The sequence below is a fragment of the Streptomyces sp. NPDC053542 genome (genome assembly GCF_044544685.1).
In the GTDB taxonomy this organism is placed as follows: domain Bacteria; phylum Actinomycetota; class Actinomycetes; order Streptomycetales; family Streptomycetaceae; genus Streptomyces.
In genome coordinates this window covers 54632-111590 of record NZ_JBITXL010000013.1, presented here as the reverse complement: position 1 = coordinate 111590, position 56959 = coordinate 54632, and the positions used below count along the sequence as shown (strand labels likewise).

Genomic DNA, 56959 nt, shown 5'->3' with positions numbered 1-56959 from the left:
GTGCCGTCGTGGACCAGGACGCGCTCACCGACGCGGTGACCTCGGGCCGCATCCACGCCGTCCTGGACGTCACCGAACCCGAGCTGCTGCCCCCCGACCACCCGCTGTGGGACTGCGACAACGCCCTGCTGACCCCGCATCTGGCGGGCTCCCAGGGCAACGAATGGCGCCGGCTCGCCGATCTGACGGTGAGTGAGGTGGCCCGGTGGGCCGCCGGCGACGGCTTCGCCCATCCCGTACACCGCGAAAGGCTGGCATTCCTGGCATGACCGAGCTGACCGACTCTCAGCTGGCCCTTCAACTCCCGTCGGACGACCGTGTGTTGAGCCCGCACACCGGCTACACCCGTGCGCACTGGGAGGCCGCCGCCGACGGGCTGGTACGCGCCGCCCTGCGCTGGGCCACGCCCGGCGGGGCGCTGCTGGACCTCCCCGGGCGGCCCTCCCGGTCCGGCGTGCGCTCCGACGGCCTGGAGGGGTACGCGCGCACGTTCCTCGCCGCGGCGTTCCGCGTCGCGGGCGCGGGCGGTGCCGACCCGCACGGCTTCCTGCCCCGGTACGCCGACGGGCTCGCCGCCGGCACCCGCACGCCGGGCCGCGCGGACACCGAGTCCTGGCCGCTGATCCTCGACCACCACATCCAGGGCCAGCCGATGGTGGAGTCCGCCTCGGTCGCGCTCGGCCTGCGGCTGACCCGCCCGTGGCTGTGGGACCGCCTCGACACCGGCGTACAGGACCGCACCGAGGAGTGGCTGCGCGGCGCACTGCGGCACACCCCCGCACCCAACAACTGGTACCTCTTCGCCGTCACCGTCGCCGGCTTCCTGGAGTCGGTCGGCCGCGGCGACGCGGAGACCCGCCGGGCCATCGACCGCGGACTGCGGCTGCTGGAGACGTGGTACCGCGGCGACGGCTGGTACGCGGACGGCGACGGCCGCGCCTTTGACCACTACAACGGCTGGGCCCTGCACCTCTACCCGGTACTCCATGCCCACCTGGCGGGCGACAAGGGTCTGCTGGACCTGTACGGGCCCCGGCTGAGCGAGCACTTGGAGAGCTACGCACTCTTCTTCGGCGGCGACGGCGCTCCGCTCCACTTCGGCCGCTCGCTGACCTACCGTTTCGCCGCGTCGGCGGCAGTGGGACTCGGTGCGCTCACCGGCCGCACTCCCCTCGCGCCGGGCGTCTCCCGGCGGCTGCTCAGCGGCGCCCTGCGCTACTTCGTCACCCGCGGCGGGGTGGGCGCCGCCGACGGACTGCTCAGCCTGGGCTGGCACGGACCGCACGAGCCCACCTGCCAGACGTACTCCGGGCCCGGCTCCCCGTACTGGGCCTCCAAGGCGTTCGTCGCGCTCCTCGCCCCCGTCGACGATCCGCTGTGGACGGCCACCGAGGAGGCGGCCCCCGTCGAGGCCGCCGACCGGGTGCTGGCGCTCCCCGCGCCCGGCCTGCTCGTCCAGACCACCGCGGCCGACGGCCTCGCCCGGCTGCACAACCACGGCAGCGACCACGTCCGCCCGCACGAGGGCGACAACGCCGCCGCGCACGACGTGCTCTACGGCCGCTTCGCCTATTCGACGGGCACGGGTCCGACCTCCTCCGCCAACGCCCCCGACAACCATCTCGCGATCGAGCTCGCCGGCCGCTCCTCGGTACGCTGCCGTATCCACCCCCTGGGCGCCGGCGGCGACAACGACGTGGCCTGGGCGGCCTCCTGGCACCGCCCGGTGTTCACCGCGGGCCCGCCGATGGTGCCGGGCCTGGAGGTGCGGAGCGTGACGGTGGCCCGCGGCCGGTACGAACTGAGAGTGCATCAGGTCGTGGGCGTCCCGCACGGCGCCCGCATACACCTGACGGGCTGGGCGACGCCCCCGGACGGGGCCCCGCACTCCCAGCTCCACGGCCTGCACGGCTGGACGGAGCACGACGAGGTACGCGCCCCGCAGGGCACGGCCTTCACCCCCTGGGCGGTACTCCCCCGCCTCAGCACCGCCCCCGTCGAGGACGCCGACGCAACGGTGCTCGTGGCGGCCCTCGCCTCCCTCACCGCCACGGCGGAGGCGACGCCCCTGACCGATGTCGCCACCGTGCTCTCGGCGAACACCGAGGAGGTCCGCATCCGCTGGACCACCGACGACTCGGTCACCCGGATCACTTTCACAACGACAACGACTGTGGAACACGGGTGAGTGGCCGTGCATTCTCGTGCAGCCGCGACGGACCCCCTTCTGCCGACGGTGAACACCGGCCCGGCCTGGCTGGACGGTCACTACCGTCCAGCCTCATGACCATCACCACACGTACGGTCGAATACCCGGCCGATGCCCTCACGATGATCGGGCACCTCGCGCTCCCCGCCGGTGACGACCACCGGCCCGCAGTCCTGATCGGGCCCGAGGGGATGGGGCTCAGCGACGTCGAGCGCCGCCGCGCCGGTGCCCTGGCTGAGCTGGGATACGTGGCGCTGGCCTTTGACCTCCACGGCGGGCGCTACTTGGACGACCCCGAGGACATGCTGGCCCGTTGCATGCCGCTGCTCGCAGACCCCGACCGGATGCGCGGGATCGGCCACGCGGCACTGGAGGTGCTGCGCGCCGAACCGCGGACCGACCGCGACCGGATCGCCGCCATCGGCTACGGCACCGGCGGCGCGATTGCGCTGGAACTCGGGCGTGACGGCGTCGACTTGCGCGCGATCGGTACGGTCAACGCACTGACCACGGGCCGACCGGGCGAGGCGGCACGCATTCGCTGCCCCGTGTGGGCCGGGGTCGGATCGGAAGACCCGATCATGCCGCCCGCGCAACGGGACGCGTTCACCGCCGAGATGCAGGACGCGGGTGTCGACTGGCGGTGCGTGGTCTACGGCGGGGCCCTGCACGCCTTCCACCACCCACCGGTCGACCACCCCACACCCCCGGGCGTCGGCTACCACCCACGACACGCACAGCGGGCCTGGCGCGACATCGTCGATCTGCTCGCCGAATGCCTGCCCGTAACAGAGTGATCAGATCGGTGGTCTGTGCGATCCGGTGCACTGACCCCGGAACACTGGCCGACGGTCACACCGCGACCGGGGCCTTGATGGCCGGATGGTGCTGGTAGTCCAGCACCTCCACGTCACCGTAGGCGTAGTCGAAAAGCGAGTCGGCCCGGCGCAGGCGCAGCGAGGGAAACTCGAACGGGGTACGGGAGAGCTGTTCGGTGACCTGCTCGACGTGATTGTCGTAGATGTGACAGTCGCCGCCGGTCCAGATGAAGTCGCCCGGCTCGAGGCCGGCCTGCTGCGCCACCATGTGCGTGAGCAGGGCATAACTGGCGATGTTGAACGGGACGCCGAGGAACAGGTCCGCGCTGCGTTGGTACAGCTGGCAGGAGAGCCTGCCGTCGGCGACGTAGAACTGGAAGAAGGCGTGGCAGGGCGCGAGCGCCATCTTGTCCAGCTCGCCGACGTTCCAGGCGGAGACGATCATGCGGCGGGAGTCCGGGTCGCGGCGCAGGGTGTCGAGGACCTCGCTGAGCTGGTCGATGTGCCGGCCGTCCGGGGTGGGCCAGGAGCGCCACTGCACGCCGTAGACCGGGCCGAGGTCGCCGTTCGCGTCGGCCCACTCGTCCCAGATGGTGACACCGTGCTCCCGCAGCCAGCCGACGTTCGAGTCGCCGCGCAGGAACCACAGCAGCTCGTACACGATGGACTTCAGATGCACCTTTTTGGTGGTGACCAGCGGAAACCCCTGCGCGAGGTCATACCGCAGCTGGTGCCCGAAGACACTTCGGGTGCCGGTGCCCGTCCGGTCGGCCTTCGCCGCCCCGGAGCCGAGCACCAGCCGCAACAGGTCTTCGTACTGGGTATCCGCCACAGTCGTCGAGTCTACGGGCGAGGTTGCCTCACGCGTAACTGTAACTACTAGTATGTACGCTCCATCGGACAGGGGAGCTTCACATGCCATTCGTACGCATCGACGCGTTGGGGACCGACAGCGAGCGGCTCGACGCGCTCGGCCGCGCCGTGCACGACGCGCTGGTCGAGACCATCGGCTTCCCGCCCGACGACCTGTTCCAGGTCCTGACCGGTCATGACGGCGTCAACAGCACACTGCGCTACGGCGGTTACCTCGGCATCCGGCGCGACGACGGGATCGTGTACGTCGCGATCACGATGCGTTCCGGGCGCGCCCCGGAGCAGAAGCGGGCGCTGTACCGGCGGATCGCCGAACTCGCCCACGCCTACGCGGGGACCGAGCCGCGGAACGTCTTCATCACCTTGACCGAGAACGAGTCGGTCGACTGGTCCTTCGGGCACGGGGTGGCGCAGTACGCGCCAGGGGCCGCTGACACACTGTGAGGCCGTCCCCGGGCAGTGGCAGTGACAGTGGCAGTGACAGGGAGTGGAGCGGCACGTGACTACGGCGATTACTGAAATCGAGACCTACGGCGTCGAACGCATACCGGATGAGGACCGGGACGCGCGTCCGCTGGATCTCTTCCGGCTGGCGTTCTGCGGTGCCAATACCTTCGCGACCTGTGTGCTCGGGGCCTTTCCCGTACTCTTCGGGCTGTCCTTTCTGCAGGGGCTCGCGGCGACCGTGCTCGGGCTGGTCGCCGGGGCGCTGCTGCTCGCTCCCATGGCGCTGTTCGGGCCGGTCAACGGCACGAACAACGCCGTGTCCTCGTCCGCGCACCTGGGGGTGCACGGGCGGATCGTCGGGTCCTTTCTCTCGCTTCTCACCGCCGTCGCGTTCTTCTCGATTTCGGTGTGGTCGTCGGGCGACGCGCTCGTCGGCGGCGCGCACCGGCTCGCCGGGGTCCCCGAGTCGGGGCCGGCGTACGGCCTCGCGTACGCGCTCTTCGGTGGCCTCGTGCTCATCGTCTGCCTCTACGGCTTCCGCTTCATGCTGCTGGTCAACAAGGTGGCGGTGGTGGCGGCTTCGGCGATGTTCGTCCTCGGTGCGTTCGCGTTCGCCGGTGACTTCGACCCCGGTTACGCGGGCTCCTTCGCCTCGACCGGTGACCCGTTGTTCTGGCCCTCGTTCGTCGGTGCCGCGCTGATCGTGCTGTCCAACCCGGTCTCCTTCGGTGCGTTCCTCGGCGACTGGTCCCGCTACATCCCCGCCGGGACCCCGCGCCGCCGGGTGATGGGCGCCGCGTTCCTCGCCCAGCTGGCCACGCTGCTGCCGTTCGTCTTCGGCCTGGCCACCGCGTCGGTCATCGCGGAGAAGGCCGCACGGTACGTCGACCCGGCGGCACCCAACTACGTCGGCGGTCTCCTCGCCGTCTCGCCCGGCTGGTACTTCCTGCCGCTCTGCCTGATCGCCCTGATCGGCGGGCTGTCGACCGGCACGACGGCGCTGTACGGGACGGGGCTGGACTTCTCCAGCGTCTTCCCGCGCTTCAGCCGGGTGCAGGCCACGCTGTTCATCGGGGTGCTGTCGATCGCGTTCATCTTCGCCGGCCGCTTCGCGCTGAATCTGACCCAGTCCATCTCCACGTTCGCGACGCTGATCATCACCTGCACCGCACCCTGGATGGTCGTGATGATCCTCGGTTATGTGACCCGTCGCGGCTGGTACGACGCCGATGCCATTCAGGTCTTCAACCGCCGTCAGCGGGGCGGCCGTTACTGGTTCACGCACGGCTGGAACTGGCGCGCCATGGCCGCCTGGCTGCTCTCCGCCGCCGTGGGGCTGCTTTTCACCAACCTGCCCGGCCAGTTCGTCGGCCCGCTCGGCGGCCTCGCGGGCGGTGCCGACATCTCGCTGCCCGTCGGCCTCGTACTGGCCGCGGTGAGCTATCTCCTCCTGCTCGCCGCCTTCCCCGAACCGCGTGCGGTGTACGGGCCGGACGGGCCCCGGTTCGTCCGCGCTTCGGCGGCCGAGGTACCACCGATCACCGGCGACGCAGCACACGATGCGACCTACACTCTGCGGTCATGATCACCACCTCTACCACCGCGACACCGTCCGCCGGAGACGCCCATCCCCCGCTCTTCGACACCATGTCGACCATGCGGGCCATGCGCCGCCTGAAGCCCGATCCCGTACCGGACGAGCTGTTGGAACGGCTCATACAGGCCGCCGTCTGGGGCCCCAGCGGCGGCAACATGCAGCGGTACGAGTACGTCCTCGTCACCGACCCCGACGTCATGGCGCGGCTGGCGCCGCTGTGGCAGCGGTGCGTGGACGCCTATCTGGCCACCACGGGGAAGCACGCGCCCGAGGGGATGGACGAGGCCGCGTACGGCCGCATGGTCGCGGCCATCGAGTACCAGCGCGACCACTTCGCGGAGACTCCCGCCCTGATGATCCCCTGTTACCGGATGCCCGAGCAGCAGCCGGACGAGGCGGGGCTGCGGGCTTCCGCGCAGGCGCTGGGCGCGGACGCGGTGCAGGAACTGGCGCGGATCCAGCCGCGCTTCACCGCTCTCGCGGAAGGCTCGTGCGTCTATCCGGGCGTACAGAACCTGCTGCTCGCCGCGCGCGGGCTCGGCCTGGCCGCCAACATCACCATCTGGCACCTGATGCTGGAGGCGGAGTGGAAGCAGACGCTGGGCATCCCGGACGACATGCGCACCTTCGCCGCGATTCCGGTGGGGTGGCCCGTCGGCACCTTCGGCCCGGTACGGCGCCGCCCCGTCTCCGAGGTCATCCACCGCAACGCCTGGTGACCGTTCCTGAAGGCGCACCAGTCCCGCCCGGGTCCCGTCTTTCTGCCTCTCACCTGTGTTGTTCCTAGACTGGCCAGGTGGAGGACATCGACGCGATGGCAGTGTTGCAGGACCCGGTGCGGCGCCGCCTGTACGAGTACGTGGCGGGGCAGGGCCGTGAGGTCGGGCGCAACGAGGCCGCCGAGGCGGCCGGTGTGGCGCGCACGCTCGCCGCGCATCATCTGGACAAGCTGGCCGAGGCCGGGCTGCTGGAGAGCGGCAGCCGCCGTCTGACGGGCCGCTCGGGGCCGGGCGCCGGCCGGCCCGCCAAGGTGTACACGCGGGCGCGGGCCGAGCGGTCGGTGTCGCTGCCGCCGCGCGGCTACCGCACCGCCGCCGAACTGCTCGCCGAGGCCGCCGAGCAGCCCGGGCTGGACGCCGGGCTCTGCGCGGCCGCGCGCCGCCGGGGCGAGGCCCTGCGCGGCTCGGCGGCGCCCTGCGGCGGCCTCGAAGAGGCCATGGAGCTGCTGGCCGCCCGCGGTTACGAACCCCACCTGGCCTTCAGGCCGCGCCGCCGACGCAGCCCGGGCAGGCCGCCCAGAGCGCGCGGCCGACGCCGGCCGGGAACGCGGCGGCGATATAGGTCCATTGTGACCCGACCACACTCCGAACTACTCGGCACACCAAGTCTTTTAAACCTTTGGGTCTCTGGGGTGACGTGCTCGATCATGAGTGAATGACTGCCTTCTACCATGTGTGCTTCGTGGTCCCGGACATCGAGCAGGCGATGCAGGATTTTCAGCGTGCGGCCGGGGTCAAGTGGAGTGATCCTCTGTCCGACCGGCTCGGTGAGTGGGACTACCGCATCGTCTTCACCGCAGGCGGGCCGCCCTTCATCGAGCTCATCGAAGGGCCGCCGGACAGCCCCTGGGACGCATCCGAGGGAGCCAGGTTCGATCACATCGGCTTCTGGACCAGCGACGTGCGGCACGGTTCCCGGCGTCTGGAAGAAGAGGGCATGCCCGTGGACTTCTCCGGCTGTCCCTATGGCCGACCGTTCGCCTATCACCAGATGGACAGCATCGGCGCCCGGATCGAACTCGTTGACGTCGGCAGGCAGGCCGGCTTCCTCAATGGCTGGCATCCGGGCGGGAAGCCCATGCCCGCCATCGACGAGACGTCCGGAAGCTGAGAACGGCCCGGTGACCTCACCGGTCGGCCTCACCGCGCTCCGGCGGGGGTGAGCCGACTCACTCCCCCGCCGGGCCCCGGTCACTCGCCCCGTACAGACTGTTAGGTGTAACATGCATCTATATGAGTGAGGTCAAGGCATGGTGCTCCGCCATCCAGCACAGCTTTCGGGCGGGGCTGAAGATGGAACGCGTACTTTCGGATCCCTGGGCGATCGGCCGGGCCGTACTCGCCGTCGTCGCAGCCTCCGTCGTCGGATGGCTGCTCGACGACCCGCTGGCCTGGGCCATGATGACGGTCGGGGCCTTCATCTGCGGGATCGGCACGCTGCTGGCGCCGGTCCGGCACCGGGCGGTGAACGCGCTCGTCCTCGGCGTGGGCTTCAGCCTCGCCACGCTGATCGGCGTGTACCTCAACCCGATGGGCTGGTGGTTCCTGATCGTGCTGGCCGTCGCGTCCTACGTCGCCGGGCTGTGGCGCGCGCTGGGCGTGGCCCCCGGCATCCGCGCCTGCCTGGTCACGATCGGCCTCATGATCACCGCGGACCTCTCCCCCGGCATCCCGGCCGGGCTGACCATGGTCCAGTGGATCGCGGCCGGTTCCGGGATGGTCTTCGTCGCCCAGCTGCTGCCCCCGTACGGCCGTCGCCACCCCGCGCAGCGCAAGGCGGTGGCCGCGCTGTACCGGAGTCTGGCGAGCACCGCGCGGGCCGCCGAGCCCGCCGGGTACCTCTCCTCCGCGCCCTTCACGGCGGCCCGCTCGGCCCTCGATCTGCTGCCGGCGTTCGCCCGCCCCGCCGCGGCCCCGCTCTTCGGGCTGCTCTCGGAGGCGGAGGGCATCCGGCGGGCGCTCCACTTCCTGCCCCGGACGGCGCGCGTGCCGCGCAACGCGATCGCCGAGGCGCTCGACGCGGTCGCCGGTACGGTACTGACCGCCCGGCGCCAGGACACCGACCCCGAGGCGCTGCGACTGCTCGACTCCTGGCGCGGCCCCGAGGCCGACGCGCTGCTCCCCCGCCTCCGGGAGGCGGCGCGGCTGGCCGACCACTGGCTCCAGGCTCGCGGCCCCGAGGGGCTGGACCAGGTACTGGACGCCTTCCCCACCGAGAGCGCGCTGCGCTCCGGATGGCGCCGGCTCTCCGCCGAGATGCGCCCGGGCGCCCCACTCTTCCGGCACGCCATCCGCATCGCGGTCGGCACCGCGGCCGGTGAGGCGGCGGGCCGCGCGTTCGGCGACTTCTGGGGCCACGCCCTGCCCGACCACGGCTTCTGGGCGGCGCTCACCACGATGCTCGTACTGTTCCCCGACTACGGGCACACCTTCGCGCGCGGCTGGAGCCGGCCGATCGGCTCGATCCTCGGCGGGATCGTGGCGTGGGTGGTGCTGCTGCCCGGCGGGTGGACCGCCGGGGGCCTGGTGATCGGCGCTTCGGTCCTCGCGGCCTGCGTCTTCCTGACGCTCCGCGTCGGCCAGCTCGTACTGAACTTCTTCATCACCGCCTGGATCGTCTTCCTCATCAGCCGGCTCGGCTCGGCCCCCGACCTGATCGAGTGGGGCCGCCCCGCGGACACCCTGGTGGGCGCGCTGCTCGGCCTGGTCGTCTTCGTGGTGATCCCCACGTACCACCACCACCGCACGCACGAGCTGCTGGCCGACTGGCTGCGGGTGCAGCGGCGGCTGCTGCCGATGCTGGTCACCGGGTACGCCGAGGCCGGCGCCGTGGACCCGGCCGGGATCGATGTGCTGCGCCGGCAGTCCCGGCAGGCCAGGGAGCGGCTGGACGGCGCGATCGCCAGCCTGGATCACGAGCCGCGCCGGCACCGCGCCCGGTGGACCACCGGGGAACTGGCCGGCATCCAGCGGTCGGTGTACGAGATCACCCAGTGCGCCGCGCTGCTGTACGACGGGCTGCCGGGCGGGCCGGCGGACGCCGTGCCGGAGACCGCCGAGTTCGCCGCGGTCCTCGACCAGCACCTGGCCGAGCTGGCCGAGGTCGTGGCCGCGAAGGGCCGGCCGTACCCCGGCGTCCTGCGCGCCGCCTTCGACGCGACGGCCGCCCGCAGCGGGCTCGCCGACCTGGTCGACCGCACCGCGCCCGACGGCGTCGCGCACGCCCGTGGCCGTGCCCTCACGCTCTGCCTGCACACCGTGACGGCCGTCGAAGAGCTGGTCTCCCGGCTGGCCTCCGGGCCGAAGAGCACTGCGGAGGCCGACACGGCAGCCGACGCGGAGACCGGTCGAGCGGCCGGGGCGCGGGTCCCCGCAGCGAGCCGGTAGGACGCCGTACGCGGCCATGAGCCCTGATGTCGTACGCGACCATGAGCCCGGATGCCGTACGCCAACACCGCCCATACTCAAGGGAGTTGACCCATCCATGACCGCGACCACCGAGCACGCCCAGCGGCTCACCCAGCGCATCGAGGCAGCCGTCGCCACCCCGGCGACCGATGACGTCTTTGACGTGCAGGCGGCCTTCGCCGAGGTGCTGGCAGGCATCGGCATGCGCCCGGAGGACACCGGGGGCGAGGTCACCTTCCTCGGCGCCGACCCGGTCGTGCCGAGCACCCTGCGGCTGGGCGGGGCGGCCGCCATCGCGCTCGCCGCCAAGTCCGCCGCCATCGCCAAGCTGTGGCGGCTGCGCGGCGGCGCCGGGCAGGACATCACCGTGGACCTGCGGAGCGCGCCGCATCGGCTGTGCCCGTTCTACGACCGCAAGTGGGAGCTGCTGAACGGCTATCCGCCGGCCTCCTCGTCCAATGTGAACCAGGCGCTCGGCTTCTCCTTCTACCCGACCGCCGACGGGCGCTGGGTGATGCCGCTGAACCCCTACCCCGGCATCAAGGTGGCCGCACAGAAGCTGCTGGACGTGCCGGACGACCCGGAGGCCGTGGCCCGGGCGATCGCCAAGTGGAACGCCGCCGACCTGGAGCAGGCCGCCGTCGAGGCCGGGGTCGTGCTGCCCGTACTCCGTTCCCCGCTGGAGATGCTCGACGAGCCGCAGTACCGCGATCACCTCGCGCACATGCCGCTGGTCCAGATCGAGAAGATCGGTGACAGCCCGGCCGAGCCCCTGCCGGAGGGCGGCGAGCAGCCCCTGTCGGGCATCCGGGCACTGGGCATGGGACATGTGATCGCCGGTGCGGGCGCGGGCCGCGCGCTGGCGCTGCACGGTGCCGACGTACTCAACATCTGGCGGCCGGGCGAGCACGAGCACGACGCGACGTACACCACGGCCAACGTCGGCGTCCGCTCCGCCACCGTCGACCCGCGCTCCCCCGACGGCTCGGCGCGGCTGCGCGAACTACTGCGCGGAGCCGACGTGTTCTACGCCAATCGCCGCCCCGGCTACCTGGAGAGCATCGGGCTGGGTCCGGAGCAGGCCGCCGAGGCGCGCCCCGGCATCATCCACGCGACGGCCACCCTCAACGGCCCCACCGGCCCCTGGGCGGACCGGGTCGGCTTCGACCAGACGGCGGGCAGCCTGGTCGGCATGATGCACCTGGAGGGCGACGGGGAGCGGCCGGGCCTGCCGCCGATCCTGGTGGTCAACGACTACATCGTCTCCTGGCTGATGGCCGCCGGTGTCAGCGAGGCGCTGGCCCGACGGGCGCGCGAGGGCGGCAGTTACCGGGTGCATGTCTCGCTGACCCGCGCCGCGCTGTGGATCCTCAGCCTCGGTGTCTTCGACAAGGCGTATGCGGCCGAGGTCGCCGGCACCGGTGAGGCGCACGCCTACCTCGACCCGGAGACCTTCACGGCCGAGACCCCGCTCGGTACCTACCAGGGCGTCACCGATCAGGTACGGATGTCCGGTACTCCGGGCCGTTACCCCTTCACCCTCGTCGCGCGCGGCTCGTCCCGGCCGGAGTGGCTCGGGGCCTGAGAGCCCGCCTGAACCCCGGCCGGGCGCCCTTGGCGAGAACCGGCCCCAGCCGGAACGCACCGTGCTTCGCTCGCCTCCTCATCGATGAGCGGGGAGCGGGCCGCCCGCCGCGCAGGCGCCGCCGGGCGGCCCGGCCCCGGACGTCTCAATGTGTGGGAGTGATGGGTGCATGGGGCTGACCAGCCAGGCGCTCGAATACGCGGTGGTGGTGGCCGCCGTGCTCTGTGTGGTCCTCACGGTGTGGGGCTGGCCCCGGCTGGCCGGGCGCGGTCTCCGGGCCGTGCTGGGCCGGCTCGCCGCCATCGCCGTCACCCAGCTCGCGCTCGTCTGCGCGCTGGCCCTGGGCGTCAACTCGGCCTTCGAGTTCTACGGTTCGTGGGACGAGCTGCTCGGACGCAACGAGCAGGCGCCGGTTTCGGTCATCCGGCACGGCGGCCGGGACGTGGCCGCCGGCGTGCGGGGCGGGCTGGTGCAGGCGGCCGGGCCGCAGGGGCTGGACCGGGTGACGGGGCTGCCCGCCGGGCCGCCGGAGAAGGCCGGCAGGGTGGAGTCCGTACGGATCATGGGGCGCCGCACCAGGGTGGTGAATCCGGCCTTCGTCTATCTGCCGCCGCAGTACTTCCAACGCCAGTTCCGCCGCCAGCGGTTCCCCGTCATCGTCACGATCAGCGGCTATCCCGGCGGCATCATGAACCTCGCGCAGTACCTCCGCGTGCCGCAGACCGCGGGGCGGCTGATCGCCCGGCACAAGATGCCGCCGACCGTCGTGGTGATGATCCGGCCGACCGTCGCGCCGCCGCGGGACACCCAGTGCGTGGACGTGCCCGGCGGGCCGCAGGCCGAGACGTTCTTCACCAGGGACCTGCCGGACGCCCTGAAGTCGGCCTACCGCGTCGGCCACGACCCCAGCGCCTGGGGAGCGCTCGGGTACTCCTCCGGCGGCACCTGCGCCCTCGAACTCGCCCTGCGCAACCCCGGTGTGTACACCTCGGCGGCCGCGCTGTCCGCCGACTACCGCATCGAGGACGACCTGACCACCGGCAGCCTCTTCGGCTCCGGGCCCAAGGCCGCACAGCGCCGGCGCGAACACGACCTGCTCTGGCGGCTGAAGCACCTCCCGGCGCCGCGGATCTCCGTGCTGGTGGCCAGCAGCCGGCAGGGCGAGCCGGACTACGCCGACACGATGCGGTTCGTGCGCGCGGCGAAACCGCCGATGACCGTCGACTCGATCATCCTGCCCCGGGGCAGCCACCACTTCACGACCTGGCGACAGGAGATCACGCCCGCGATGCGGTGGATGGGCGGCGAGCTGACCTTCCCGCAGGACGTGGCGCCCAAGCCGCGGAAGAGCGTGCGGCCGTCGCCGTGACCCTTGACAACGGCATTGGTCTGAACCATTTTTAGCGCAGAACGCAGACACGGTGGCCACCGTCCCGTACGTGCCGTAGGTTCCGCCTCTTCCGTACCGGAGACAGCCATGCCCCGTACCGCAGACAGCAGACCCGGCCGGCACAGACGCCGGCTCATCACCCTCCTCGCCGCTGTGGCGACCGTCGTGTGCGCGGCGAGCGGCGCCCAGACCGTCGCCGCCCCGCAGGCCGACGTCAACGTCGCCAAGAACGCCGGCTACGAGTCCGGACTGAGCAATTGGACATGTACGAACGGCAGCGGCACGACCGTCGCGAGCCCCGTGCACAGCGGTACGAGCGCCCTGAAGGCCACCCCGACCGGCTCCGACCACGCCAAGTGCGCGCAGACCGTCGCGGTCAGGCCCGGCTCGACGTACCGGCTCAGCGCGTACGTCCAGGGCTCGTACGTATACCTGGGCGCATCCGGCACCGGCACCACCGACGTCTCCACCTGGACCACCGGCGGCACGTCCTGGCAGCAGATCGGGACCAGCTTCACCACCGGACCCAACACCACGTCCGTGACCGTCTACACCCACGGCTGGTACGGCCAGCCCGCCTACTTCACCGACGACCTCAGTGTCTTCGGGCCCGACGGCGGTGGCGGCACCGATCCGGTACCGGGCATACCCGCGACCCCGACCGGCCTCACCGTCGCCTCCGTGACGCCGTCCTCCGTCGCCCTGACCTGGAACGCCGCCAAGGACGCCACCGGGTACACCGTCTACCGCGACGGCGCCAAGGCGCAGTCCGTCAGCGGCACCTCCGCGACCGTGACCGGCCTGAGCCCGTCCACCGCGTACCGCTTCCAGGTCGCGGCGACCAACGCGGCCGGTGAATCCGCCAAGTCGGCCCAGGTCACCGGCACCACGTCGGCCGACGGCCCCGGCGGCGACCCGGCGGTGCCCAAGCACGCGGTCACCGGCTACTGGCAGAACTTCAACAACGGCGCGGCCGTCCAGAAGATCAGCGACGTGCCGGGCCAGTACGACATCATCGCGGTCTCCTTCGCCGATGCCACCAGCACACCCGGCGCGGTGACCTTCAACCTCAATACCGCGGGCCTGAACGGCTACACCGTCGACCAGTTCAAGGCGGACATCAGGGCCAAGCAGGCGGCCGGCAAGTCGGTGATCCTCTCGATCGGCGGCGAGAAGGGCACCGTCTCCGTCAACGACGCGGCGTCGGCGGCGAACTTCGCGAACAGCGTGTACGCGCTGATGCGGGAGTACGGCTTCAACGGCGTCGACATCGACCTGGAGAACGGCCTCAACCCCACCTACATGACGCAGGCGCTGCGCGCGCTGTCGCAGAAGGCGGGCAGTGGGCTCGTCCTCACGATGGCCCCGCAGACCATCGACATGCAGTCGACGTCGGGGAGCTACTTCAAGACGGCGCTGAACGTCAAGGACATCCTGACCGTCGTCAACATGCAGTATTACAACAGCGGCTCGATGCTCGGCTGCGACGGCAAGGTGTACTCCCAGGGGACGGTGGACTTCCTGACCGCACTGGCCTGCATCCAGCTCGAAGGCGGTCTCGACCCCTCCCAGGTGGGGATCGGCGTGCCCGCCTCCACGCGGGGCGCGGGCAGCGGGTACGTCGCGCCGAGCGTCGTCAACGCCGCCCTGGACTGCCTCACCAGGGGCACGGGCTGCGGCACCTTCAAGCCCGCGAAGACCTACCCGGGGCTGCGCGGCGCCATGACCTGGTCGACGAACTGGGACGCGACCGCGGGCAACGCCTGGTCCAGCGCGGTCGGGCCGCACGTCCACGGGCTGCCGTAGCGGCGGCCCGGACGGGCCTGTTCACCTGACCGTGACCTAGACATCACCTTCTGTTCGCCCTCGCGACACTCACCTCGCACGAAAGATCAGCGAGCATTCACGTGCAGTTCGTTGTGTCGAGATGAGTGTCGCGTGAGGGGAAAAAGAGTGCAAAGCCGACGTCGGGTCCGGATGAGTCGCAGGAGCCGATGGAGCACTCTGCTCACCGTGACCAGCGCGGGCGCCCTGCTGCTCGCCGGGTGCGGAGCACAGGCCACCGATGCGGCGGACGAAAGCCGCCGGTCCCCCGAGCCGGCGCCCACCGGGATCCACTGCGCAGGCCAGGGCAAGGCACGCGGCTCCGGCTCGACGGCGCAGCAGAGCGCCATGGAGCACTGGATCGACGCGTACCAGCGGGCCTGCCCGGACGCGCAGATCGCCTACAACCCGCTGGGGTCGGGTGCCGGTGTCGCACAGTTCCAGCGGGGCGCGACCGCGTTCGGCGCCACCGACGGGGTGCTGAGCAAGCAGGAGATCGAGTGGTCCCGGGAAGTCTGCCACGGCGGCCGGGCGATCCATCTGCCGATGGCCGGCGGCCCCGTCGCCATCGGTTTCCACCTGCCGGGCGTGGACCATCTGGTGCTGGACGCGCCGACCCTGGCGAAGATCTTCGATTCGCGCATCACCACCTGGGACGCGCCGGCCATCCGGAAGCTGAACCCCGGCACGAAGCTGCCGTCCCTGCCCATCCGGCCGATGCACCGCTCGGACGACTCGGGCACGACGCAGAACTTCCAGGAGTACCTGGCCGGTGCCGCGCCCGAGGACTGGCCGCACTCCGCCGGGAAGGCGTGGCAGGGCAAGGGCGGTGGCGCCGCGACCGGCTCCTCCCGCGTCGCGTCCCAGGTGTCCGCCTCGAACGGGGCCATCGGCTACTTCGAGCTGTCCTTCGCGGCCGCCCACAAGATCACTACGGTCAGCATCGACACGGGCGCCGGCGAGCCGGTGGCGCCCACGACGAAGACGGCGTCGGCCGGCATCGGCGCCGCGGAGATCGTCGGTGAGGGCAAGGACAAGACCCTGGCGTTCGACTACGCCGACCCGAAGCCCGGTGCGTACCCGATCGTCCTGATGACGTACGAGCTCGTCTGCGACAAGGGGAACCAGGCCGCTTCCCTGCCGGTCCTCAAGTCGTTCCTGACCTACACGGCGGGCCCCGAGGGCCAGAAGCACCTCGCGGCACTGAACTACGCCCCGCTCCCCGGCCCCGTCGCGACGGAGGTCCGCCGGGCGGTGCGCGCGCTGTCCTGAAACAGCTCCCCCCGAACAAAGCTGGTCCGAACAGGGAGGGGCGGCCCCGGCGGGGCCGCCCCTGTCTGCATGGTGCGGTGCGATCAGAAGCCGCAGTACACGCTGGAGCCGTAGTCGCTCAGCAGGTCGTCACGGACCCAGCCCGAGACGCCCGTGCTGTCGTTTCTGAGGTACGTCCAGGTGTAGTCGCCGGCCACCGTGTAGCAGTGGTAGTCGAGCCGGTGACCCGAGTAAGCGATGCCGTTGCTCGCACAGCTGGTGCTGGACCCGCTGCGCTCGTTGGCACCGCTCGCCGTGGCGTTCCAGGCGCTTCCGTCCTTGTCGGCGGCGGTCTTGCCGCAGGACGCGGCGGCCACCGCCGGAGTGGAGACGGTGAACGGAAGGCAGACGGCCACCGCCGCGACGGCGGGCAGAACGGCTGCGAGTCGACGCTTCATGAAATCCCCCAGTTGCATTCTTTTGTGGACACCGCTTGTTGGCGCCGTTCCTCGTTGGCACCGCTCCTGCTTGCCGGGTGGCGTGAGACAAGAGCAGTGACCACTGCATCGCGTGTGATGTGCGTGGCGTTAGTACGATCCTGTTCTGAACATGGCGAAGAAAGCATTCCGCCCCGGAGTGACCGATTTCGGGTGCCCCAGCGGCTGAAAAGCCGCTACGGGCGCACAAATTGGCACATCACGTGAGGAGAGGCACGTTGAGCGCGCGCATACTGGTCGCCGAGGACGACGTGAAACAGGCCCGCCTGATCCGGCTCTATCTGGAACGGGAGGGGAACGAGGTCCAGGTCGTCGGCGACGGCCGCGCCGCCGTGGACCGCGCCCGGTCCTCGCGGCCCGACCTCATCGTGCTCGACGTGATGATGCCGAACGTCGACGGGCTCGACGTGTGCCGCATCCTGCGCGCCGAGTCCCAGGTGCCGATCCTGCTGCTCACCGCGCGCACCACCGAGGAGGACATGCTGCTGGGACTGGACCTCGGGGCCGACGACTACATGACGAAGCCCTACAGCCCGCGGGAACTGACCGCGCGGGTCCGGGCGTTGTTACGGCGCGCGAAGGCGGCGGGACGTACGGAGCCCACGGTGCTCACGGTCGGGGACCTGGAGGTCGACACCGCGCGCTTCGAGGTGCGGGTGGCCGGGGAGCCGGTCGTGCTGACCGGCAAGGAGTTCGCCATTCTGACCGTGCTCGCGGGCGAGCCCGGCCGGGCGTTCACCCGGGCCCAGATCATCGACCGGGTCTTCGGGTTCGATCAGAACGTCCTGGAGCGCACGGTCGACGCGCACGTGATGAACCTCCGGCGGAAGCTGGAGAAGGGGGTCGGCCCCGACGGCCCGCGGTACGTGGAGACGGTGTACGGCCGGGGGTACCGGCTGGCGGCGGGGCAGGGTGAGGAGCGGTGAGCTTCCGGCTGCGGGCGCTCGCCCTGCTGATGCTCGTCGCGATGGCCGCGACGGCGGCGACCGCCTGGCTGACGTGGCGTCAGGCGACGCGGCAGGCCGCCGATTCCGTCACCGCCGGGCGGCAGGTGGTCTCCCGGATCACCGGCGAGCTGTACGCCTACGGCTTCGCGCACGGCACCTGGGAGGGCATCTCCCCCACGGTGAGCCGGCTGGCGAAGGACACCGGCCAGCGGATCTGGGTCGCCACGGAGGCCGACGAGCTGCTCGCCGACTCCGACGCGCTCACCGGCCGCGAGCCGCGCGCGGTGAGCCGGCAGCCCCCGGTCCTGGTCGACCCGCGCCCCACGCTGCGGCTGCCGACGGACCAGGTACCGCTGGCCTCGGTCAAACGCACGGTCACCGCGATCGGCGAGTACCGGGCGGCCGCGGCCTACGCGGCGTGCCTCACCCGGGCCGGGGCCGAGGTGACGGCCCGGCCGAACAGCATCGGCGTGCCCCGCGTCAGTACGGAAGGCAAGGCACCCGCGCAGTGCGAGCAGCCGGCGGCGGCCTCCGACCCGAAGGCGGCACGGGACCACGCGGCGGTCCAGAAGTGCGCGGGCGAACGGCGCTTCGCCACGTGCCTGCAGCGGACCTTCGACGAGCGGATCGGCGCGGCCGCGCCACCGCGGCTCCAAGTACGCCTGGGTGTACGCGACGAATCCCCGCCCACCCTGGCCGCCGCCCCCACGGTGGCCGTCGCGGTCGGCGTCGCCCTCGCGGCCATCCTCGGCGCACTGCTGCTGAGCCGGGCCGTACTGCGCCCGATCCGCGCCCTGACGCTGGCCGCCCGGGGGCTGGGGGCCGGCGAGCTCGGGCAGCGGGTGCCGGTCTCCGGACGGGACGAGATCGCCGAACTCGGCCGGGCCTTCAACCGGATGGCCGACTCCCTCCAGGCCGGCGAGGAACGCCAGCGCCGCCTCACCGGCGACATCGCGCACGAACTGCGCACTCCCCTGGCCAACCTCCGCGGCTACCTGGAGGCGCTGCAGGACGGAGTCGTGGAGCCGACGCCCGAACTCCTCGCCTCCCTCCACGAGGAGGCGATGCTGCAGCAGCGGATCGTGGACGACCTCCAGGACCTGGCGCTGGCCGAGGCCGGGGCGCTCACCTACCACCGCGCCGACGTCGAACTGCGCGAGCTGCTGGAGACCTGCCGCACCGCCCACCGCGCCCAGGCCGAGAGCGCCGGTGTCACGCTGGAAGTGGCGGCGCCGGAGCGGACGTACACGGTCGCCGACGCCGACCGGCTGCGCCAGGTCGTCGGCAATCTGGTCGGCAACGCGATACGGGCCACGGCGCCGGGCGGCACGGTCACGCTGGCGCTGTCCTCCCACGACGGCCTGGCGGTCCTCCAGGTCCGCGACACCGGCACCGGCATACCGGAGAAGGACCTGCCGCACCTCTTCGACCGCTTCTGGCGCGCGGACGCGGCCCGCGGCCGCGCCACCGGCGGCAGCGGCCTGGGCCTGTCCATCGCCCGGCAGATCGTGCGCGACCACCGGGGGACGATCGAGGTGGAGAGCACGGTGGGGGTGGGGACGGTCTTCACGGTGACGCTGCCGCTCGGTTCAGGGGGCGTGGCCGGCACCGGCTGAGTGCCCTCGCCTGAGTGCCCTCGCCGTCACGACCCCGCGAGTGCCTCGGTCGGCGACAGGCGCCCGGCCCGGACCGCCGGGTAGAGGCCCGCCGTCGCGCCGATCAGCAGCGTGACGGCGATGCCCGCGCCGGCGGCCCATACCGGTACCTCGGTGGGCCAGTCCCGTACGTATGCGTACGCGGCGGTGATCGCCGTACCGAGTACCGTCCCGCCGAGGCCGCCCAGTGCGGACAGCAGCAGCGACTCGGCGACGAACTGGCCGCGGATCTGGCCGCTGGTGGCACCCAGCGCGCGGCGCAGCCCGATTTCCGGGCGGCGTTCGAGCACCGAGATGACCATGGTGTTGCCCACCCCGACCCCGCCCACCAGCAGCGCGACCCCGCCGAGGCCGAGCAGCAGCCCGGTCAGCGCGGACTCGGTGGCCTCCCGTGCGGCCAGCGCGTCGGAGGGCCGGGAGACCAGCACCTCGTTCGGCTGCGCCGGGTTCGCCGTGGCCGCGAGGACGTCGCGTACCGCCGTCACGCGGTCGTTCCGGGCCCGTACGTACACGGTCGACGGGTGGCCGTCGAAGCGCAGATACGTCCGCGCCGCCTGCCAGCCGATCAGCGCCGAACTGTCGATCTCCGGGGCGAGCGGCGCCGGTTCGAGCACGCCCACGAGCGAGAACCACTTGCCGCCCAGCCACAGCCGCATGCCCGGGGTGTACGCGTCCAGCCGCCGGGCCGCCTCGGCGCCGAGTACCACCGCCGGGTACTCCTCGGTCGCCGAGGCGAGCCACCGGCCCGTGCGGACACTGCCGCCGATGGCCGGCAGCAGCCGCGGCTCGGCCGCCGCCACCTGGACGCTGCTGGTCCGCCCCACGGGCACGTGTGCGTTGCGGTAGACGGCGGCGCCGTCGAGCACGCCGATGGCCGCCACCTGCTGCACGGGCCCGATCCGCCGGATCATGGGCACCGCCTCTTCGGGGAGCCGGGTCTTGCGGCCGTCGGGGGTCTGACCGGGGGCGACGCGCAGCATGTTGGTGCCCAGCGCGTCGAGCCGGCGGTCGACCTCGGCCCGGCTGGAGCTGGAGATGCCGACGACGGCGACCATCGCGGCGACCCCGATCGCGATGCCCAGCGCGGACAGGAAGACCCGCAGCGGCCGGGTGCGCAGCCCGGTCCCGCCGAGCCGGACGAGGTCGGCGGGGCTCAGCCGGGCGGGACGCAGCGAAGTCGTACGCCCTCGCGCGCTGCCTCGCGCTCGCCCTCGGCGGCTCATCGCTCCTCCCCGGAGGCGGTGAAGACGGTATCGGTGCGTCCGCTATCGGCGATGATCCGGCCGTCGCGCATCTCCACCCGCCGGTCGAAGACCGTGGCCATCTCCCGGTCGTGGGTGATGACCACCACCGTGGTGCCGGCCCTGTGCAGGTCGCGCAGCAGCTCCAGTACCGCGGCGCCGGAGGCCGAGTCGAGGTTGCCGGTGGGCTCGTCGGCGAGCAGCAGGGCCGGCTCGCCGATGACGGCACGGGCGACCGCGACTCGCTGCCGCTCGCCGCCGGAGAGCTGGTGCGGCAGGTGGTCGATGCGGTGGTCGAGCCCCACCCGGGTCAGCGCTTCCGCGGCCCGGCGCCGGCGCTCCCGCAGCGGCACGCCCGCGTACAGCAGCCCGTCGGCGACGGTGTCCAGTACCGGTACGCCCACGGCCAGGTGGAACTGCTGGAAGACGAAGCCGATGCGCTGCGCGCGCAGTGCGGAGACCTCCCGGTCGGACAGCTCGGCGATCGGGTGGCCGTCGACGGTGACGCGGCCGCTGGACGGCCGGTCAAGCGTGCCCATCAGATGCAGCATGGTCGACTTGCCGGAGCCGGAGTGGCCGACGACGCAGGTCAGTTCGCCGTACTCGATGACCAGGTCCACGCCGTCGACCGCGGTGACATGGCCGGGGTAGGTCTTCGACACGGCCTCGAACCGGACGACGGGAGTGCCCGGTCGCGGCACCGGCGGGCCCGGCGAGCGGGTCGCTGAGGTCACTTGGGGATCCTCACCTTCATGCCCTCGTGGACCTCGGGTCCGCTCACCTCGACCCGGCCGTTGGCGAACAGCCCGGTCTTCACGGGCACGAAACGGCTTGCCCCGTCGGTGTCCTTGCCGCTGCCATCGGCCAGTTCCAGGCCGTGGCCGCCTTCGGCCAGGGCCACCAGCGCGGCCACCGGTACGGTCAGCACGCCCTTGCGCTGCTCGACCACATAGCGCACGGTGACCGGGCCGCTCTCCATCCTGCCCAGCGCTTCCTGGTCGTCGAAGGTGATCACCACGGAGACGGTGGCCGCCTTCGTCCCCGCGTCGCCGCCACCGTCCTCGCCGCCTCCGCCTTCGGCGTTCCCCTCGCCCTCGGCGGCGGAGGCGTCCTTGCCCACGCTGGCGACCTTGCCTTTCACCGAACGCCCGTCCGGGAGTTCCACGGTGACCTCGCTGCCCCGTCGCGCCCAGTCCGTGTCGGCGGCGGGCGCGGCCACGGTGACCATGCGGGAGGTACGGGTGTAGCTCACCGGACTGCCGGCGGCCTCGGCCCCGACGCGCACGCTGGTGCCGGCAATTCGTACCGGACCGGACGCGTAGACGATGTCACCCGCGTCGACCCTGCCGGTCCCCGGCACACCGAGGTCCTTCTGCCAGCGCTTGACGGCGTCGGCGGTCAGCGTGGTGTACGTGTCGTCCACGGTGAAGCCGGAGTAGCCGAGGGCCTGGAGGTTGGTCTCGAACTGCTTGACGTCCATGCCGCGCAGGGGGGTTGGAGAGGCGGGTGGCGCGGGCTGCTGCTGCGGCGGGGTGCCGCCGTCGATGTCCTCGACTCCGTCACTGTCCTTGGTCCCGTCGGCGCCGCTGGTCCCGTCGGCGCCCTTGGTCCCCTCGGGGTCCTCGCCCGTGCTCGCCGTTTCCGGCTCCACCATGCCCAGATCGCGGTACATGGGCAGGCTGCCGTACAGCAGCACCACCGGCCGGTCGTCGACGCGCAGCACGGTCCCGCCGCGCCGGATCGTCCGGTCCGTCTCGGGCAGCCAGGTCACCGTTCCCTTCGCCTTGACGGGGAACGGGACCTCGGGGCCGTGGCCGAGCCGGCCGTCGATCTCGGTCTGGTCGGTCAGCGTGCCACGGGTGACCGCTACTGCCTGGCTGCTCCTGCCCTCCCCCGCCTGACCGGCGTCGTCGCCGCCTCCGCCCAGTCCGAGGGCGCCGACCGTACTGACCCCGGCGACCAGGAGTATCCCGGTCCCCACGAGCACGGGGCCGCGCCTGCGCCGCCCGGCTCTCCGGCCGTCGGCGCGGCTCTCCGATTCCCGTCCCGTGTCCATGGCTTCCTGCCCCCGCCCGTCAGATCCTGTCCCTGCCCTGCCCGTCAGCCCTTGGGCGTGGGCGCGTTCTTCGGGATGCCGATGATCGAGGCGCACTCGCGCGCGGCCCGCTTCGCACCCGCCGACGTGGAGTCCCACTGGACGTCCCGGAAGTGGCCGTCCTCACCGGTGTCGGGGAAGTCGGGAGCGCCGTTCTCCTGCATGCACTTCGCGTACTCGCGGTTCTTCCCGATCTCCTCCTTGGAGAGCTCGGGCTGCTGCTCCTTCTGGACACTGTCGGGGACGGGCAGGCTGAGGTCGGCGCACTTCTCCTGGGCCTGGAGGGCCTTCTGGTCGCGCTTCCACTTGGCGTTGTCGCCGAAGTCGACCCGGCCCTTGGCGTCCGGGTCGGGGACGTCGAGCCCCGCGTCCCGCAGGCACTTGACCCACTTGCGCTGCCCCTCGACATACTCGGCCAGCTCGCCGGCGCTGCCCTTGGTGGCGCTCGCACCGGGCTTGCCGTTACCGGCGGACGCGATGTCGTCCCCGCCGTCGTCGCTCCCGCAGCCGGTCACCGTCAGCGCCACCACCGACACCGCCCCGACCAGCAACCGTCCCCCGAACCACCGACGCGAACCCATCGCTGCGCTCCTCATCCCTCGGCCACCGCCCGGCCCACCGAGGCCGGACGCGCCGAATCTAGAACCGCACCGATGAAGAACCTATGAAGAAGCCATCAAGAACTTCTCCGCCTGATCCGAGGAGAGAGGACAAGGCGGGGGGGTGAGGGGCGGGGCGGGGGCGGGGCGAAGGGAGTGGAGCGGGGTGGGCGGCGGGTGTTGTCAGACCCTGCCGCTACTGTGTTGAGAAGGGGACCTCGCATCTCCCATGGGGGAAGAAGAGCGGGGGAAACGGTACGGCGGACGGCGGCAAGGATCAGCCGGCGTCAGCCGGGTCAGCCACCATCAGCCAGGTCAGCCATCATCCGGGGTCAGCCAGCATCAGCCGGGGCCAGCCACCATCAGCCAGCATCAGCCGTGGTCAGCAGCCGGTCCGGGTCGGGGTAAAGCGCAGTCGGTCGTGCTCGTCCTTGCCGAGCGCGGTGGTGTAGGTCGCGTGCGTGACGCGGTACCAGACGTCGTCCTTGCCGGGCCGGCCGTTGACGTCGTCGAGCCGCACGCACCAGCGTTCCGGCCGGACGACCCGCCGGTACGTCTCCGTGCCCTGCCGGACCTTCCGGCACTTCTCGTACCGCTCGGTGGTGTACCACGTCCGCTTCTTGCCGCCGCTGCGCTTGGTGTGCTTGACGCGCTTCGTGGCGGGCGCGCACTTCTTCACCTTGTGCGGCCGGGTGGCCTTGACCGTCTTCTTCGTGACATGGCGGACGCCGGCCCGGAGCCCCGTGACCTCGTCCGAGTGCGGCCGCGCGTCCTGGGCGCTCTTCCCCGTGCCGTGGCCGCCGCCGTCGCTCCCCCGGTTGCCGTCCGCTCCCGCTCCGCAGGCGCTGAGCCCCGCCACGAGAAGTGCGGTCAGCCCGGCCTGTATCAGTCGCTGCTTGGTGAGCACGTCTCCCCCTGCGGTCGCTCCGGAAGCGGTCAGCCTAGCTGATCTTCACAGCCCGGCCGGTGCGCGGAAGCCGTCCGCTGATTTATTGAACTATGCTGAAGAAATGTCCTCCGGCGAAGAGCTCGATCACGCGGCCGTGGAACTGCGCAACAGCCTGATGCGGGTGGCGCGGCGGCTACGGGCCCAGCGTCCGCCCGGTGAGCTGGCGCTCGGCGCCATGGCCGTACTGGGACGGCTGGAGCGCGACGGCCCGGCGACCGCGAGCGAACTGGCCGCGGCGGAGCGCGTCACGCCGCAGTCGATGGCGCGCCCGGTGGCCAGGCTGGTGGAGCTGGGCCTGGTCGAGCGCCGCCCCGACCCGGCCGACGGACGGCAGACCCTGCTGCATCCCACGGACGAGGGGCGGGAGTTGATCCGGGCCGACCGCGCGCGCAAGGACGTCTGGCTGGCCCGCGCGATGGCGACCCACCTCAACGACGTGGAGCGCGATCTGCTGCTGCTCACCACCCGCCTGCTGGACCGCCTGGCCGCCGCCCCCGACGTGCCCGATGCCGCCAACACTCCCGATGTTCCCGACGCCCCCACCGAACACTGATGGACCGTCCCGTGCCGACCTCCCGCGAAACCCCCCACCCGGACACTCCTACCGCCCAAATAGACAGCAAGGCTGAAGACAAGCCGAGTGCCGCACCGCCTCATCGGGCCCGGCCCCAGCTGCCGCAGCGCATGGTCGGCCCTATCGCCTTCGGCACGATCCTGCAGCCGCTGAACTCCTCGATGATCGCGGTCGCCCTGGTCGGCATCCAGGAGCACTTCGGTGCCGGCCCCGCCACCGCCTGGCTGGTCTCCGGCCTCTATCTCGCCACCGCCGTGGCCGCGCCCGCCGCCGGGCGGCTGGCCGACACGCTCGGCCCGCGCAAGGTGTCGCTCGCCGGGCTGGCCCTGGTCGCGCTGGCCTCGCTCGCCGCCCCCTTCGCCCCGTCCGTCGGCGCGCTGGTCGCCTGCCGCGTCGTCATCGGCATCGGCACCGCCGCGCAGTACCCGTGCGGGCTCGCCATGGTGCGCCGCGCCGCCGACCGGATGCGGGCCGACTCGCACAACGCGCTGGCGGCGCTCACCGTCTGCTCCCAGGTCATGGTCGCCCTCGGCCCGACGCTGGGCGGCGTACTGGTCGGCGGCTTCGGCTGGTCCGGCATCTTCTGGGCCAATGTGCCGCTGACGGTGATCGGCGCGGCCGCCATCCTGCTGTGGGCCCCCACCGACCCCGCACGCGAGGGCAGTGCGCTGCGCCGGACCGTCGCGGAGCTGGACCTCCCCGGGATGCTGCTCTTCGTGGCGGCCATGGGCCTGCTGATGTACTGGCTGCTGTCGCTCGCGCGGACGCCGTACTGGTGGGCGCTGGGCGGCGCGGCGGCCGCCGGGCTGTGCACGGTGTGGCGCTCGCTGCGGGCCCCGGTGCCGTTCCTGGATTTGCGGCTGCTCTCGAACCGCGCGCTGTCCTTCACGTACGTACGGACGATCGCGACGTACACCGCGTATTACGGCATCTTCTACGGCCTGCCGCAGTGGCTGGAGGAGTCCCGGGACCTGGGCGCCTCGGGGGCCGGGCTGGTGATGCTGCCGCTGGCCCTGATGGGCATCGTCTCCACGCTCACCGCCACCCGGGTGCAGAAGCGGCGCGGGCCCGGCCCGCTGCTGCTGATCGGTTCGGTGGTGCTCGCGGCGGGCGGGCTGCTGCTGACCCTGCCCACCGGCTCCTCCCCGGTATGGCTGCTGGTCCTGCTGTGCCTGGTGCTCGGCATCCCCAACGGCTACAACTCGATGGCCAACCAGAACGCCGTCTACCAGGCGGCGCCGGCCGCCCAGGCGGGCGCGGCGGGCGGGCTGTACCGCACCGCGCAGTACGTCGGCGCCAACCTCGCCGCCGCGATGCTCGCCCTGCTCATCGGCAGCCACTCCACCGACGGCGGGCTGCACCGTGCCGGCCTCGCCATCGCCGTGATCAGCGGCTGTCTCGCCGTCGCCGCGGTGGGGGGACTGCGCCGCGGCCGAGGGGTCGTCAGAGGGCGAGGCGCATGATCGTCAGGTCCAGCCAGCGGCCGAACTTGATGCCGACCTCGCGCACGGTGCCGACGTCCTGGAAGCCGAACCGTTCGTGCAGGCGGATCGAGGCGGTGTTGCGGGACTCGATGTCGGCGATCATGAGGTGGTAGCCGGCCGCCCGCGCCGAGGTGATGAGTGCGTCGAGGAGCGCGGAGCCGACGCCCAGACCGTGCCGGTCGGTACGTACGTAGACGGAGTTCTCCGCCGAGTACCGGAAGCCCTCCAGCGGCCGCCAGGGCGCGTAGACCCCGAAGCCGACGATCTCGCCCTCGTGCTCGGCGACGAATGCCGCGCCCTTGTCCAGGAAGGCGGCGAGCCAGGCGGCGCCCTCGGCGGGCGTCTGGAGCGTGTCCGTCCACAATGCGGTCGAGTTCTCGATCGCGTCGTTGCGAATGGCGAGAATGGCGTCCAGGTCACCGGCGCACGCCGGACGCACCGTCGCGGCTTCCGCGACAGCGACCGCGGCCCCCGACTCCTTCTCATATATTGGATCCATGTCCAATATGGTAGATCCTCTGGTGGCGCGCATCGGGGCACGGGTCCGTGCCGAGCGGGAACGCCGCCGGTGGACCCTGGCGCAGCTGGCCGATGCCTCCGGCGTCTCCCGCGCGATGATCCACCGGATCGAGCGCGGCGAGAGCAGCCCGACCGCCGTCGTCCTCGGCAAGCTGTCCGGCGCCTTCCGGATCAGCGTCTCGTCGCTGCTCGCGATGGCGGAGGGGGCCACGGACGGCGACAACCCTCACGGCGGGATCGTTCACCCCGCGGAGTGGCGGGACCCGGCCACCGGGTACCGCCGCCGGCAGATCTCCTCGCCGCGGTTCCCCGCGGAGATCGCCGAGATCCGGCTGCCCGCCGGTGCGCACGTGCCGTATCCGGCCGCGGCGTTCGCCTTCGTACAGCAGATCGTCTGGGTACTGGACGGCCGGCTCACCTTCCACGACGAGGACGAGACGCACGAGCTGGCGGCGGGCGACACGATCGAGCTCGGTGCCCCGGCCCCGCGCGCCTTCGCCAACAACACCGCGGAAGAGTGCCGTTACGCCGTCGTCCTCGTCCGCTCCGAGGCCCCCTGATCACCGTTGTCGCCGCAACCGTGATCGTCGGTACCGCGTCCTCCCCTCCATGACGACGCCTCCCGCCACCGGGCTGACGATGGCCGAAGAACTGCTGCTCCTCGGGCTGCACCCCGAGCGCTCCAGGTTCCGCGTCCAGCCCCGTTACCTCCGTTACGGCCTGGCGGCCGCGGTTCTGGCCGAGCTGGAGGGGTACGGCAGCGTGGCCGAGGAGCGGGGCAGAATCGTCGTTCCGCGCCCGTTGCGAACAGGGCAGCCCTTGCTCGATCAGTTCCTCGACGGTCTCGCCGCCGGCTCCCCGGGCTCGCCCGGCTCCGCGGGGAAGGGCAGGGGCGAGCACCTGCAGCGGTGGCTCCGCCGGAACGGGGAGCGGGTGGAGCGGCTCGCCGTGGACGCCCTCGTCGACCGCGGCGCGATCCGGCTGGACGAGCAGCGCGCCCTGGGCCTCTTCCCGTACCGGCGTTACCCCGTCCGCGATCACGGGTTGCACGGCCAGGTGCTCGGCTCCTTCCACGCCGCGCTGGAGCGCGGCGTTCCCGACCGCCGCTCCCGCGTCCTGGTGGGGCTCGCCCTGGCGACGGATCTGGCGACGCGTCTCGGCGTCCCCTGGCGGGTGCGCCGCGAACTGAAACCGCTCGTCCGCGAGCAGTGGTACGCGCAGGCGGTGCACAAGCAGGTCAACTCGGACAAGGCCGCTGCCAACGGGGGCGGTGCCTGAGCGCGCGTGCGTGCGCAGGCAGGGCTCAGTACGCGTGTGCTCAGGTTCGGGTACTGAGCTGGGGCGGGCGGGACGTGGAGGTGGCGTCGGGTGCGGGGGCTTCCGGCTTGCGGCGCTTGCGGCCCGCCGAGAGGAGCAGGCTCGTGAGGGCGCCTGCCAGCAGGCCCCAGAAGGCGGAGCCGATGCCGAGCAGGGTCACGCCGGAGGCCGTGGCGAGGAAGGTGACCACGGCCGGTTCGCGGGACGCGGTATCGGCGAGTGCGGTGGCCAGCGAGCTGGTGATGGTGGCGAGCAGGCCGATGCCGGCGATGCCGAGGACGAGGGCGTGCGGCATGGCGTCGAGCAGGGACGCCACCGTCGCGCCGAGGATGCCGACGCACAGGTAGAAGATGCCGGCCCAGACGGCGGCGAGGTAGCGCTTGCGGCGGTCGGGGTGGGCCTCCTCGCCGGCGCAGATGGCCGCGGTGATCGCCGCGAGGTTGAGGCCGTACGCGCCGAACGGCGCCAGCAGCAGGTTCGCCGCGCCGGTCCAGGTCATCAGGGGCGAGACCGGTACGTCGTAGCCCGCGCCCCGGAGCACCGCGACGCCGGGGAGGTTCTGCGAGGCCATGGTGACCACGAAGAGCGGGACGCCGACGCTGATCAGGACCTTCCAGTCGACGTCCGGGGTGACCCACACGGGCGTGGCCACGGAGAGCCGCACGCGCTCCGCGTGCCAGCCGCCGGTGAACACCGTGGCGACGATGCCGGCGGCGAGGGCGAGCAGGACGGCGTAACGGGGCAGCAGCCGGCGGCCGAGCAGGTATGCGACGAACATCGGGAAGGCCACGGCGAAGCTGCTGTGCATGGTGGTGAAGAGGCCGGTACCGAACTGGAGCAGGACCCCCGCGAGCAGCGCGGCCGCCATGGGCACGGGGATGCGGCTCATGGCGCGGGCGAACCAGCCCGTCACGCCGCTGGCGAGGATGAGCAGCGCGGAGAACAGGAAAGCGCCCACGGCCTGCGCCATCGACACGCCGCTCAGGCTCGTGGTCAGCAGGGCCGCGCCCGGCGTCGACCAGGCGGTCACCACGGGTGCCTTGTAGCGCACGGACAGGCCGATGGTGGTGCACACCATGCCCACGCTGAGGGCGAGCATCCAGGAGGAGATCTCGCGGGAGTCCGCGCCGGCCGCCTTGGCGGCGGTGAAGATGAGGGCGGCCGAGCTGGTGACGCCCACGGTCACCGCGATCAGTCCGGCGACGACCGCGGAGGGCGGGGCGGCGGCGCGTATGCGAGCGAGCATCAGGGACATCGTTTCCAGGTTCTGTTTCTGCTTCTGTCCGGTCCGGAACCGTTCTCGGCTTGTTCTGTTTATGGAACGTTCCGTTTGCGGAACAGTAGAGAGTAGGCTGGTCGCTCGTCAATGACGGTCAAGAGACGGGAACGGACGCGCGCGGCATGGGCCTGAACGACGAGGTGGGGCGCCGGCTCCGGGAGCTCCGCCAGCAGCAACGCCTGTCCCTGTCCGAGCTGGCCCGGCGCTCCGGCGTGGGCAAGGGAACGCTCTCGGAGCTGGAGGGCGGACAGCGCAATCCCACGCTGGAGACGCTGTACGCGCTGACCACCGCGCTCAACAGTCCGCTCAGCGCGGTGCTCTCCGACCATCCGCGGCATGCTTTCGAGGCACGGCCCGACGGCGTCTCGGGCAGCGCCGTCACCGCGGTGCTCATCGAGCGCTTCGAGGAGCCGCCGGCCGTCACCGACATCTTCCGCATCCGCATCGCCGCCGGCAGCGTCCAGGAATCCGCCGCGCACATCGCGGACACCACCGAGAGCCTGATGGTCCTGGCGGGTACGGCCGTGGTGGGCGACCCGGCGGAACCGCAGACGGCGGGCCCGGGCGAGTACGCACACTGGCGTGCCGACGCCCCGCACGTCTACAGCGCCCCGGACGGCGACGTGCACGCCATCCTGTTCGTCCGCTACCCCCAGGCGACGTCGGCCCCCTGACCCGACAGCCGGCGCCGGAACATGTGAGGTTAGCGTGACCTCCATGGAACTCCTGGGAGAGATAACCGCCGACCGGCCGCTGCTCGTGGTCGCCGTCAAGGAGGAGGCGCAGTTCCTCGGCGCCGGCTTCCCGGTCCTGCTGACGGGCATCGGCAAGGTCAACGCGGCGACCGCGCTCGCCACCGTGCTGGCGCGCGGCCCCCGCCCCTCGGGCATCGTCAACCTGGGCACCGCGGGCGCGCTGCGCCCGGGCCTGCGGGGTACGCATGTGATCGGCTCGGTCATCCAGCACGACCTGGACAGCGCGATGCTGGCCGCGCTGACGGGCGAGATGTACGGCGCGCCGCTGGACCTGGCGGACGAGGGCGGGCCCGTACTGGCGACCGGCGACTCCTTCATCGCCGACGACGCCGCCCGGGACCGCCTGGCGGCGCGGGCCGCGCTGGTGGACATGGAGGGCTACGCGGTCGCGGCCGCCGCGCAGCAGGCCGGCGTGCCGGTGCGCCTGGTCAAGCACGTCAGTGACGAGGCGGGCGACGGCGCGGCCCGGACGTGGCAGGAGTCGGTGGCGGAGTGCGGCCGCGAGCTCGCCGTCTGGGCGGCGGAGCACCTCACCGTCGGTTCCTGAGCGCCTGACACGCCTGATCCATAGCCGTGACAGCCAGGTGTACACAGCACACTGTGGCGCAGGCGACAGTGAATTACGGATGACCATGCTGGTGGCGGGCGTTCCGAACAGTCGGAACGTCCGCCTCCCGGCGGCGTTCTCCCTCGTATGACGACTTGAGGAGAACCACCCGTGACCTCCAGCGACCCCGCCGCCCGCGCGGCGCAGGTACTCTCCCGTCCCTTCTCCCTGGGCGGGCTGACCGTGCCCAACCGCATCGCCATGGCGCCGATGACCCGCGAGTTCTCGCCGGGCGGCGTCCCGGGCGCCGATGTCGCGGAGTACTACGCGCGCCGTGCCGCCGGTCGCGTCGGCCTGATCATCACCGAGGGCACGTACGTCGACCACCCGGCCGCCGGCACCAGCGGCGCCGTCCCCCGCTTCCACGGCGAGAACGCGCTCGGCGGCTGGCAGCAGGTCGTCGAGGCGGTGCACGCGGCGGGCGGCACGATCATGCCGCAGCTGTGGCACGTGGGCATGGCCCGGGAAGCAGGCGCGCCGCCCTTCCCGGACGCCCCGCCGTCCGGCCCGTCCGGCCTCGCGCTCGACGGCACGCCCTCCGGGCACGCCATGACGCAGCAGGACCTCGACGACGTCATCGCGGCCTTCGCGGAAGCGGCCCGCGCGGCCGAGCGCATCGGCTTCGACGGCATCGAGCTGCACGGCGCGCACGGTTACCTCATCGACCAGTTCCTCTGGTCGGGCACCAACCGGCGCACCGACGCGTACGGCGGCGACCCCGTGGCCCGCACCCGCTTCGCCGCCGAGATCGCGGCGGCCTGCCGCGCGGCGGTCTCCCCCGACTTCCCGATCCTCTTCCGGATGTCCCAGTGGAAGATGGGCAACTACGAGGCCCGCCTCGCCGACACCCCGGAGGAGCTGGACGCGATCGTGGCGCCGCTCACCGTCGCGGGCGTGAGCGCCTTCCACGCCTCGACGCGCCGCTACTGGCTGCCGGAGTTCGAGGACTCGGACCTGAACCTGGCCGGCTGGGTCAAGAAGCTCTCCGGGCTGCCGACCGTCACCGTCGGCTCCGTCGGCCTCGACAACGAGTTCCTCCAGGCGTTCCAGGGCAAGCAGGCCGGTGTGGCCGGCATCGACCGGCTGCTGGACCGGATGGAGCGCGACGAGTTCGACCTGGTCGCCGTGGGCCGGGCGCTGCTCGGCGACCCGGAGTGGGCCGCGAAGATCTTCGAGGGCCGCACCGACGAGCTCGTACCGTTCGACGCCTCGATGCTGCGCACGCTGAGCTAATCCCCCGCCCACCCCGCCTCGTCACTGCTTGGCGAGCGGTGACAAGGCGGGATCGGGCAGCGAGGCGAGCAGGTGGCGGCATGCCTGGTGGCCCTCGGTGGTGGGCCACAGCGGGTAGACGTGGATCTGGCCCGGCGCCTCGTTGAAGTCCACGTCGACGCCCTCGGCCGTCGCCAGGTCGCGGAAGCGGCGGGCGTCGGCGGTGAGGATGTCACGGGTGCCGGCGAACACCGTCGTACGCGGCAGACCGGCCAGGCTGCCGCGGACCGGGCTCACCCAGGGGTGGGCGAGGTCCAGGTCGCCGGCCCACAGGGAGCCGCAGTAGCGCAGTGCCTCCACCCCCAGCATGGGGTCGTGCGGCTGCAGGTCCGCGATGTTCGCGTTGTCCAGTACGGCGTCGAGCCAGGGCGAGATCAGCACCAGCTCGGCCGGCGGGGTGCCGCCGGTGTCCCGCAGCCGCTGCGCCAGCGTCACGGACAGTCCGCCGCCGGCCGAGTCGCCCATGAACACCGTGGGGAGCGTGTCGTCGGCGGTGAGCCGGCCCGCCAGCGCGGTGAGGTCGGGGACGACGGTGGAGGCCGTGCCGCGCGGCGCCAGCGGGTGGACCGGTACGACCACTCGCGCGCCGCCACTGGTCGCCAGCTTCTCGACCAGGTTCCAGTGGTTGTCGCCGACCTCTTCGATGTAGGCACCGCCGTGCAGGTACAGCACCTGCCTGCGCACGGCGCCGTCCCGCGGGACGACCTCGTAGCAGGGCCACCCGTGGCGGAAGTGCGCGGTCACCCGGCAGTGCCGGTCCAGCCGCTTGGGCGGCCCGAACGCGGCGGGCCGCCGCTGCTGCCGCTCGACCTTCCGCCGCACCTCCACCAGGTCGCGGTACCCCATCCGGTGCCCCAGCGCCGACGCGACGAGCAACAGGACTCGGCTGCTCAAGCTGGGCACGGTGCCACCTCCTCGTCCACGACTGCAGTACTCCCAGACGCGTTCCACGCAGTCGCGATCGGAAACGGAGGAGGTGGCGACCGTCAGCGGGTACCGGCGACCATCAGCGGGTCCCGGCGGCCGTCAGCGGTTCTCTCCGGTCGCCTGGGCGGGGATGCCGGCCGGCTCGGCGTCGACCTGTACCTCGACCTTGACCTCGACGTCGGCCTTGGCGTCGATCTCAACCTCGGCCTCGGCCCCGGTCACCGGCAGGAGCGTGTCCTCCGGCAGCGTCACCAGCCAGTGGGTGTCCTGGCGGGGGCGGAGGTACAGAGCCCAGTAGACGGTGGCCACGGCCGTGATGCCGCCGGTCCACAGCAGGTACTGCATCTCCTGCTGGCTGAGGATGTAGACGAGGACCACGATCAGCAGCAGCGGAACCGCGGGCCACAGCGGCATCCGCCAGGCGGCCATCTTCTTGTGCGCGCCGCGCCGGGCCGCCAGCGCCGCGATGGCGACGAGGAGGTACATGCCGGTGACGGAGACGCCGGTCACGCCGTAGAGCGTGTCGAGGTTGACGAAGCACAGGGCCGCGCCGGGGAGGCCGACGACCAGGGTCGCCACCCACGGGGAGCCGAAGCGGCCGAGGCGGGACAGCCCCTCGTTGACCGGCCGGGGCCATGCCTTGTCGCGGGCGGAGGCGAAGAGCACGCGGGAATTCTGGATGACCATGACAATTCCGGCGTTGATGATGGCCAGCGCGACACAGAGGCTGACGAAGGTGCCGACCGCCGAATTGCTCCACGCGGTGACCATGGTGCTGATGTCGCCCGAGGTCAGGGCCTCGATGCTGGGGGCGCCGAGGGTGATCGCGATGACCGGGACGAGGATGACGGCGGTGGAGATCGCCAGCGTGGCCAGCACGGTGCGGGCGACGTTGCGGCGCGGGTCCTCCAGCTCCTCGGAGAGGTAGACCGCGGTGGAGAAGCCCTGGGTGACGAAGAGGGCGATGGCCAGGCCGGAGACGATGAGCAGCGCGGTGACCGGGCCGGGGGTGCCGGTGGGGCCGGCGACGGTGCCGTGCAGGAGGGCGGCGCCGCCCCGCTCGGCGTGCGCGAAGCCCAGTACCGCCACGACGCCCGCGGCGACGACCTCGAGGACCAGGAAGATGCCGGTGATCCAGGCGTTGGCGCGCAGGTCCAGCAGGCCGGCGAGGGTGGCCAGGAGCATCACGGCGGCGCCGGCGATCGGGGCCGGTATGTGGACCACGGGGGCGAGGTAGTCCGCTGTGCCCATGGCGATCACGGGCGGCACGATCATGACAACCAACAAGGAGAGGACGAAGACCAGCCAGCCGGCCAGCCGCCCGGTCAGCGTCGAGACCATGGCGTACTCGCCGCCGGCGCTGGGGATCAGGGTGCCCAGCTCCGAATAGCAGAACGCCACCGCGATGCAGAGGACGGAACCGATCGCGATGGTCAGGGCGGTGAAGGTCCCGAGGTCGGCGAAGAGGTCGGGCACCACTACGAAGAGCGTGGAGGCGGGGGTGACGCAGGACAGGGTCAGCAGGGTGCCGCCGACGACGCCGATCGAGCGCTTCAGCGTCTTCGGGCTGTCCGGGCCCGGCGCTTCGGCGGCGTCGGTGGTCACCGCGGTGCGGTCACCGGTGGGTGGCTGGCTGAGGATGTCGGTCATGGAGCGGTTCCGATCGACTGGGTGTGACATGTACTGGCGGGAGCCTTATCGCCTCCGTGGACGGCTGGGTCGTGCTTGCGAGCTGACCGGCGGGTCCCCGTCCGGGGTGACGGGGCGGCCGGCGAGCTTGATCTGCTCCCGGCGCATATAGAAGCCCGACGAGATCCGGAGCGTCAAGGCATGCATGGGTGCGGAATTCGTCGCCTGAAGGGTCAACAGGTGCCGTTTTCCGCAGCATCGACACGAGAGCCGCTCTTCAGCTGTCACTGCTGCGGTCGCACTAGGACCTTGGAAAGGGAGACATCGAAAGCCGCCGCGCCTGTGATGCACAGGTCAACGGCGGCTTCAGCCAGGGAGTGCACAACTGTCGACTGCGTACTACGGGAACCGCAGAGCGGCCGCTGTGAGGAATTCCGCAGGTCAGGGGCATCTCCCGGGGACAACCATGACGGGCGGGTCAGGAGATGTTGTTGATCTTGCTCCGCACCTTGTCCATCACCTTCGCCGGGAGCGTGGCGTAGCCCTGGAAGGAGAGGTCCTGCTGGCCCTGCATGCCGGCGGCGTAGAGAAGGAACGACTTGGTGGCGGGCCAGGTCTTCGCCTTGTTGCCCTTGTCGCAGACGATCTCGTACGTGACCATGCCGATCGGGTAGGCGCCGGCGGTCTTGTGCCGGTAGTCGAGGTCGAGGACCAGGTCGCCGTCCGAGCCGGCGGCCTTCGCGCCGGACAGCGCCTTCGAGGCGTTGACGACGGTGGGGTCGACCGGGGCCGAGGCGCCGGTGTCGAGCGAGGCCGTGGGGAGGTTCTTGCCGATCGCGTGGGCGAGCTCGACGTAGCCGATGGCGCCCTCGGCCTGCTTCACCTTGCCGGCCAGGCCGTCGGAGCCGGTGGCGGAGTCACCGCCCTTGGCGGGCCACTTCTGGCTGTGCGGGTGCGGCCAGTCGTCCGGGGTGGCGGCGTGCAGGTACGCGGTGAAGTTGTCGGTCGTGCCGGAGTCGTCGGAGCGGTGCACCGCCTTGACGGCGGTCGCGGGCAGCTTCGCCTTGGGGTTCAGCTTCGTGATCGCCGGATCGTTCCACTTGGTGATCTTGCCGTCGAAGATCCGGGCGACGGTGGGGGCGTCCAGTACCAGCTTCTTGACGCCCGGCAGGTTGTAGGCGAGGGCGATCGGGCCACCGAGCATGGGCAGGTGGACGGGGCGGCCGCCGTCCGCACACGCCTTCCCTGCCCCCTCCCGCTGTGACTTCGACAGCGCGGAGTCGGAACCTGCGAAGGCGGTACGGCCCGCCAGGAAGTCCTTCTGACCCGCGCCGGAGCCGGACCCCTCGTACTGGATCCGGGTGCCGTCGCAGGCTTTCTGATAGTTCCTGATCCAGAACCGCATGGCGTTCTGCTGCGCGGTCGAGCCGGAGGCCCGCAGCGTGGCCGCCTTGCCGCACTTCACCGCGCCGCCCGGGGCCGCGCTGCCGGAGCCGGAAGCGGACGCGGACGTCGCGCTGGACGATCCGCCGGACTCCGGGGAATCGTCCGAGCCGCAGGACGCGAGGGCCAGTACGCCCGAAAGTGCCGCCAGCGCGGCGGCCAGGGCACGCGGGCCCCGGGGACGCTGTGATGTCACGGTCGACTACTCCTTGAGCTTCGGGGTCTCAGAGGTCAGGGGTCAGAAAGGAGTCCCAGGGCGCCATTGATCACGAGGGCGCGCATGGACTTCTGTACCCGGGCGTGACGTGGGTCCGCGGGGAACGGCGGGGGCTTCACCCGCACGCCACCCCCGACGGCTCCCCCGAGGCGCCCTGGCATCATGGGCCCCATGGCCACCACCCGCGAACTTTTCATCGGCGGCAAGGACGTGCCCGCCGCCTCCGGACGTACCACCGAGGACATCAGCCCCTTCACCGGTGAGGTGTACGCGACCGTCGCCGCCGGCGGGCCCGAGGACATCACGCGGGCCGTGGACGCCGCGGACGCGGCCTTCCCCGCGTGGGCCGCGCTCGCCCCGTTCGCCCGCCGGGCCATCTTCCTCAAGGCCGCCGACCTGCTCGACGCCAAGGGCGAGCAGGCCGTCGAGCTGATGGCCCATGAGGTCGGCGGTACGGCGCCGTGGGCGCACTTCAACGTCGCGCTCGCCGCCAACGTGCTGCGCGAGGCGGCCGCCGCGATCACCGCGCCGCGCGGCGAGGTGCTCAGCACGCAGGAGAGCGGCGCGCTGGGCATGGCGGTACGCGAACCGCTGGGTGTCGTCGGGGCGTTCGCGCCCTGGAACGCGCCGCTGATCCTCGGGGTGCGCGCCGTCGCCGCGCCGCTCGCCGCGGGCAACACCGTCGTGGTCAAGCCGAGCGAGGACGCGCCGCTGGCCTGCGGGCTGTTCGTCGCCGACGTACTGCGCGAGGCGGGGCTCCCGGACGGCGTACTGAACGTGGTCACCAACGCCCCCGAGGACGCGGCCGCCGTCGCCGAGACGCTGATCGCCGACGCGCGCGTACGGGCCGTCAACTTCACCGGCTCGACCGGCGTCGGCCGGATCATCGGCACCCACGCGGCCAGGCACCTCAAGCCCGCCGTGCTGGAGCTGGGCGGCAAGAACGCGATCCTTGTGCTGGACGACGCGGACGTGGACTACGCGGTCGACGCGGTCACCTTTGGGGTGTTCATGAACGCGGGTCAGATCTGCATGTCGGGCGACCGGATCCTGGTGCACGAGAGCCTGGCGGAGGAGTTCACGCGGAAGTTCACCGCGAAGGTCGCGGCGCTGCCGGCCGGCGACCCGCGCGAGCCGGACACCGTCGTCGGGCCGCTGGTCAGCACGGCCGCCGCGGAGCGCGTCGCGGCGCTGGTGCGGGACGCGGTGGACAAGGGCGCCACGGTACTGACCGGGGGCGGTGCGCCGGAGGGCGCGGTGCACCCGGCGACCGTGCTGACCGGCGTCACCAAGGACATGGACCTCTACTACGGCGAGGCGTTCGGGCCGGTCTGCGTCATCGAGACGTTCGCCGACGACGACGCGGCCATCGCCCTGGCCAACGACACGGAGAACGGCCTGACCTGCGGCGTCCTCACCGAGAACGCCACGCACGGGCTGGCCGTCGCGCGCCGGATCCGTACCGGCATCGTGCACGTCAACGACCAGTCCGTCGGCGACGAGCCGCAGGCCCCGTTCGGCGGCATCAAGGACTCCGGGTACGGGCGGTTCGGCGGCCGCTGGGGCATCGAGGCGTTCTCCAGCACCCGGTGGCTGACGGTCGCGACACAGCAGGCGCACTACCCGTTCTGAGGCGCCCGCACGGGTGTCTGACGTTCCGTCGCCCCTGGCGCGCCCATGCGGCGCGCCAGGGGTACGAGGGCGATGACGGTGGCGCCGAGGAGGCCGGCCAGGGCGAAGGCGGTGAAGCCCATGCTCTGGCTGCCGGTGGCGGCGAGGACGCCGATCAGCCAGGGGCCGAAGGCGGCGCCCATCCGGCCGACGCCGGTGACCATGCCGAGCCCCGCGGCGCGTTCGCTGTCCCGGTAGACGGTGTCGGTGACGGCGTAGACCATGACCTGCGCGCTGAAGAGCACGACGCCGGTGAGGGCGATGACGGCGTAGGTGACGCCGAGCGGCAGGTGCGACTTGAGGAGCAGCGCGCCGGCCGCGGTGAGGGCGAACCAGAGCGCGGAGATCCTCACTGCGCCGAAGCGGTCGGCGGCGCGGCCCGCGACGAACATGCCGGCGATGCCGCCCGCGTTGATGACCATCAGGAAGGTCACCGAGGAGCTGAGGCCGTAGCCGGAGGCGCGCATCATCTGCGGCAGCCAGGTGGAGATGCCGTACACCAGCACCAGGCCGCAGAAGGAGGCCAGCCAGAGCAGGAGGGTGGCCCAGCGGGACCCGGCGCCGAAGAGGGCGCGGACGGCGGCGAGGCGGCCCTTGGCGCCGGCGGCCGGAGCCTGGACGGGGGTGGGCCGGGGCAGGCCGTACCGGTCGGCGACGGCGTCGGCGCGGGTGCGGTCGCCGCGCGCGAGGAGCACGCCGGGCGACTCGGGCAGGTACTTCAGGAGCAGCGGTACGGCGATGAGGGCGGGCAGCACGCCCGCCCAGAACACGGCGCGCCAGCCCGCCGCGGGCGCGAGGCCCAGCCCGATGCCGGTCGCCGCCATGCCGCCCGCGTGGTACGAGGACATCAGCAGGCCGGTGGTGAGCGCGGCCCGGCCGGGCGGCGCGAACTCCAGCACCATGGCGAGGGCCAGCGGGGTGAGGCCGCCGAGGCCGATGCCGGCGAGGAACCGGCCCGCGCCGAAGAGCGTCGGATCGCCGGCGAGGGCGCAGACGGCGGAGCCGAGGGAGAAGAGCACGACGCTGGCCACGAGGGTGGGGCGGCGGCCGAGCCAGTCGGTGACGTTGCCGGCGGCGAGCGCGCCGAAGAACATGCCGAAGGCGGTCCAGCTGCCGATCGAGCCGGCGCTCGCGGGGGTGAGGCCGAGGCCGGGGTCGTCGAGCATGTGCGGCATGACGGCGCCGTAGATGTTGACGTCCATGCCGTCGAAGAAGACGGCCAGCCAGCACAGGGCCAGGACCGGGAAGACCGTGCGGAAGGTGTGCGTCATGGGTGTCCCTGGAGTCTGTGCGGCGGGTCGACACTCGGCTCTTGCTTACTTTTGTTCGCCTGGTGAAATCCCATTCACCGAGCGAGTGGCATGAGTGTCGGGCCGCACCCGACGACTGTCAATGGTCAGGCGGTCATTGGACGGATGACCGGCGCCTCCCTACGGTGTGGCGGGTCACCAGCCTGGGAGAGGGAGAACCGATGGCCACCGTGCGGGACACGACATACGAGCTGCTCCGGGCGCACGGCCTGACGACGGTCTTCGGCAACCCGGGCTCGAACGAGCTGCCGTTCCTCGCCGGACTGCCGAGCGACTTCCGTTACGTCCTCGGGCTGCACGAGGGAGCCGTGCTGGCGATGGCCGACGGGTACGCGCAGGCGCGCGGCGGCGCCGCGTTCGTGAATCTGCACGCGGCCGCCGGTACCGGCAATGCGATGGGCATGCTCGCCAACTCCGTGTACGCGCACAGCCCGTTGGTGGTCACCGCGGGCCAGCAGGTGCGCTCGACGATCGGCCAGGAAGTCATGCTGGCGAACGTGGACGCGCCGGCGCTGCCGAAGCCGCTGGTCAAGTGGGCCTGCGAGCCGGCCTGCGCGGCGGACGTGCCGCGCGCGCTCAGCCAGGCGATCCACCTGGCCAACCTGCCCGCCAAGGGGCCGGTGTACGTGTCGGTGCCGTACGACGACTGGGCGCAAGAAGCGCCGGAGGGCGCCCGGCATCTGACGGTGCGTCGGACGGCGGCGGCCGGCTCGCTGAGCGGGGCGCAGCTCGACGAGCTCGTGGCGACCCTGGACGGGGCCGAGAATCCCGTACTGGTGCTGGGCCCGGAGGTCGACGCCGAGGAGGCCAACGCCGACGCCGTACGGCTGGCGGAGAAGCTGAGCGCGCCGGTGTGGATCGCGCCCTCGGCGTCCCGCTGCCCGTTCCCCACCCGGCACCCCGCCTTCCGTGGAGTGCTGCCCGCCGCCGTACAGGGCGTGAGCGACGCGCTGGCCGGGCACGACGTGATCCTGGTCGCCGGGGCCCCGGTATTCCGGTACCACCAGTTCGTGCCCGGCGCGTATCTGCCCGAGGGCGCGCGGCTGATCCAGCTCACCAGTGACCCGGGCGAGGCCGCGCGGGCGCCGGTGGGCGAGGCGCTGGTCGGCGGGGTGCGGGACGCGCTGGCGCGGGTGGCGGACGCGGTGACCGGCGGGCGGCGCCCGGCCCTGCCGCCGCTGCCGGACTTCCGGCGCGCGCCCGCCGCCGCGTCCGGCGACCGGCTGCATCCCGAGGAGCTGTTCGCGCTGCTGCGCACGACCGCGCCCCGGGACGCGGTGTACGTGAAGGAGTCCACCTCCACGACCGGCGCGTTCTGGGCGCAGCTGGACCTGTCGCTGCCGGGCAGTTACTTCTTCCCGGCCTCCGGCGGGCTGGGCTTCGGGCTGCCCGCCGCCGTCGGCGCGCAACTGGCGCACGCCGAACGGCAGGTGATCGGGCTGATCGGTGACGGGTCGGCGAACTACGGCATCACGGCGCTGTGGACGGCCGCCCGGTACGGCATCCCGGTGATCATCGTGATCCTCAACAACGGTACGTACGGTGCGCTGCGCTGGTTCTCCACGGTGCTGGACTCCGGGGAGACGCCGGGCATGGACGTGCCCGGCATCGACTTCGTCCAGCTCGCCAGGGGGTACGGGGTCGCGGCGAGCGCCGTGCGGACCGGCGAGGACTTCGTGCGCGCCTTCAAGGACGCACTCGCCAGCGGCCGGCCCGCCGTCATCGAGGTGGCGACCGAACTCACGGAGCCGTGACTCACCGAGCCGTGACTCACGGAGCCGTAGCCACGGCCGGTTCTCCCTTCTTCCGCGTCGCCAGCGCCTCCATGCGGTTGATCAGCGGAGGCAGGAACGGCGAGCCCGCCGTCGCCGCGCCGGCCGCGCCCAGGGCGATCGTCCAGGCGACCGGCCCGAGCGGGGTGCAGCCGAAGAAGTGGCTGAGGCCCGGCGTCTGGACGACGGCCGCGAGGGCCGCCATCGAGCCGACGGCAGAGGCCACGACGGACCGGTCCTGGCCGCCGATCAGCAGGGTCTGGCCGAGCTGGGTGGCGACCAGCGCGGCGAGCGCGACCGTACGGGCGCGGGCCGGGCGGCCGGTGAGGCGCGCCGCGAGCCAGCCGGCGGCGGCGCCGGCCGCCGTGGCGAGCGCCCGCTGGGCGGTCTCGTCGGTCAGCGCGGTACCCAGTGACGCCTCCGGGCCCTCGCGGAGCAGCCGGTCGGCGGCGTCGGGGTGCGGCGGGCGGACGGCGAGCGCGATGGCCGGGAGCAGGTCGGTGAAGAGGTTGACCAGCAGGAGTTGACGTGCCGTCAGGGGCGAGGTGCCGGAGACGGTGGCGCCGAGGACGGTGAAGGCGATCTCGCCGAGGTTGCCGCCGACCAGCATGGCGAGCGCCTGGCGCACCGAGGCCCACATGGCGCGGCCCTCGATGAGCACGGCGAGGATGGTCTCCAGCCGGTCGTCGGTGACCACCAGGTCGGCGGCCGCGCGTGCCGCGGGGGTGCCCCGGCCGCCGAGCGCGATGCCGACGTCGGCGATCCGGATGGCGGGCGCGTCATTGGCGCCGTCGCCGGTCATGGCGACCGTACGGCCCAGCCGTTGGAACGCCTGGACGACGCGTACCTTGTGCACCGGCGTGCCGCGGGCGACGACTCCGACGTTGGGCAGCGCCTTGTCCAGGGCCGCGTCGTCCATCGAGTCCAGTTCGGCACCGGTGACGACGCGGTGGCCGTTGATGAGTCCCAGTTCCTTGGCGATGGACTCGGCGGTCTGCGGGTGGTCGCCGGTGATCATGACGATGTGCACGCCCGCGTCCGAGAGTTCCCGCACGGAGTCGCCGGCGGTGCTCCGCACCTGGTCGGAGAAGGCGAGGAAGCCGAGGAAGCCGAGCTTGCCGACGGCTTCGTCGGCGAGCTTGCTCTCGGTGGTCGGGTCCTTGCGGGTGCGGCGCTCGGCGACCGCGAGGACGCGGTGTCCCTCGGCGGCCAGCTTCTCGCCCTCGGCGAGGATCTCCTCGAGGTCGGCGCGGTCCAGCTGCCGCCCCTCCTGGGTGGTGCAGCGCTGGATCACCTCCTCCGGCGCGCCCTTGACCGACAGCACCCACTCCTTGCCGCTGCGGCCGACCGCGGCGTGGAAGCCGCGGCTGGGCTCGAACGGCAGGTACGCGGTGCGCTTCCAGCCGGGGGCCGAGCGGGTGCGGTGCACGCCGGCCTCCTCGGCGCCGGTGACCACCGCGTTGTCGGTGACATGGGCGAGCGGCTGCTTGCGGCGCCGCCGGGGCGTGGCGCGCAGCCCGGCCGCCAGTACGTCCTGCTGCTCGGCGCCCAGGCGTTCCAGCGTGAGGCTGCGGCCGGCCGCCGACACGGCGGTGAGGGCCATCCGCCCATGGGTGAGGGTGCCGGTCTTGTCGAAGCAGAGCACGTCGGTGCGGCCGACCGCCTCGATGGTCCGGGGGTCGCGGACGAGCACGCCCTGCGCCGACAGCCTTCGCGCCGCGGCGAGTTGGGCGGCCGACACCAGGAAGGGCAGCCCTTCGGGGACGCTGGCCACCGCGAGGCCGACGCCCGCGCCGACCGTCTCCCGGGCGGGGCGGCCGCGCAGCAGGCCGACGGCCATCAGGGTGCCGGCCGCGCCGAGCGCCACGGGCAGCGTGGTGCGGGTGATCTGCGCGAGGCGGCGTTCCACGCCGACCGGGGCGGCCGCGCCCCGCCCGGCCTGCGCGCCGCGGCCCGCTTCGGTGGCGGCGCCGGTCGCGACGACCACGGCGCGCGCCCGCCCGGCCGCCACGGTGGTCCCCTCGTACGCCATGGACGTACGGTCGGCCACCTCCGAGGCGAGCACGGGCGCGACGTCCTTGGCCACCGGCAGCGACTCGCCGGTCAGCGCCGACTCGTCCGCCTCCAGGCCGCGGGCGGTGAGCAGCCGGCAGTCGGCCGGTACGACGTCGCCGGCGGCCAGCGCGACCACGTCGCCCGCGACGAGCTCTTCGGAGGGCAGCCGGCGCTCCTCGCCGTCGCGCACCGCGTTGGCCATGACGGCGGAGCGGCGGTGGAGCTCGGCCACGGCCCGGTCGGCCAGGTGGCGCTGGACGCCGCCGATGCAGCCGGAGAGCAGGGTGACGCCGATGATGATGTAGGCGTCCAGCAGGGCGCCGACGCCGGCCGACAGCGCGGCGCCGCCGAGGAGCACGGGGGTGAGCGGGTTGGCGGTCTCGGTGGCGACCGCCCGGATCAGCGAGGGCTGCTGGACTCCGTCCCCGACCGTCCTGGTGCGGCTGCGGGCCTGACGGGTACTCAGGCCGCTTTCGGTGCCGCCGGTCAGCTCCAGCACGGTGTCCGGGGTCATCGCGTGCCAGGGGCGGCGCGCCGGTATCGGGGCGCCGTTGACGCGCAGCGTCTGTGCCGCCGCCCACACGCCCTGTGCCATGCCCAGCGTGGCGGCCACGTTGACGGCGAGCAGGCTGCGCGCGGCCTGGCCGCGCCTGCGGCGGCCCGCCAGCGTCGCCACCGCGCCGACCACGGCCGCCGCCTGGGCGAGCCGTACGCCGCGCTGCGAGACGGGCCGGGCGGCGCCGCACGCCGCGACCAGCACCGTCGCCTGCGCGAGGTCGTCGCCCAGGTACAGGTCGGCTCCCCAGGGCAGGACGCCGTCCGGGCCGATGACGCCCGCGCCGACGTCGGCGGCGGCGAGCGCGGCCCGGTTCCGGGAGATCAGCAGCACTCCCCTGCCGTCGCGTTGCGCGTCGCGGACGGCGGCGGCCAGCTCGTCGCCGCCGGGCACCGTGCCGTGCGCGTCGGAGAGGGCGACGTGGTCCGCGTGGGCGCCCGCCACCAGGACGGTGAGCCCGGACCTGCGGCCCGCGGCGACCAGCCCCTCGGCGATTTCGTGCAGTTCGGGCACCACGGCGGCCAGCGCGCAGGTCTGCCCCTCGCGGGTCAGCACCAGCACGTCGTCGCGCAGCCGGGCCGCCGCGTCCGCCTCCGCCCCGCTCCTCGGCTCCTCCAGCGGCGCCAGTGTCCAGCCGTCCTCCTCGTGCGTCGCCCTGGGGTGCCGCCCGTCGAAGAGCCGGTGCGCGGTCGCGGCGAGCTCGCCGGAGGAGCGCTCCGGGTCCAGCGCGGCCAGGTCGGCCAGCAGGTGATTGCCGGTCAGCAGGGCCTCGGTGTCCAGTACGACGGTGCCGACGCGGTCCAGCCGGCGCAGCGCGCCGGGGTCGGCGACGAGGGTGCCGCGCAGGGACAGGCCGCGGCCCAGGATGCCGGCGAACGCCTCGCGGGCCGCCCAGGGCGGTTTGGGCACGGTGGCCAGGGCCGCGCTCGCCGCGGGTACCGGCCTGCGGGTGACCGCGAGGGTGCCGGCGAAGACAGTACCGGCCACCCACCCGGCCCGGCGCGCGTACCGCTCGACCGGGCCCTCGCGCAGCGGCACCTCGCGCTCCGTGCCGGTCACCGCGGCGGCGCGGGCGTGCTCCTCGCTCTCGGCGACGCGCGGCGCCGCGGTTTCCCAGGCGTCGCGGTGGGCGACGGTCTCGGCCAGCCGCAGGGCGTGCCGGACGGCGTCCACGCCGAGGCCGGGGAGACCGCCGGTGCCGGCGTGGGCGAGCGCGCTCAGGCCGGCGAGCGCCACGTCCACGTTGGCGGCGCCCAGCACGGCCGTCGCCCTGCGGCGCAGCGCCGGCTGGGTGTCGACGATGGTGGCCACCGCGGAGAGGGCGACCGGCAGCGGGGTGCGCCGGGAGAGTCGGACGGCGGTGGCGACCGGGACGGCCGCCGCCTGCAGGGCGAGGGAGAGCGCGGCGCGCCGGATGTCGCTGGGCGCGAGGGGGTGTTCGGGCAGCGGGCCGGTCAGCCCGTGCTCCTCCTCCACCGCCTCGACCGCTTCGGTCAGCGCCTGCGCCGTCTCGACGAGCTCCGGTGAGCCGTCCAGGGCGACCACCGCGTGCCCGAGCACGGCGTTGACCGCTGCCCACCGTACGGCGGGCAGCTCCGCGAGGCGCCGCTCGACGGCAGCGGTCACCGCCGCTGCCGTCGCCTCCTCGGCGTCCCGCAGTCCGCGCACCGCGATGTGCGCCTGTTCGCCGATGATGCGTATACGTGGCCGCGCCTGCGAGCCGAGTGCGCTCGCCGTGGTCCGCGCCACCGTGTGCACGATGCCGATCCCCGGAACATTCACCGTCCGCCACCCGTCTCCCTGCATCCGGCCCCCCGAAGCCGGTGCCCGCCCGCTTCGTTCCGATGCCCCGACGCGTCCTCGGACGCGCCAGAATGGAGTACGCACAGCACACCGTACTCGGGCCAAACGAGGAGTTGGGATGCCCAGTACAGCCGAAAGCACGCGGAAATCCGCCGCGAAGCGGACGCCCCAGCCGGACACCACCGAGGACACGCACATCCACCGCAGTAAGCAGGGCCTGAGCGTGCACACCCTCGATGTCCGCGCGCCGCTCCACGTCCCCTATTTCACGCCGGGGGACATGGTGAACAACGCGCGGACGGCCGGCGACTGGCTGCCGCCCATGCCGCCTACCAGGGAACTCCTGTACTACGGCGGGCTGGGCGCACTGGCGGTCGCCGGGGCGCTGGAGTGGCCGGTGGCGCTGGCCGTCGGCGGCGCGACTGTCCTGTTGCGGCGCTCGGGGCGGCAGGAACCGGCCGCACAGCAGGAACCGGCGAGCGCCGACGGCGATGAGCAGGCCACGCAGGCCGCCAAGAAGAAGGACTGACCGCGCGTAAGGGGAGGAGGAGAGCCGCCGGAGAAACGGTGCCGGGCCCGGTTCCGCGAGGAGCCGGGCCCGGCACCGCACGTCGGCGGAGGTGGTCCTCCGCCGGGTGCGTAGTGGGGGTTCGCTCAGAGTTTCCGGGTGTCGCGCGGTTCGACGTACGGCTCCTCGTCCCGCGGATGCCCGGATTCCAGGGCGCGGCTCCGCTCCATTTCGGCGTTGAACTCCAGCCCCAGCAGGATGGCGAGGTTGGAGATCCACAGCCAGACCAGGAAGATGATGATCCCGGCCAGGCTGCCGTACGTCTTGTTGTAGTTGCTGAAGTTGGCGACGTAGAGGGCGAAGAGCGCCGAGACGACCAGCCAGAGCAGCACGGCGAGCAGGCTGCCGGGCGTGACCCAGCGGAACCTGCGCTTGACGTTGGGCGCCGCCCAGTACAGCAGCGCGATGATGAAGCTCACCAGGATCAGCATCACGGGCCACTTGGCGATGTTCCACACCGTGATGGCGGTACTGCCGAGCCCGATGACGTCCCCCGCCTTCTGCGCGAGCGAGCCGGTGAACACCACGGCCACGCTGATGAGCGCGAGCAGCACAACGGTCACCAGGGTGATGAGAAAGCGGGTCGGCAGGATCTTCCACGCCGGCCGGCCCTCGCCGATGTCGTACACGGCGTTGGAGGCGCGCATGAAGGCCGCGATGTATCCGGAGGCCGACCACAGCGCGACGACAATGCCGATGACCAGGGCGATGCCGGCCTTGCCGCCGCTGCCCTGCATCTGTTTGAGCATGCTGGTGATGACGTCACGGGCGGCGCCCGGCGCGAACTTGCCGACGTTGTCGATCATCGGCTGGAGCGTCCCGCTGCCCATCAGGCCCAGGATCGAGACCAGGGCCAGCACGGCCGGGAAGATCGCGAGCACGCCGTAGTAGGTCAGCGCGGCGGCCAGGTCGGTGAGGTTGTCCTTCTTGAACTCCTTCGCGGTGCGCTTCAGCACCTCCGTCCACGATGCCTTGGGCAGGTCGCCCGGGCCCTTGGGGGCCCGGTGCTGGCCACCGGCGCTCGCTCCGCCGCCGCCACCGTCGTCGTTCACGTCCCGCTGATGCCCTCGCATGGGTACAGCACCTTCCGAAGCGGATGATCGGACACCCAGCCTCACCCGCCCGGACGGCGGCTCGCCCGCCGGACTGGTCCGTATGGAGGCCACGGACCGCGCCGGTGCCGCTCAGGGCAGGATCGAGTCGACATAACCGCCGTCGACCCGGACGGCGCCACCGGTCGTCGCCGACGCCTGCTCGGAACTCAGATAGACGACCATATGGGCGATCTCCTCCGGCTCGATCAGCCGCTGCAGGAGTGACTGCGGGCGGTGCTCGCGCATGAAGACGCGCTGCGCCTCGTCCCACGGCAGATCGCGGTCCACCAGCTCGTACACGAAGTCCCGCACACCGCCGGTGTGCGTCGGCCCGGCGATGACGGAGTTGACCGTGACGCCGGTACCGGCCGCCTGCTTGGCGAAGCCGCGGCCCACGGCGAGCAGGGCGGTCTTCGACATCCCGTAATGAATCATCTCGGCGGGAATCACCACCGCCGAGTCACTCGCGATGTACTGAATACGGCCCCAGCCGCGCCCGGTCATGCCCGGCAGGTACGTTCGGGTGAGCCGGACCGCGGCCAGCACGTTCACCTCGAAGTACCGCCGCCACTCCGCGTCGCTGATCTCCAGCGGATCCTGCGCGCCGAAGATGCCCAGGTTGTTGACGAGAATGTCCACGTCCGGCAGCGCCTCCGCCAACCGGGCGGTCCCCTCCTCCGTGGTCACGTCCGCGGCCGCGGCGACGAACCGCCCGCCGGGCGCCTCCTGCCCGAGCCGGGCGACGGCCTCGTCGACGCGGGCGGCGTTCCGCCCGTTGACCGCGACCCGCGCCCCCGACCGCGCCAGCCCCACGGCGATCGCCGCCCCGATCCCCTGCGTCGATCCGGTGACCAACGCGGTCCGTCCTGTGAGGTCCAGCTCCATGCGTGAGCTCCGTTTCCCGAGTTGCCTGCGCCCTTGCAGGCTGCCACGTCCCGCCCACTCCACCCCATAACGGCACGAAAGGCATCCACCATGTCGTCAGTCCCCGTACCTCCGCCCGCCGACCGCTTCGTCGTCGTCACCGGCGGTCCCGGCGCCGGCAAGAGCACGCTCATCGACCGTCTCGCGGCGGCCGGGTACGCCCGGTCGGAGGAGGCGGGCCGGGGCGTGATCCGGGACCAGGCCGCCATCGGCGGACGCGGCCTGCCCTGGACCGATCCGGCGCTCTTCGCCGAACTGATGCTGAGCTGGGAACTGCGCTCGTACCGGCTCGCCGCGGCCTCCGGGGCTCCGCACGCGGGGCCCGTCTTCTTCGACCGCGGGGTCCCCGACATCGTCGGCTACCTGCGGTTGCAGGGGCTCCCCGTACCGGACCATGTGCATGCCGCGGCGCAGGCGTACCGGTACCACCGACGGGTGTTCATCGCGCCCTTCTGGCCCGAGATCTACACGGTGGACGCGGAGCGCAAGCAGTCCCCCGAGGAGGCCGAGCGGACGTACCTCGCCATGGTCGAGGCGTACACGGAGTACGGCTACGAGCTGGTCGAGCTGGCGCGGGCGCCGGTCGAGGAACGGGTACGGGCCGTGCTGCGGTCGGTGCAGGAGGCCCGGAACAGGGCGTGACGCGGGGCCGCGACCGGGAACCGGTACGAGGGCCGGGACGGCGGAGCCCGGTGTCTCCACCAGGAAGGAGCGACCGTATGGCCACCACGGGAGAGGTACGCGCAGGCCCCGATCCCCGCAGCATCCGGCTGCCGGGGATCGTGCTGGGGGTGGGGCTCGGCGGATTCGTCGACGGGATTCTGCTGCACCAGCTCCTGCAGTGGCATCACATGCTGACCAGCACGAACACCGATCGCATCGGGGTCAAGTACTACTCGCCGCACACGGTGTCCGGGTTGGAGATGAACACCGTCTGGGACGGCGTCTTTCATACCGTGTGCTGGCTCGCGGTGCTCATCGGGCTGGCCGTGCTGTACTCGCGCGTGACGCACGGCCGGCGGCGGGTGTGGGCGTCCCGGGTGCTGTGGGGCTGGGTGCTGGCGGGCTGGGGGCTGTTCAACCTCGTCGAGGGGGTGCTGGACCACCAGATCCTCGGCATCCATCACGTGCACGGCGGGCCGTACCAGGTCTGGTGGGACGTCGGGTTTCTGGTGGTGGGGGCGCTGCTGCTTCTCGGGGGCTGGGCGCTCCAGCGCGGCGGCCGGGCCTTGAACCATGCGGGGGCGTCTGATGGGTGGTCATGAGCATCACGCCGGGGGCGGGCATCCGCTGCCCGGCGGGCCGCTCCCGACGGCGGTGGCGGTGGGCCTGCTGTTCCTGTTCGCCGCCGGATATCTGCTGCTCGTACGGCGGACCGCCCGCCGCTCCGCCAAGGGCTGGAGCCCCTGGCGCACCGCGAGTTTCCTCGCGGGGTGTGCCCTGGTGGCCGGGGCGCTGCTGCCGCCGCTGGGGGCCTTCGCGCACGGGGACTTCCGCGGGCACATGGCCCAGCACCTGCTGATCGGGATGTACGCGCCGCTCGCGCTGGTCCTCGGTGCGCCGGTGACGCTGCTGCTGCGGACGCTGCCGCCCCGCCGGGCCCGGCGGCTGACCGGTGTGCTGCACAGCCGCCCGCTCCGGTTCGTCGCCCACCCGGTCACCGCGCTGCTGCTGAGCACCGGCTCGCTCGCGGTCCTGTACGGCACCCCGCTGTACGACGTGACCGCGGCGCACCCCGCCCTGCACTGGCTGGTGCACGCGCACTTCCTGCTCTCGGGCTGCCTCTTCGCCTGGGTCGTGGCGGGGCCGGACCCCGCTCCCGCGCGCCCGGGAGTGCCCGCCCGGCTGGTGCTGCTGGGCGTGGCCGTCGCCCTCCACGCGGCGTTCTCGCAGCTCCTGTACGGCGGCTTCCTCATCGGCGTGCACGCGCCGGTCGACCAGGTACGGGGCGGCGCGGAGCTCATGTACTACGGCGGCGACCTCGCCGAGCTGCTGCTGGCCGGCGCCCTGGTCGCCACCTGGCGCCCGGCCCGGAACCCACGCAGGCCAACGGCACCGGCCCTTAGCCCGACCGAGTCACTTTCCCCGCCCTAGCCGGCTCCCTTCGGTGCGCCCCGCCGCGCGTCGCCGTCGACTCAGGACCATGGTGCGGGTCCAGGCCCCGGCGTACGGCCCCGGAGTGGCGGGGAGCGAGGAGAGCGGCAGATGGCTGACCTGTACATCGATGGTGAGTGGACGGGGGCGGCGGCGGGCGGCCGGCGTGATGTGGTCAATCCGTTCGACGCCTCCGTGGTGACGACCGTCGACGACGGGGACGGCACGGACGTCGACCGGGCGGTGCGGGCCGCCCGGCGCGCGTTCGACGCCGGCGAGTGGGCGAACGCCGCGACCCGGAGCCGCGCCGACGTCCTGCACCGGGTGTACGAGCTGCTGCTGCGCGACCTGGAGGACATCGCGCGCACCGAGACGCAGGACACCGGCAAGACGATCGCGGAGTCCCGGCTCGACATCGAGGACATCGCGAACGCCTTCCGGTACTTCGCCGAGATCGCCGACAAGGACGGCGGGCGGGTGGTGGACGTCGGCCCGGACGTGCTGAGCCGGGTGGTGTACGAGCCCATCGGGGTGTGCGCGCTGATCGCGCCGTGGAACTACCCGCTGCTCCAGGCGACCTGGAAGGTGGCGCCCGCGCTCGCGGCCGGCAACACCTTCGTCCTGAAGCCGAGCGAGACGACGCCGCTGACCACGATCATCCTGTTCCGGCTGCTGGAGGAGGCGGGTACGCCGCCCGGGGTGGCGAACCTGGTCCTCGGCCCCGGCTCGACGGTCGGCGCCGCGATGACCCAGCACCCGGACGTGGACATGGTGTCCTTCACCGGCGGGCTGGCCACCGGCCGCACGATCATGGCGGGCGCCGCGGCGGACGTGAAGAACATCGCGCTGGAGCTGGGCGGCAAGAACCCCAATGTGGTTTTTGAAGACTGCGACTTCGAGGCCGCGGTGGATTACGCGCTGGATGCCTCCTTCCTGCACTCCGGGCAGGTGTGTTCGGCCGGGTCGCGGCTGATCGTGCAGGAAGGGCTGTACGACCGGTTCGTCGAGGCGCTGGCCGACCGGGCGCAGCGCATCCGGCTGGGCAACGGCATGCACGAGGACACCGAGAGCGGGCCGCTCAGCTCCGCCGAGCACCGCGAGAAGGTGGAGGGCTATCTGGAGGTCGCCCGCAACGAGGGCGCGCGGCTGGTGTGCGGCGGGCGCCGCCCCGATGACCCCGAGCTCTCCCGCGGCTTCTTCGTCCTGCCGACGATCTACGCGGACTGCGACCGGTCCATGCGGATCGTGCAGGAGGAGGTGTTCGGCCCGGTGGTGACGGTCGAGCGGTTCCGGGACGAGGAGGACGCGGTACGGCTCGCCAATGACACCAAGTACGGGCTGGCGGGCGCCGTGTGGACCAGTGACGCGAGCCGGGCGCAGCGGGTGGCGCAGCGGCTGCGGCACGGCACGGTCTGGATCAACGACTTCCATCCGTACGTCCCGCAGGCCGAGTGGGGCGGATTCGGGCACTCCGGGGTGGGTCGCGAGCTGGGACCGACCGGGCTGCGCGAGTACCAGGAGGCCAAGCACATCTACCAGAACCTCCGGCCGGCGCCTTCCGGCTGGTTCAAGGGCTGAGGCGCGGGCGTGGCGACCGGAGGGAGCGAGGAACGGCGCATGGGCGACGGTACGGAGTTCGACTACGTCATCGTGGGCGGCGGGACGGCGGGCTGCGTCCTGGCCGCGCGGCTGACCGAGGATCCCGGCTGCCGGGTGTGCGTGGTCGAGGGCGGGCCCAGCGACGTGGGCGACGAGAAGATCCTGCGGCTGCGCAACTGGATCAATCTGCTGGAGTCCGAGTACGACTACGGGTACACGACCGTGGAGCAGCCGCGCGGGAACTCGCACATCGTGCACTCGCGGGCGCGCGTGCTGGGCGGCTGTTCCTCGCACAACACGCTGATCAGCTTTCTGCCGCTGCCGGAGGACATGGACGAGTGGGCGGCGCTGGGCTGTACGGGCTGGGACGCGGCGACGGTGCTGCCGTACCGCGACCGGTTGCAGAACAAGATCGTGCCGGTGGCGGAGCAGGACCGCAATCCGATCGCGAAGGACTTCGTGACGGCCGCGGCGTCCGCGCTGGGCGTGCCGGTGGTCGAGGACTTCAACGCCCGGCCGTTCGCGGACGGGGTGGGCTTCTTCTCGCTGGCGTACGAGGCGGAGGGGAACAAGCGGTCGTCGGCGTCGGTCGCGTATCTGCATCCGGTCCTGGACCGGCCGAATCTGACGCTGAAGCTGGAGACCTGGGCGCACGAGGTGGTGCCGGCCGGGGACGGCCGGATGACGTGCGTGCGGGTGCGGTCCGCGGACGGGACGGAGACGACGCTGCGGGCGGAGCGGGAGCTGCTGCTGTGCGCGGGCGCGATCGACACGCCGCGGCTGCTGCTGCTCTCCGGCATCGGCCCGGCGGATCAGCTGCGCGAGCTGGGGATCACAGTGCGGGCCGATCTCCCCGGTGTGGGTGAGAACCTGCTGGACCACCCGGAGTCGGTGATCGTCTGGGAGACGGACGGGCCGCTGCCGCCCAACTCGGCGATGGACTCCGACGCCGGGCTGTTCCTGCGCCGCGACCCGGACGGCGGGCCACGGCCCGACCTGATGTTCCACTTCTACCAGGTGCCGTTCACCGTCAACACGGAGCGGCTGGGCTACCCGAGGCTGGAGCACGGCGTGTGCATGACGCCGAACGTGCCGCGGGCCCGCTCCGTGGGCCGGATGTGGCTGCGCAGCGCCGACCCGGCGGAGAAACCGGCGCTGGATTTCCGGTACTTCACCGATCCGGACGGGCACGACGAGAAGACGATCGTGGACGGGCTGAAGGTGGCACGCGAGGTGGCGGCGACACCGCCGCTGCGGGACTGGCTGAAGCGGGAGGTGGCGCCGGGCCCCGATGTCACCTCGGACGCGGCGCTGTCGGAGTACGGGCGGCGGGCCGCGCACACCGTGTACCACCCGGCGGGCACCTGCAAGATGGGCGGCGACGACGATCCCGCGGCCGTACTCGATCCACAGTTGCGGGTGCGCGGCCTGGACGGCATCCGGGTCGTGGACGCCTCCCTCTTCCCGACGATGCCGACGATCAACCCGATGGTGACGGTCCTGCTGGCGGCCGAACGGGCGGCCGACCTGCTGCGGGGCGCGGACGGAGGCGGTCGGTGATGACTACGGCGAACACCCCGGCCGGCGGCGCGGCCGGCGGCGGGAGCGAGAGCGGCGACGGGTCCGTCCCCGGCTCGGAGTTCCGCAAGGACATGGGCCCGTGGGCGAACTTCGCGCTCGGCTTCACCTACCTCTCCCCCGTCGTCAGCACCTACACCCTCTTCGCCACCGCGCTCGGCGAAGGCGGCCCGCCGATGGTGTGGGCGTTCGTGCTGGCCGGGTGCGGTCAGTTCCTGGTCGCGCTGATCTTCGGTGAGGTGGTCGCGCAGTTCCCCATCGCGGGCGGGGTCTATCCGTGGGCGCGGCACCTGTGGGGCAAGCGCTGGGCGTGGATGACCGGCTGGATCTACATGTGGGCGCTGCTGGTCACGATCACGTCGGTGGCGTACGGCGCGGGCCCGTACATCGCCATCCTGATCGGCTTCAAACCCACCGTCCACACCACCGTCCTGTGCACGGTGATCCTCATCATCGTCGCCGTGCTCATCAACTACGCCGGTACGAAGGCGCTTTCGGCGGCGGCCGTGATCGGTTTCGGCGCGGAGCTGATCGGCGCGCTGATCGTCGGCATCTACCTGCTGTCCACCCACCGCGAGCACAACCTCGGCGTCATCTTCGACACGTACAGCACCGAGGGCGACGGCAGCTATCTGCCGGTCTTCCTGGCGGCCGCGATCATCGGCTTCTACCAGTACTACGGCTTCGAGGCGTGCGGGGACACCGCCGAGGAGGTCGAGCACCCGGGCCGGGTGATTCCGAAGGCGATGCGCCGCACGATCTACGTGGGCGGCGCGGCGGCCACCTTCACCTGTCTGTCGCTGCTGCTCTCCGTCACCGACTACCGCGCGGTGATCTCCGGGAAGGACACCGACCCGGTGGTGCACCTGCTGTACGACGCGCTGGGCGAGGTCGGGGCCCGGCTGGTGATGGCCGTGGTCCTCATCTCCTTCCTCTCCTGCACGATCAGCCTCCAGGCGGCGGCCGGCCGGCTGATCTACTCGTACGCGCGCGACCAGATGATCGTCGGGCACCGGCTGCTGCGGAAGTTCGCGCACGCCAGGGCGGTGCCGGGCTGGGCGCTCTTCGTGTCGGCGGTCATCCCGGCGATCATCGCCTTCGGCTCCCTGGTGTCGGAGGACGCGCTCACCAAGATCGTGTCGTTCGCGATCCTGGGCATCTACGGCTCGTTCCAGATGGTGGTACTGGCCGCGCTGCGCGCCCGGCTCAAGGGCTGGAAGCCGAACGGCGAGTACCGGCTCGGCCGCTGGGGCCTGCTGGTGAACGCCGGGGCGCTGGCGTACGGCATCTTCGCCATCATCAACATCTGCTGGGCCCGCACGCCCGAGGCCCCCTGGTACGACAACTACATCGTGCTGCTGTGCGGCGGCGTCGTCGTCCTGGTGGGCCTGGTCTACATGTTCACCACGCACCATTACGGGCGCGGCGACGCCCCGTGCGGGGACGCGATCCCGGAGTCGCGGCGCTGAGCCGGCGGCTTCCGGGCGCGCGGGCGCCCGTCGCCCACAGGGCCGCGTACGCGGCGCCCGTCAGCACCACCGCCGTGGCCAGGCGGCGGCCCGCCGTGCGGCGGCCGCCGGCCCAGCCGCCGCGGACGGCGCCGCCCGGCAGCGGGTGGGCGACGCTGCCCGCGGTGTCCGGGGCCGGTTCGGTGCGGGACAGGTGGGCGCGGTTCATCTGGTACGCCAGGGCCTTCTCCATCAGGCGCGGCGTGAGCTTCGTCTGGAGGGCCAGGACCGCGGCGGCGGGGCCGACGTACGCCTCGCGGCGCGGCGAGCGGACCAGCCGCAGCGCCTTCCGGGCCGCCCGTTCGGGGGTGTAGACGGGGGCCATCGGGAGGACCTCGCGGCCCGAGTAGTTGGCGGCGCTCTCGAAGAACGGGGTGTCCATGGTGGCGGGCAGCATCGTGCAGACGTGCACGTCCCGGTGGCCCTCCAGCCACAGCTCCTGGCGCAGGCTGGTGCCCAGCGCCCGGACGGCGGCCTTGGCCAGCGCGTACGGGGCGTTGTACGGGACCGGTGAGACGCCGACGACCGAGGAGACGTTGATCAGGGTGCCGTTGCCCTGGCGGCGCATCACGGTGAGGGCGGCGCGGGCACCGTACACATAGCCCATGACGTCGGTGTCGATCACCTTGCGGCAGACGTCGGCCGGGATCTCGTCGAGCGCGCCGAAGGCGGCGACGGCGGCGTTGTTGATCCAGACGTCGATCCGGCCGAAGGCCGCGACGGCCTCCTGGGCGAGCCGGTCCACCGCGGCGGCGTCGGTCACCTCGGTGGGGACGGGGAGCGCGCGCCCGGCGCCGCGCCGGCGGCAGCGGCGGGCGACCTCGTTCAGCTCCTCGGCGCGCCGCGCGGCCAGTACGACGTGCCAGCCGCGGGCCGCGAACGCCTCGGCGCACGCCCGCCCGACGCCGCTCGACGCGCCGGTGATCACTACGACGCCGCCCTCGCCCTGGGCCACCATGGCCGCCTCCTCCATACGTACGGCCGCGGACCGGGCCGTGATGACTGTCGCGCCACACGTACCCGGACGGGCATAATGCACACATATCGGATCATCCACCGCCCACCCTCCGTCACCTCGCATGGAGTGCGCCATGGCCGTACGGCACCAGCTCATCGCCCGGAAGCCGGCCGCCGTCTGGGCGGTGCTGGAGGACTGCACCCAGTACGGCGACTGGGTGGTCGGACCCTCGGCCTCCAACCCGCAGGACGGCGACTGGCCGGACGTCGGCTCCTCCATCTGCTACACGCTGCGGCTGGGCAGCCGGGAGCTGGCGGGCCGTACCGTCGTCCGGCGGCACGAGCCGCCGCGGTGGCTGGAGCTGGAGGCGTACTGCGACCCGCTCGGCTCGGCCCGGATCGCGCTGGACATCCGCCCCTGGGGCGAGGAGACGCTGGTCATTCTGGATGAGCACCCGCTGCGCGGCTACGGCGGGCTGCTCCACAACTTCGCCCTCGACGCCCTGCTGCAGCTGCGCCACCGCAATATGCTCAAGCGCCTCGCGAAGGTGGTCGAGGAGCTGCCCCGGGAGATGGAGGCCGGGGCCGGGCGCGCGACGGGCCGGTGACATGCCCGACGCGGTGGTGATCGGCGCGGGGCCCAACGGCCTGGTGGCCGCCAACCTCCTCGCCGACGCGGGCTGGAGCGTCACGGTACTGGAGGCGCAGCCCGAGCCCGGCGGCGCCGTCCGCAGCGACCGGGGCGTCCATCCGGAGTACATCAGCGACGTCTTCAGCGCGTTCTACCCGCTCGCGGCCGCCTCGCCGGTCGTGCGCGGGCTGGAGCTGCACCGGTACGGGCTGCGCTGGAGCCACGCGCCGCACGTCCTCGCGCACCCGCTGACGGACGGCAGGTGCGCGGTGCTGGCCCGCGACCGGGCGGTGACCGCGGCCGGGCTGGCGGACTTCGGGGCGGGGGACGGCGAGGCGTGGGAACACCTGTGCGGCATCTGGGACCGGCTCGGCGAGGACATCATGCGGGCGCTGTTCACGCCGTTCCCGCCGGTGCGCGCCGGGGCCCGGCTGGCGGCCCGGCTGCGCGGCGCCGGCGGGCTGCGGCTGGCTCGCAGCCTGGTGCTGCCGGTACGCCGGCTGGGCGAGGAGGAGTTCACGGGCGACGGCGGCCGGCTGCTGCTGGCGGGCAACGCGCTCCACGCGGACCTGGCGCCGGAGGCGGCGGGCAGCGGTGGCTACGGCTGGCTGCTGGCCATGCTCGGGCAGGCCGTCGGCTTCCCGGTGCCGGT

At 72.4% G+C, this 56959-nt stretch carries 50 protein-coding genes (2 of these 50 cut by a window edge); 33 read left to right on the top strand and 17 right to left on the bottom strand.

Features of this window, described 5'->3' with window-relative positions; all coding sequences use genetic code 11:
• From ACIGXO_RS31185 to ACIGXO_RS31175, 3 genes are all read left to right on the top strand, one after another.
• Positions 1–269, top strand: the end of a protein-coding gene (locus tag ACIGXO_RS31185; protein ID WP_399793551.1) for a hydroxyacid dehydrogenase. 751 nt of this gene lie to the left of the window's left edge; the window shows 269 of its 1020 coding nt (coding positions 752–1020); its start codon lies beyond the left edge, outside the window; it ends in the stop codon at positions 267–269.
• Positions 266–2188, top strand: a complete 1923-nt coding sequence (locus ACIGXO_RS31180) for a DUF2264 domain-containing protein (RefSeq protein WP_399793549.1) — start codon at positions 266–268, stop codon at positions 2186–2188. The genes ACIGXO_RS31185 and ACIGXO_RS31180 overlap by 4 nt, the downstream gene beginning before the upstream one ends.
• 95 nt (positions 2189–2283) lie before the next feature.
• Entirely contained in the window at positions 2284–3006 is a 723-nt protein-coding gene (locus tag ACIGXO_RS31175) for a dienelactone hydrolase family protein (RefSeq protein WP_399793547.1), read from the top strand.
• Positions 3007–3061: 55 nt separating this feature from the next.
• Here the strand turns inward: ACIGXO_RS31175 and ACIGXO_RS31170 are convergent, their stop codons facing one another.
• On the bottom strand, positions 3062–3859 hold the full coding sequence (locus ACIGXO_RS31170; RefSeq protein WP_399793545.1) for a thymidylate synthase: 798 nt from the start codon (positions 3857–3859) through the stop codon (positions 3062–3064).
• Positions 3860–3942: 83 nt separating this feature from the next.
• Here ACIGXO_RS31170 and ACIGXO_RS31165 point away from each other — a divergent pair, with 83 nt between their 5' ends.
• The 10 genes from ACIGXO_RS31165 to pstS (ACIGXO_RS31120) all read left to right on the top strand — a co-directional run bounded on the left by ACIGXO_RS31165 (position 3943) and on the right by pstS (ACIGXO_RS31120) (position 16202).
• Positions 3943–4344 (top strand): tautomerase family protein, encoded by a 402-nt coding sequence (locus tag ACIGXO_RS31165; RefSeq protein WP_399793542.1) that lies wholly within the window; start codon positions 3943–3945, stop codon positions 4342–4344.
• Positions 4345–4399: 55 nt separating this feature from the next.
• Positions 4400–5932, top strand: coding sequence for a purine-cytosine permease family protein (locus tag ACIGXO_RS31160; RefSeq protein WP_399793540.1), 1533 nt, complete (start codon positions 4400–4402; stop codon positions 5930–5932).
• Complete coding sequence (locus tag ACIGXO_RS31155; RefSeq protein ID WP_399793538.1) at positions 5929–6663, top strand: nitroreductase family protein; 735 nt, start codon at positions 5929–5931, stop codon at positions 6661–6663. Before ACIGXO_RS31160 ends, ACIGXO_RS31155 begins: the two co-directional genes overlap by 4 nt.
• Positions 6664–6740: 77 nt before the next feature.
• On the top strand, positions 6741–7382 hold the full coding sequence (locus tag ACIGXO_RS31150) for a helix-turn-helix domain-containing protein (RefSeq protein WP_399793535.1): 642 nt from the start codon (positions 6741–6743) through the stop codon (positions 7380–7382).
• Positions 7379–7834 (top strand): VOC family protein, encoded by a 456-nt coding sequence (locus tag ACIGXO_RS31145; RefSeq protein WP_399793533.1) that lies wholly within the window; start codon positions 7379–7381, stop codon positions 7832–7834. The genes ACIGXO_RS31150 and ACIGXO_RS31145 overlap by 4 nt, the downstream gene beginning before the upstream one ends.
• Before the next feature lie 122 nt (positions 7835–7956).
• The gene (locus ACIGXO_RS31140) at positions 7957–10110 is read left to right on the top strand and encodes an FUSC family protein (RefSeq protein WP_399793531.1); all 2154 of its coding nucleotides are present in this window, start codon (positions 7957–7959) and stop codon (positions 10108–10110) included.
• A gap of 97 nt (positions 10111–10207) precedes the next feature.
• Positions 10208–11716, top strand: a complete 1509-nt coding sequence (locus tag ACIGXO_RS31135) for a CoA transferase (RefSeq protein ID WP_399793529.1) — start codon at positions 10208–10210, stop codon at positions 11714–11716.
• 169 nt (positions 11717–11885) lie between these two features.
• Positions 11886–13085, top strand: a complete 1200-nt coding sequence (locus ACIGXO_RS31130; RefSeq protein WP_399793527.1) for an alpha/beta hydrolase — start codon at positions 11886–11888, stop codon at positions 13083–13085.
• Positions 13086–13193: 108 nt separating this feature from the next.
• Positions 13194–14912, top strand: coding sequence for a chitinase (locus ACIGXO_RS31125; protein WP_399793525.1), 1719 nt, complete (start codon positions 13194–13196; stop codon positions 14910–14912).
• A gap of 207 nt (positions 14913–15119) precedes the next feature.
• Positions 15120–16202, top strand: coding sequence for a phosphate ABC transporter substrate-binding protein PstS (pstS, locus tag ACIGXO_RS31120; protein WP_399793522.1), 1083 nt, complete (start codon positions 15120–15122; stop codon positions 16200–16202).
• Positions 16203–16285: 83 nt separating this feature from the next.
• Here the strand turns inward: pstS (ACIGXO_RS31120) and ACIGXO_RS31115 are convergent, their stop codons facing one another.
• A complete protein-coding gene (locus tag ACIGXO_RS31115; protein ID WP_399793520.1) occupies positions 16286–16639 on the bottom strand; it encodes an SH3 domain-containing protein in 354 nt (117 codons plus the stop codon).
• Between the two features lie 257 nt (positions 16640–16896).
• Between ACIGXO_RS31115 and ACIGXO_RS31110 the strand changes: the two genes are divergently transcribed.
• A complete protein-coding gene (locus ACIGXO_RS31110; RefSeq protein WP_399793518.1) occupies positions 16897–17604 on the top strand; it encodes a response regulator transcription factor in 708 nt (235 codons plus the stop codon).
• Entirely contained in the window at positions 17601–19241 is a 1641-nt protein-coding gene (locus ACIGXO_RS31105) for a sensor histidine kinase (RefSeq protein WP_399793516.1), read from the top strand. Before ACIGXO_RS31110 ends, ACIGXO_RS31105 begins: the two co-directional genes overlap by 4 nt.
• A 26-nt stretch (positions 19242–19267) precedes the next feature.
• On the opposite strand, the gene ACIGXO_RS31100 is transcribed toward ACIGXO_RS31105, so the two are convergent.
• The 5 genes from ACIGXO_RS31100 to ACIGXO_RS31080 all read right to left on the bottom strand — a co-directional run bounded on the left by ACIGXO_RS31100 (position 19268) and on the right by ACIGXO_RS31080 (position 24122).
• On the bottom strand, positions 19268–20503 hold the full coding sequence (locus tag ACIGXO_RS31100) for an ABC transporter permease (protein ID WP_399793514.1): 1236 nt from the start codon (positions 20501–20503) through the stop codon (positions 19268–19270).
• Positions 20500–21255 carry an ABC transporter ATP-binding protein gene (locus ACIGXO_RS31095; protein WP_399793512.1) on the bottom strand — a complete coding sequence of 252 codons (756 nt, stop codon included), beginning with the start codon at positions 21253–21255 and terminating at the stop codon, positions 20500–20502. The genes ACIGXO_RS31100 and ACIGXO_RS31095 overlap by 4 nt, the downstream gene beginning before the upstream one ends.
• Entirely contained in the window at positions 21252–22577 is a 1326-nt protein-coding gene (locus ACIGXO_RS31090) for a peptidoglycan-binding protein (protein ID WP_399793510.1), read from the bottom strand. Before ACIGXO_RS31090 ends, ACIGXO_RS31095 begins: the two co-directional genes overlap by 4 nt.
• A 44-nt stretch (positions 22578–22621) precedes the next feature.
• Positions 22622–23197, bottom strand: coding sequence for a hypothetical protein (locus ACIGXO_RS31085; protein WP_399793508.1), 576 nt, complete (start codon positions 23195–23197; stop codon positions 22622–22624).
• 400 nt (positions 23198–23597) lie between these two features.
• Positions 23598–24122, bottom strand: coding sequence for a hypothetical protein (locus tag ACIGXO_RS31080; RefSeq protein ID WP_399793506.1), 525 nt, complete (start codon positions 24120–24122; stop codon positions 23598–23600).
• A gap of 103 nt (positions 24123–24225) precedes the next feature.
• Between ACIGXO_RS31080 and ACIGXO_RS31075 the strand changes: the two genes are divergently transcribed.
• Entirely contained in the window at positions 24226–24717 is a 492-nt protein-coding gene (locus ACIGXO_RS31075) for a MarR family winged helix-turn-helix transcriptional regulator (protein ID WP_399793504.1), read from the top strand.
• 131 nt (positions 24718–24848) lie between these two features.
• Positions 24849–26201, top strand: a complete 1353-nt coding sequence (locus tag ACIGXO_RS31070; RefSeq protein ID WP_399793502.1) for an MFS transporter — start codon at positions 24849–24851, stop codon at positions 26199–26201.
• Here ACIGXO_RS31070 and ACIGXO_RS31065 read toward each other — a convergent pair.
• On the bottom strand, positions 26182–26721 hold the full coding sequence (locus ACIGXO_RS31065; protein WP_399793499.1) for a GNAT family N-acetyltransferase: 540 nt from the start codon (positions 26719–26721) through the stop codon (positions 26182–26184). The two genes, ACIGXO_RS31070 and ACIGXO_RS31065, sit on opposite strands and share 20 nt — an antisense overlap.
• Here ACIGXO_RS31065 and ACIGXO_RS31060 point away from each other — a divergent pair.
• Both ACIGXO_RS31060 and ACIGXO_RS31055 read left to right on the top strand, forming a co-directional pair.
• The gene (locus ACIGXO_RS31060) at positions 26720–27301 is read left to right on the top strand and encodes a helix-turn-helix domain-containing protein (RefSeq protein WP_399793497.1); all 582 of its coding nucleotides are present in this window, start codon (positions 26720–26722) and stop codon (positions 27299–27301) included. The genes ACIGXO_RS31065 and ACIGXO_RS31060 overlap by 2 nt on opposite strands.
• Positions 27302–27350: 49 nt before the next feature.
• Positions 27351–28019, top strand: a complete 669-nt coding sequence (locus ACIGXO_RS31055; protein ID WP_399793495.1) for a GPP34 family phosphoprotein — start codon at positions 27351–27353, stop codon at positions 28017–28019.
• A gap of 40 nt (positions 28020–28059) precedes the next feature.
• Here the strand turns inward: ACIGXO_RS31055 and ACIGXO_RS31050 are convergent, their stop codons facing one another.
• Complete coding sequence (locus tag ACIGXO_RS31050) at positions 28060–29304, bottom strand: benzoate/H(+) symporter BenE family transporter (RefSeq protein WP_399793492.1); 1245 nt, start codon at positions 29302–29304, stop codon at positions 28060–28062.
• Positions 29305–29459: 155 nt separating this feature from the next.
• Between ACIGXO_RS31050 and ACIGXO_RS31045 the strand changes: the two genes are divergently transcribed.
• The 3 genes from ACIGXO_RS31045 (at position 29460) to ACIGXO_RS31035 (ending at position 31932) form a co-directional block, all read left to right on the top strand.
• On the top strand, positions 29460–30011 hold the full coding sequence (locus tag ACIGXO_RS31045; RefSeq protein WP_399793490.1) for a helix-turn-helix domain-containing protein: 552 nt from the start codon (positions 29460–29462) through the stop codon (positions 30009–30011).
• Positions 30012–30054: 43 nt separating this feature from the next.
• Positions 30055–30639, top strand: a complete 585-nt coding sequence (locus tag ACIGXO_RS31040; RefSeq protein ID WP_399793488.1) for a nucleosidase — start codon at positions 30055–30057, stop codon at positions 30637–30639.
• Positions 30640–30810: 171 nt separating this feature from the next.
• Positions 30811–31932, top strand: coding sequence for an NADH:flavin oxidoreductase (locus ACIGXO_RS31035; protein WP_399793486.1), 1122 nt, complete (start codon positions 30811–30813; stop codon positions 31930–31932).
• 21 nt (positions 31933–31953) lie between these two features.
• Here the strand turns inward: ACIGXO_RS31035 and ACIGXO_RS31030 are convergent, their stop codons facing one another.
• From ACIGXO_RS31030 to pstS (ACIGXO_RS31020), 3 genes are all read right to left on the bottom strand, one after another.
• Positions 31954–32865, bottom strand: coding sequence for an alpha/beta hydrolase fold domain-containing protein (locus tag ACIGXO_RS31030; protein ID WP_399793484.1), 912 nt, complete (start codon positions 32863–32865; stop codon positions 31954–31956).
• 132 nt (positions 32866–32997) lie between these two features.
• Complete coding sequence (locus ACIGXO_RS31025; RefSeq protein WP_399793482.1) at positions 32998–34548, bottom strand: APC family permease; 1551 nt, start codon at positions 34546–34548, stop codon at positions 32998–33000.
• Positions 34549–35005: 457 nt separating this feature from the next.
• Entirely contained in the window at positions 35006–36166 is a 1161-nt protein-coding gene (gene pstS / locus ACIGXO_RS31020; protein WP_399793480.1) for a phosphate ABC transporter substrate-binding protein PstS, read from the bottom strand.
• Positions 36167–36358: 192 nt separating this feature from the next.
• Here pstS (ACIGXO_RS31020) and ACIGXO_RS31015 point away from each other — a divergent pair, with 192 nt between their 5' ends.
• Complete coding sequence (locus tag ACIGXO_RS31015; protein ID WP_399793477.1) at positions 36359–37819, top strand: aldehyde dehydrogenase family protein; 1461 nt, start codon at positions 36359–36361, stop codon at positions 37817–37819.
• Here ACIGXO_RS31015 and ACIGXO_RS31010 read toward each other — a convergent pair.
• Positions 37807–39129 carry an MFS transporter gene (locus ACIGXO_RS31010; protein WP_399793475.1) on the bottom strand — a complete coding sequence of 441 codons (1323 nt, stop codon included), beginning with the start codon at positions 39127–39129 and terminating at the stop codon, positions 37807–37809. The two genes, ACIGXO_RS31015 and ACIGXO_RS31010, sit on opposite strands and share 13 nt — an antisense overlap.
• A gap of 200 nt (positions 39130–39329) precedes the next feature.
• Between ACIGXO_RS31010 and mdlC the strand changes: the two genes are divergently transcribed.
• Positions 39330–40922: a benzoylformate decarboxylase gene (gene mdlC, locus ACIGXO_RS31005; protein ID WP_399793473.1), complete on the top strand. Its 1593-nt coding sequence runs from the start codon at positions 39330–39332 to the stop codon at positions 40920–40922.
• Positions 40923–40938: 16 nt separating this feature from the next.
• Here the strand turns inward: mdlC and ACIGXO_RS31000 are convergent, their stop codons facing one another.
• Entirely contained in the window at positions 40939–45333 is a 4395-nt protein-coding gene (locus ACIGXO_RS31000; protein WP_399793471.1) for an HAD-IC family P-type ATPase, read from the bottom strand.
• A gap of 139 nt (positions 45334–45472) precedes the next feature.
• On the opposite strand from ACIGXO_RS31000, the gene ACIGXO_RS30995 reads away from it, so the two are divergent.
• Entirely contained in the window at positions 45473–45883 is a 411-nt protein-coding gene (locus tag ACIGXO_RS30995) for a hypothetical protein (RefSeq protein ID WP_399793469.1), read from the top strand.
• 125 nt (positions 45884–46008) lie between these two features.
• Here the strand turns inward: ACIGXO_RS30995 and ACIGXO_RS30990 are convergent, their stop codons facing one another.
• Entirely contained in the window at positions 46009–46995 is a 987-nt protein-coding gene (locus ACIGXO_RS30990; protein ID WP_399793467.1) for a YihY/virulence factor BrkB family protein, read from the bottom strand.
• 111 nt (positions 46996–47106) lie between these two features.
• A complete protein-coding gene (locus ACIGXO_RS30985; RefSeq protein ID WP_399793465.1) occupies positions 47107–47901 on the bottom strand; it encodes an SDR family NAD(P)-dependent oxidoreductase in 795 nt (264 codons plus the stop codon).
• Between the two features lie 90 nt (positions 47902–47991).
• On the opposite strand from ACIGXO_RS30985, the gene ACIGXO_RS30980 reads away from it, so the two are divergent.
• The 6 genes from ACIGXO_RS30980 to ACIGXO_RS30955 all read left to right on the top strand — a co-directional run bounded on the left by ACIGXO_RS30980 (position 47992) and on the right by ACIGXO_RS30955 (position 54680).
• Positions 47992–48582 carry an AAA family ATPase gene (locus ACIGXO_RS30980; RefSeq protein WP_399793463.1) on the top strand — a complete coding sequence of 197 codons (591 nt, stop codon included), beginning with the start codon at positions 47992–47994 and terminating at the stop codon, positions 48580–48582.
• A 77-nt stretch (positions 48583–48659) separates the two neighbouring features.
• Positions 48660–49205, top strand: coding sequence for a DUF2243 domain-containing protein (locus tag ACIGXO_RS30975; protein ID WP_399793461.1), 546 nt, complete (start codon positions 48660–48662; stop codon positions 49203–49205).
• Positions 49192–50034 carry a cytochrome c oxidase assembly protein gene (locus tag ACIGXO_RS30970; protein WP_399793459.1) on the top strand — a complete coding sequence of 281 codons (843 nt, stop codon included), beginning with the start codon at positions 49192–49194 and terminating at the stop codon, positions 50032–50034. Before ACIGXO_RS30975 ends, ACIGXO_RS30970 begins: the two co-directional genes overlap by 14 nt.
• 111 nt (positions 50035–50145) lie before the next feature.
• A complete protein-coding gene (locus ACIGXO_RS30965; RefSeq protein ID WP_399793457.1) occupies positions 50146–51612 on the top strand; it encodes an aldehyde dehydrogenase family protein in 1467 nt (488 codons plus the stop codon).
• A 39-nt stretch (positions 51613–51651) separates the two neighbouring features.
• Positions 51652–53193 (top strand): GMC family oxidoreductase, encoded by a 1542-nt coding sequence (locus tag ACIGXO_RS30960; RefSeq protein ID WP_399793455.1) that lies wholly within the window; start codon positions 51652–51654, stop codon positions 53191–53193.
• Positions 53193–54680, top strand: coding sequence for an APC family permease (locus ACIGXO_RS30955; RefSeq protein ID WP_399793453.1), 1488 nt, complete (start codon positions 53193–53195; stop codon positions 54678–54680). The genes ACIGXO_RS30960 and ACIGXO_RS30955 overlap by 1 nt, the downstream gene beginning before the upstream one ends.
• Here the strand turns inward: ACIGXO_RS30955 and ACIGXO_RS30950 are convergent.
• On the bottom strand, positions 54613–55677 hold the full coding sequence (locus tag ACIGXO_RS30950; RefSeq protein WP_399793451.1) for an SDR family oxidoreductase: 1065 nt from the start codon (positions 55675–55677) through the stop codon (positions 54613–54615). The genes ACIGXO_RS30955 and ACIGXO_RS30950 overlap by 68 nt on opposite strands.
• 133 nt (positions 55678–55810) lie before the next feature.
• Here ACIGXO_RS30950 and ACIGXO_RS30945 point away from each other — a divergent pair, with 133 nt between their 5' ends.
• Positions 55811–56284, top strand: a complete 474-nt coding sequence (locus tag ACIGXO_RS30945; protein WP_399793449.1) for an SRPBCC family protein — start codon at positions 55811–55813, stop codon at positions 56282–56284.
• A 1-nt stretch (position 56285) separates the two neighbouring features.
• Positions 56286–56959, top strand: the beginning of a protein-coding gene (locus ACIGXO_RS30940; protein ID WP_399793447.1) for a phytoene desaturase family protein. Its footprint extends 955 nt past the window's final position; only the first 674 of its 1629 coding nucleotides appear in the window; its start codon is at positions 56286–56288; its stop codon lies off the right edge, out of view.

Excerpts from the sequence above, each read along its gene's own strand:
- ACIGXO_RS31045 (WP_399793490.1), top strand. The coding sequence starts at position 29,460 with ATGGGCCTGAACGACGAGGTGGGGCGCCGGCTCCGGGAGCTCCGCCAG.
- ACIGXO_RS31090 (WP_399793510.1), bottom strand. The coding sequence starts at position 22,577 with ATGGACACGGGACGGGAATCGGAGAGCCGCGCCGACGGCCGGAGAGCC.
- ACIGXO_RS31010 (WP_399793475.1), bottom strand. The coding sequence starts at position 39,129 with ATGACGCACACCTTCCGCACGGTCTTCCCGGTCCTGGCCCTGTGCTGG.
- ACIGXO_RS31100 (WP_399793514.1), bottom strand. The coding sequence starts at position 20,503 with ATGAGCCGCCGAGGGCGAGCGCGAGGCAGCGCGCGAGGGCGTACGACT.
- ACIGXO_RS31135 (WP_399793529.1), top strand. The coding sequence starts at position 10,208 with ATGACCGCGACCACCGAGCACGCCCAGCGGCTCACCCAGCGCATCGAG.
- ACIGXO_RS30975 (WP_399793461.1), top strand. The coding sequence starts at position 48,660 with ATGGCCACCACGGGAGAGGTACGCGCAGGCCCCGATCCCCGCAGCATC.
- mdlC (WP_399793473.1), top strand. The coding sequence starts at position 39,330 with ATGGCCACCGTGCGGGACACGACATACGAGCTGCTCCGGGCGCACGGC.
- ACIGXO_RS31155 (WP_399793538.1), top strand. The coding sequence starts at position 5,929 with ATGATCACCACCTCTACCACCGCGACACCGTCCGCCGGAGACGCCCAT.
- ACIGXO_RS31130 (WP_399793527.1), top strand. The coding sequence starts at position 11,886 with ATGGGGCTGACCAGCCAGGCGCTCGAATACGCGGTGGTGGTGGCCGCC.
- ACIGXO_RS30980 (WP_399793463.1), top strand. The coding sequence starts at position 47,992 with ATGTCGTCAGTCCCCGTACCTCCGCCCGCCGACCGCTTCGTCGTCGTC.
- ACIGXO_RS31075 (WP_399793504.1), top strand. The coding sequence starts at position 24,226 with ATGTCCTCCGGCGAAGAGCTCGATCACGCGGCCGTGGAACTGCGCAAC.
- ACIGXO_RS31175 (WP_399793547.1), top strand. The coding sequence starts at position 2,284 with ATGACCATCACCACACGTACGGTCGAATACCCGGCCGATGCCCTCACG.
- ACIGXO_RS31050 (WP_399793492.1), bottom strand. The coding sequence starts at position 29,304 with ATGCTCGCTCGCATACGCGCCGCCGCCCCGCCCTCCGCGGTCGTCGCC.
- ACIGXO_RS30970 (WP_399793459.1), top strand. The coding sequence starts at position 49,192 with ATGGGTGGTCATGAGCATCACGCCGGGGGCGGGCATCCGCTGCCCGGC.
- ACIGXO_RS31015 (WP_399793477.1), top strand. The coding sequence starts at position 36,359 with ATGGCCACCACCCGCGAACTTTTCATCGGCGGCAAGGACGTGCCCGCC.
- ACIGXO_RS30945 (WP_399793449.1), top strand. The coding sequence starts at position 55,811 with ATGGCCGTACGGCACCAGCTCATCGCCCGGAAGCCGGCCGCCGTCTGG.
- ACIGXO_RS31145 (WP_399793533.1), top strand. The coding sequence starts at position 7,379 with ATGACTGCCTTCTACCATGTGTGCTTCGTGGTCCCGGACATCGAGCAG.
- ACIGXO_RS31070 (WP_399793502.1), top strand. The coding sequence starts at position 24,849 with ATGGTCGGCCCTATCGCCTTCGGCACGATCCTGCAGCCGCTGAACTCC.
- ACIGXO_RS31180 (WP_399793549.1), top strand. The coding sequence starts at position 266 with ATGACCGAGCTGACCGACTCTCAGCTGGCCCTTCAACTCCCGTCGGAC.
- ACIGXO_RS30965 (WP_399793457.1), top strand. The coding sequence starts at position 50,146 with ATGGCTGACCTGTACATCGATGGTGAGTGGACGGGGGCGGCGGCGGGC.
- ACIGXO_RS30985 (WP_399793465.1), bottom strand. The coding sequence starts at position 47,901 with ATGGAGCTGGACCTCACAGGACGGACCGCGTTGGTCACCGGATCGACG.
- ACIGXO_RS31165 (WP_399793542.1), top strand. The coding sequence starts at position 3,943 with ATGCCATTCGTACGCATCGACGCGTTGGGGACCGACAGCGAGCGGCTC.
- ACIGXO_RS30950 (WP_399793451.1), bottom strand. The coding sequence starts at position 55,677 with ATGGTGGCCCAGGGCGAGGGCGGCGTCGTAGTGATCACCGGCGCGTCG.
- ACIGXO_RS30955 (WP_399793453.1), top strand. The coding sequence starts at position 53,193 with ATGACTACGGCGAACACCCCGGCCGGCGGCGCGGCCGGCGGCGGGAGC.
- ACIGXO_RS30995 (WP_399793469.1), top strand. The coding sequence starts at position 45,473 with ATGCCCAGTACAGCCGAAAGCACGCGGAAATCCGCCGCGAAGCGGACG.
- ACIGXO_RS30960 (WP_399793455.1), top strand. The coding sequence starts at position 51,652 with ATGGGCGACGGTACGGAGTTCGACTACGTCATCGTGGGCGGCGGGACG.
- ACIGXO_RS31055 (WP_399793495.1), top strand. The coding sequence starts at position 27,351 with ATGACGACGCCTCCCGCCACCGGGCTGACGATGGCCGAAGAACTGCTG.
- ACIGXO_RS31060 (WP_399793497.1), top strand. The coding sequence starts at position 26,720 with ATGTCCAATATGGTAGATCCTCTGGTGGCGCGCATCGGGGCACGGGTC.
- ACIGXO_RS31040 (WP_399793488.1), top strand. The coding sequence starts at position 30,055 with ATGGAACTCCTGGGAGAGATAACCGCCGACCGGCCGCTGCTCGTGGTC.
- ACIGXO_RS31085 (WP_399793508.1), bottom strand. The coding sequence starts at position 23,197 with ATGGGTTCGCGTCGGTGGTTCGGGGGACGGTTGCTGGTCGGGGCGGTG.
- ACIGXO_RS31115 (WP_399793520.1), bottom strand. The coding sequence starts at position 16,639 with ATGAAGCGTCGACTCGCAGCCGTTCTGCCCGCCGTCGCGGCGGTGGCC.
- ACIGXO_RS31065 (WP_399793499.1), bottom strand. The coding sequence starts at position 26,721 with ATGGATCCAATATATGAGAAGGAGTCGGGGGCCGCGGTCGCTGTCGCG.
- ACIGXO_RS31140 (WP_399793531.1), top strand. The coding sequence starts at position 7,957 with ATGAGTGAGGTCAAGGCATGGTGCTCCGCCATCCAGCACAGCTTTCGG.
- ACIGXO_RS31025 (WP_399793482.1), bottom strand. The coding sequence starts at position 34,548 with ATGACCGACATCCTCAGCCAGCCACCCACCGGTGACCGCACCGCGGTG.
- ACIGXO_RS30990 (WP_399793467.1), bottom strand. The coding sequence starts at position 46,995 with ATGCGAGGGCATCAGCGGGACGTGAACGACGACGGTGGCGGCGGCGGA.
- ACIGXO_RS31125 (WP_399793525.1), top strand. The coding sequence starts at position 13,194 with ATGCCCCGTACCGCAGACAGCAGACCCGGCCGGCACAGACGCCGGCTC.